The organism is Photorhabdus sp. RM96S (assembly GCF_042879335.1).
Classification (GTDB): Bacteria; Pseudomonadota; Gammaproteobacteria; order Enterobacterales; family Enterobacteriaceae; genus Photorhabdus; species Photorhabdus kayaii.
The window spans coordinates 1-57,671 of the sequence record NZ_JBHFKT010000002.1; the positions used below are offsets into that span (position 1 = coordinate 1).

The following is a 57,671-nucleotide window of genomic DNA, read 5'->3' on the forward strand; positions in this document are numbered from 1 at the left end:
GGGTCGAGTCGGATGGGAACGACTTTGGGAAGGTTGGTTTCGGCTGCAAACCCTGATAGACGGCTATTTGCTGGCTAAATCAGTTGATTTGGAGATCTGATCAAGAGACAGGTGCAGCCCCCGGGGGCTTCCCTGAACAAAACCGCGTGGTCATGCAAGGCCATATGCAAACCGAAGCCACAGTGCCTCAGAGCGTCGCAGGGGCGCCGCTTGCGGGCTCTCAGCCGCCCGCGCCCGCAGAACGGGCACCCGCCGCCCAAGCGAGTTGGGCGACGTTCGCCCGTTGCCGAAAAAGGCGCTACACTGACAATGGCACGGCGGGAAAAACCGGCCTTTGGAGGCGAAAAGCGCGTCAGGGGTTTTGAGTTCGGCGGTGAACGGACATTGGAAAAAACGGGGTGTAACTGACTGAGGGCATTAGGAAAATCGGCGTTCGGTAATCAACTTCGCAATGGAATGCGTTGTTGCGGATAATAATGCCCTTAGCATGGGGAGTCTGTTTGGTCCCGAAGGCGCTAAACATTTTGAAGGCGCAGGTTCACTGGCTCAAAAAATGGCTCAAGCTGGGGCAACATCCGAAGAAATCAACGCAGCCTTAACTCACTACCTCAAAGGACAAGTCCCTGAGGGTCAAGACCCAGCAAAAGGTCTGATTATTGCGTGGGGGAACTTCTTTGGTGTTCCGTTGGATGTCGTGTTATCAAATGAGCAGATGACGCCACAGAAAGCGGCGGAAATTGTTGCCAGAGGGATACCTACCAGTGAAGCGAAGCTGATACAGTTTGCGGCAGCAAAAGCGTTTTTGTCTTTAAGTAAGTATCAGTCGACAGAAGTCATTGAGGGGAAAGGAAGTTCTCTAGCTGATAAAAATATTGCTGGAAATAAGACGACAACTCATTCTGAAAAATTAGAGTGGAATTCATGGCAACATTATCAAAAAACTACTGTTGATGGACGACAATACGCCAAAATTGGTGATCGTCTTTACTCACAACATGCTGTGGATAGAATGCAACCTTCTGGTCTTGGTTCACCAGCAGGAACAACCGGACCTGGTAGAAATGTGACGCCCAACATTGTAGATCATGTAATTAAAACTGGTACTCCACAAAACAGTGTTGTTAATGGTGTTACCCGGACAACATATTGGAATGGTGATGTTGGTGTCGTGACTGAAAAAAATGGTAATGTAATTATTACGATCCTTCGTAGGAGTGTGAAATGAATGATTGGATCTACCCTGAAGTAATTGAGTGTCTGAAAGAAGCTTGTAGGAGCTTTCTTGAAGGAAAGATAACAATACAGGATATTCAGTCAGAGATTTATAAAGCAGAAAATCAAATAGTTGCACTTGAAGAAAAGTGGCTTCGCACAATTTTATTTGATGCAGAGAATGAGATAGAGCTATTGATCTATACAGTCGATGAAAAAAGGCTAGATGAATCAGTAACATCTATAATCAAAAATATTTTAACCAATATAGGATAATTTCAAGTAATTTCCTGCCTCTTGAACGGATATCTAGTTTAAGAGGCAAGATTTCTTCTGAGATTGTTTGAACGACTGTTTCACTTTATCACCTTCAACATCAAACCACGGGGATAGCATTCAGTCTAGTTAATAGCCATATCGGGATTTACCGGTTTAATACTCAGTCCTTTTAGCTATACCAGTACCTAATCCAGTGACAGCAAATAATGGGTTAGTTTATAAATCAAACAGTAAACACACTCTGGGAGGAAATGGAAATAGACGGGGTCTGACGCTCAGTGGAACTAAAACTCACGTTAAGGGATTGTGATTGAGAAAAGTTAAAGGATCCCGCAAGGATCCTTTGAAATGAGTTAAGGCTGCTCTCTCATTGCCATAATAAAATCAAGTATCTCAACGGCTGTTGGCATGTTAACCTTATATTGTGACTTCATCCATTTTTATTACTTTTTCTTTCTTGGCTACTCTTGTAATTCCTAAATTATCTGGAATAAGTATACCATCTTGAGTTACAAGTAATTCTGTTCCAACTCTTTTCGTTGCAGCAGAATAATTCAATGAGTATGTATAGCAATTACAATTATTATATAGCTCATTAATTTCTGGAGCATTATCATAAGTTAAAAGCCATGGATGATTTAGTCTGAAAATTACATCAGACACTTTTTTATGATCTTCAACATTATAAAAGTTAGTATAGAGCAATGAACCTTTGTCAAAGTAAGGGGGATCAATACAAAACATTGATTTTTTTGGCATGCTTGTGTCAATTTCATTCATAAAATCGATAGCATCTTTATTATATAAATGAATTCTATGCTTGTACTTTTCTATTCTTTTAATCCTATCTATTAACCCTTTTTTATTGAATCTACAATCTAAGGGGTACTTACTTTTCTGTTCTAATCCGCCGATGACTCCAGCTTTTAAAATGATTCCTGAACGATTGGTTCGGTTCAGAAAAAATGAAGAAAATCCCAACTCAAAATCATTGTAGTTATCTTTATTATTTTGTACCTCCCTCTGTTTGTGCCATTCTTCTATAGTAATCGACGTTACCATTATTTTATCAATGAACTGTTCAGTATTATTAAGTATACTATGCCAGAATGACCAAACTGATCGGTCAAGATCATTTAAGTGTATTTCATGTATATATTGTTTAAATAATAATGACAAAGCCAGACCGCCCCCTCCCGCGTAGGGTTCTGCATAGTGCCCCCCAGTAAGGTTGTTTGAGCAAATTATAGCCGAAATCATATCTTGGATTGCGGCTTTCCCTCCTGGATATCGTAGTGGTGACGGAGTTGCTGACATGGTCTTTCCCTGTGAAAATAGATTCATACCAATTTATTGTAGAACAGTTGATTACTTATGGCCAGAGCTACCGTTGAATATTTTATTCAACATAAACAATAAAATATGTGAAATGTTATCCCAGTGAACTTTCAACGCCGTTGGATCCGGGTAGAAACCAGCATGGGCATTTGCCCCTAGGGTTTTTGGAGATAATGGATTGGTAGTATCAGTCTTAACCCTTTTTAGGGCCTCCAGTGCTTTCTTTTCATTTTTAGTGAGACTACTTTTATCTTCTTCTATCTTATTTATTATTTTTTCCATAACGACATGTTCAGCCATCCCTTCAGGATAGTTTCCATAAATCTTTTCATATGTTAATGAATATATATTTTCCAGAAAAGTTCTGCATACAACCGAAGATGCCAAAGTGTATTCTGAGCATTCAAGTGCCCTAAGTTCATCAAATACCCTTTTTAATATAGGGTCAGGGATATTTACCTTAAAGTCAGAAGGTATAATGTATTTTCTGTTATTGGGGCTTTGGTTATTTTTTGCCTTTTTGTTTGTAGTGCTTTCCTTGCTAGAATTCTTGCTATTCTCCGTGCTAAAAAGGAAAGATGGTTCATAGTGTCCTTTGGGGGAAACACCTTCCGACCTTAGTTGTTTTGCATAATTTTCCCAGTCTTCTTTCTTTGATCTTGATGTGACATTACTTTCACTGTTAATTAAATCATTGATGAATCTTTCAAGAACTTTATCAAATTCATCTCTGGAGACATCAATCATCACATTGGGTTCTGAACGCCCTGTCTTAATTCCCATGGTTGACCTGAATATAGGATTACCTAAGAATCTCGATGCAGTTGTCAGAATACCATCTCGCTTTTGCTTCGAAATATACCCTTTAGCTTCAGCATAATCTAATAATTTTAACGCTAATGTATTATCAGATGAGCCGAAGTGTCTTGTTTTTTGAGTTGCATTCCAGGTAAGAAGCCCCGCACCATCTTGTTCTCCATTATGACGCAATTCAATCCATTTATTTGCATCCTCTCTATTTGGAAACAAAACGCATTCAACTGTGTCAGGAATGATATCGCTATCATCAGATAGTTTTCTGAAATAAGACCTCTCATTTTCTGGACATAAATCAGGATCATTAAGCAGGGTTAATGCACAAACCCTCCGATTTCCCTCAAGGGCAATAAAGTGTCCATTTTCGTTCTCCATCACTGCTAGTGATTCCAACGGGCTTGTTCCGTTCTCAGCTATACTTTTAGCTAATGACTTCACTTTTTCATTTTGAATCAAATAGTTAATTATTTCCATTCGATTATTAATGGGGTCATGCCGAGGATTTTTGCTGTCTAAATATAAATCTAAAACATTAACTGAAATACGCTTCATGTAACCCTCCATAGTAAAAAAATTATTATTTACTCTCTAATATTTTATACACTGTAGAACGTGCAACATTCATCTTTCGCGAAATTTCTGTAACGCCAATACCCTGACTACGTAAGATTTGCACTTGTTCCCTGTTGACCGTTCTTTTCCGCCCAAATTTGATACCTTTTACTTTGGCTTCAAGACGGCCTTCATTTGTTCTTTCAAGTATACGTTGTCGTTCAGCCTGAGCTACAGCAGACAAAATAGTAACGACCATTTTGCCCATATCGCCTTCAGTTCCAATACCATCGTCAAGAAACTTAATAGCTACCCCCATCTCATCGAATTCCTTGATCAGATGAATCATATCAGCGGTATCACGACCAAGCCTATCCAGTTTTTTAACCAAAATGGTATCGCCTTCCTCCACCTTCATACGCAAGAGTTCGAGACCCTTTCTGTAGGTATGACTGCCGGATGCCTTGTCACTAAATATTCGGTTCGATTTTACCCCGGCTTCTTTAAGCGCCTTGATCTGAATGTCGAGAGACTGCTGGCTGGTTGAGACCCGCGCATAACCAAAAAGTCGCATAAGAATGTCTCCAATATCGAAAACCAGACAATTACTGTCCAGTATGCCAAAATAACGATTTAATGGACAGCTAAAATGGACTCTTTTATGATGTCTGATAATTTATAACATTTCGGACGGTTGCGAAATTGTAAAAAATACTAGTCCGGCAGGGAGGCTGATATGCCCGTCGATTTTCTGCCCATTGAGCAGGCTGAGAGCTATGGCAGGTTCACCGGTGAACCGGATGAACTTCAACTGGCACGGTATTTTCACCTCGATGAAGCGGATAAAGAATTTATCGGAAAAAGCCGGGGCGATCACAATCGCCTGGGTATTGCCCTGCAAATCGGGTGTGTTCGTTTTCTGGGCACCTTTCTCACTGATATGAATCATATTCCTTCCGGCGTCCGGCATTTTACCGCCAGACAGCTCGGGATTCACGATATCACCGTACTGGCAGAATACGGTCAGAGGGAAAATACTCGTCGTGAGCATGCGGCGCTGATACGCCAGCACTATCAGTATCGTGAATTCACCTGGCCCTGGACTTTTCGCCTTGCCCGCCTTTTATATACCCGGAGCTGGATAAGCAACGAACGTCCCTGTCTGCTTTTCGATCTGGCGACTGGGTGGCTGATACAGCATCGCATTATTCTACCCGGAGTCACCACGCTGACCCGGCTGATTTCAGAGGTAAGGGAAAAGGCGACGCTGCGCCTGTGGGACAAACTGGCACGGATTCCGTCTGCCGGACAGCGTTCACAACTGGAGATGCTGCTGGGGCCAGTTGATGGCAGTCGCCTGTCTCTTCTCGAATCCCTGAAAAAAGGGCCGGTGACCATCAGTGGTCCTGCGTTTAATGAGGCGGTTGAACGCTGGAAAACGCTGACAGATTTTGGTCTGCATGCTGACAACTTAAGTACGCTCCCGGCTGTGCGCCTCAAAAATCTTGCACGTTATGCTGGCATGACTTCGGTGTTCAATATCGCCAGAATGCCGCCGCAGAAAAGGATGGCGGTTCTGGTTGCCTTTGTTCTGACATGGGAAACACTGGCGCTGGATGATGCACTGGACGTTCTGGATGCCATGCTGGCCATTATCATTCGTGACGCCCGTAAAATCGGGCAGAAAAAGCGGCTCCGGTCACTGAAGGATCTGGATAAATCAGCACTGGCGCTCGCCAGTGCCTGCTCATATATTCTGAAAGAAGATACACCGGATGAATCACTCCGCACTGAGGTTTTCAGCCACATCCCCAGACAGAAGCTGGCCGATACCATCGCGCTTGTGCGTGAGATAGCTAGGCCATTAGACGATAACTTTTATGATGAAATGGTGGAGCAGTACGGGCGTGTTCGTCGTTTCCTGCCCCATCTGCTGAATACCGTTAAATTTTCAGCCGCTCCTGCCGGGATTACCACTCTGGATGCCTGTGACTACCTCAGCCGTGAATTCAGCTCACGGCGGCAATTTTTTGACGACGCACCGGCAGGGATCATCAGCCGATCATGGAAAAGGCTTGTTATTAATAAGGAAAAACATATCACCCGCAGGGGGTACACACTCTGCTTTCTCAGTAAACTTCAGGACAGCCTGAGACGGCGGGATGTTTACGTCGCAGGCAGTAACCGGTGGGGGGATCCCCGTGCAAAGTTACTACAGGGAGCGGACTGGCAGGCAAACCGGATTAAGGTCTATCGTTCACTGGGTCACCCGACAAACCCGCAAGAAGCGATTAAATCGCTGGGTCATCAGTTGGATACCAGCTACAGGCAGGTTGCTGCACGACTCGATGAAAATGATGCGGTTCAGCTTGATGTTTCTGGTCCGAAGCCAAAACTGACAATTTCTCCCCTTGCCAGCCTTGATGAGCCGGATAGTCTGAAACGACTGAGTAAAATGGTCAGCGATCTGCTCCCTCCTGTGGATTTGACGGAATTACTGCTCGAAATTAACGCCCATACCGGATTCGCTGATGAGTTTTTCCATGCCAGCGAAGCCAGCGCCAGAGTTGATGACCTGCCAGTCAGCATCAGCGCCGTACTGATGGCTGAAGCCTGCAATATCGGTCTGGAACCGCTGATCAGATCGAATGTTCCTGCACTGACCCGGCATAGGCTGAACTGGACAAAGGCAAACTATCTGCGCGCTGAAACCATCACCAGCGCGAATGCCAGGCTGGTTGATTTTCAGGCAACACTGCCGCTGGCGCAGATGTGGGGCGGAGGAGAGGTTGCCTCTGCAGATGGTATGCGTTTTGTTACGCCAGTCAGAACAATCAATGCTGGACCGAACCGTAAATACTTTGGCCGTAACAGAGGGATCACCTGGTATAACTTTGTGTCCGATCAGTATTCGGGCTTTCATGGCATCGTTATACCGGGGACGCTGAGAGATTCCATCTTTGTGCTGGAAGGACTTCTGGAACAGGATACCGGGCTGAATCCCACCGAAATTATGACGGATACGGCGGGTGCCAGCGACCTTGTTTTTGGTCTTTTCTGGCTGCTTGGGTATCAGTTTTCCCCGCGTCTGGCAGATGCCGGAGCCTCGGTGTTCTGGAGAATGGACAGGAATGCCGATTACGGTGTGCTCAATGATATTGCCAGAGGGCAGTCGGAGCCCCGAAAAATAGAGCTTCAGTGGGACGAAATGATCCGGACCGCAGGCTCTCTGAAACTGGGCAAAGTACAGGCATCAGTGCTGGTCCGTTCACTATTGAAAAGTGAGCGCCCGTCCGGGCTTGCTCAGGCAATAATTGAAGTAGGGCGAATTAACAAGACGCTGTATCTGCTTAATTATATTGATGATGAGGATTACCGCCGTCGTATTCTGACTCAACTGAACCGGGGAGAAAGCCGTCATGCAGTTGCCAGGGCAATCTGTCACGGTCAGAAAGGTGAAATAAGAAAGCGCTACAGCGACGGTCAGGAAGATCAACTTGGTGCGCTGGGGCTGGTAACTAATGCAGTAGTTTTATGGAACACCATTTATATGCAGGCCGCACTGGATCATCTTCGGGCACAGGGCGAAACACTGAATGATGACGATATAGCACGCCTTTCCCCTCTCTGCTACGGTCATGTAAATATGCTCGGCCATTATTCCTTTACGCTGGCAGAACAGGTAACACAAGGCCATCTGAGACCATTAAAAGAGGCGTCAGAGGCGGAAGATATTGCTTAACGTGAGTTTTAGTTCCACTGAGCGTCAGACCCCTATTATCAGCCCCTCGGCAAAATAAAAAAATCACTATCCACTCTTTCTCTGTTAATATACCATCAGGCGGTCTAAATTCAGCTGATATATATTTATTATTTTTAATATAATTATCCACTTTAAAATGGTATATTTCTCTAACATGGGAAATTATACCGACAAATTTATTATTTTCATCCATAAATGGAAATTTACTACAATAATAATATTTTAATTGTTGATTTTTCCCTGCTGGAGAAATGCCTATTGCTGATATCCGTTTCATGCATTGTAAGATTTTACGGTCATGTTCTTCAAAAAGATGAGCAAGATGATTAACCGATGTAGGTAACTCCCCATCTGTATAACCAATGATATCAAAATTTCTAGGCAATTTATTAACTTTAAAAAAGTTACTGTTGGCGTAAATAAAACGTAATTTTCTATCTTTTACAAACCATATTTCAGGACTTATATTCCACATATTTGTTAGCTGAGGGGTAATTAAAGGTAAATTTTCACATATTGATTGATTCATATAAAACCTTAAAAAATTATTATAAATAACTTTTCAAAATAATAGATCGCTTAGAGGAAACTCAGTCCAATTTTTGCGATCTGATCAATTGCAAAACTAAACAGACTGAGTTATGCCTATCATAGCACTGATACACCGCAATGAACGACACCAGATGAAAAAAATTAGTTATTTTTGGAAATACTATAAATCCATTAACGAAAGTCTTTAAAGAAACTCTCCAAATATGGGATTTAGACTTCCACATCTGATACTATCGTTTTAGCGTACATTTTTTCAGTTCTGAAATGTACTAGTCTTAAAAATTGATTCATTAGTGGATATAAATCATCGTCTTTAGAGATTAAAGATGCTAGAATGTAGCACGCTCGCCCAATGTCCCTTGCTTCAATAATAAGATCCAGGAGATCTGTTTTAATTGTGTTATCATACATATCCATAATGAAAATCCACGTTACGGGTTGTTGTGGTAGATAGGGGCCTTTTGTATATCTACAACCTACTTAAGTTATAGATTCATTATGAATCGTTAGTTTTTTAATTGATTGGCATAAATTTTTGCTAAAACAGCGGATAATCTAAGCCCATCAATTAGCTTATTATCATTCGAATGATTTTCATATATTTTTATTTCTTCAAGTATATTTAATGCAAAATTATTAACGGCGTCAGATTGTATTTGATTATATATAAAACTTGCATCAATGTCGCTTAGAATATAATCATTTTTATTTACTTTTTTTGTTTTCTGAATGACAATTCCCCAGCATATATTTTCAACTCCACTATCCCAACAATCGTCTCTGGAGCAAGTTCTATATAAATCTATTTCTTTATTCGTTACTAAAATTGCTTCTTCACTAAATTTATATCTATTAAATCCAATCTCTGGATTGTATGAAAAATACCCAACTCCGGTGGCAAGACTTAATACAATTATTTTTTTCAAATTATGATCGTTTCTGTCAGTCATTTAAATTACCTATTTGTTTATTAAAAACATATACAAGTATGGGAATGAAAGATTATTTTCTAGATCGGACAGAGGATAAATTTGAATTGGTACATGATTGAAAACTCCATTCAAGTGGTTTTTTTACCACCTTGAGTTCTCACTCTCAAAGGTGGTAACCCAGACGGGAGTGAGAAACCGGCCTGAATGACACCGGCCAACCTATTCGGTTGCCCCGCCTGAGTCACCATAATCGATGCTCTCAGGCTGTGCGCAAAAAAAACACGCATTGGCGTGTTTGCGCCATTCAGGGTAGTTCGGATTCTCACGTCCGGTTACAGATTTTGCTGCAACGGAGGTACCTTACATTGAACGATGATTATCGTCAATAAAAAATTTAATTTCGAGAATGAGTAGTTATTTTTGCTCTTGCCTTAGATATTTTATATATACCCGCTTAACTTGAAGATGCAGGATTCAGAACCTGGAAGTTGTCATTAATACGGCACGACAGGCTCCCGGCAAGTTCCGGTAATATTTCCGTAAAAAAAGCGATGTATTGCCTGCCTGAACAAGGCCGCCGAAGCGAAATAATGGTTATTCCTGACCTGTTCATTCATCACCTTCTACAGCCTTTCTGTCGGGTTCAGATTCGGGCTGTACGGCGGTAAATAATGAAGGTCGATATTCATCACATAATCCCAGTCTTTTACCAGCCCACGCCGGTGGTAACCGGCTCCGTCAAGGATAATATGAACCTTCTGACTGACCGGACAGGTCTCACGGATGGCAATAAAGAACTCGGCGATGTGATAACTGTCGATACGGTCATACTCACGTACTACCGTTTTGCTGATATCGGCCAGATTCAGGGCACCCATAAGGTTCAGACGGGTACGACAAGACGGATAATAGCCTGTGTGGTGGGCAGAAGATTCGCGGTCAGATAGCGATAAGTTCCTGAGTCTGTATTTCGCTGAGATGGCTCTGAGAGCCGCCATTGTCGGGCTTGAGTTTGCGGTGATTAAGGTAATCACTGATATGACGATTAATGGTCGTTTCATGAAGACGCAGAGCCTGAACGATCATCGCTAAACTCCAGCCCTCAGCTGCTTTGATGCAATCACACGCTCTCTCAATCACGGCAAGCGTGATAGAGGTGTTCAAGTTCGGCTTTTTGTTCATCGGTAATGAATATTTTTATGACTGATACCATGAACCTCATTTGGGGGAAAATCAAGCAGTTTCAATGAGCACGGTATATCTAATTCTGAAAATATATTTCATAACGCATAACGGCAGTTTATAAGAAGGTGATTTATGAGTCTGATATTAAATAAAACGAATTAGAGATATTGCTGCATTTTCACATTGCTCATATCCGATTATTGAATATGAGGCAATATGCACGGTGTATTTTGAAGAAATGTATCCGCCCGATGCGCAAGCGCAAGATATTTGTCACAGTTGCATAACTGCTGACGATTAATAGTACTAATTGCCAGTGAGATTAATGTTATTGAATAACTATAATAGTTTCTTCTACCAGTAGTCAGGCTTGATTGCTGGTTTCTTATGAGTAGGCACTTTTGTCGGAAACTGATGATCTCTCAGCTCGCTAATAGTCACATAGCGCCTTATCCAGTTAGCATAGTTTTGAAGAGAACCAGGAACACCTCGTTCAATGCCCTCCCTGTGTGGCAAAACGATTCCAATCGTTAGCTCAGGAAAATCTTCTTTAATTGCGCGTAATGCGGGGGTCATATCCGTATCAGCCGAAACCAATACAATCTGCGTGATACGTTCTTCTTCGGGAAGAAAAGTTTGCTTTACAGCCAAGCGGTACATACTTATTGCTAAATGAACGTCAGTTTCTTTTTCTTCAAGATCCCATATATCGACTTTATCCTGCCTAGACGCAGGAATATCTTTACTTATGTAACGAGGAGCTAATCCGTGCTCAAGCCTGTGACGTCCAAAAAAAACATTTACGCCTTTTGCCTTAAGCGCCCTAATATAAGTATCCTGAGCTTGTTTGGAAAAGATCCCGTGTGTAGCTAGATCAGGTTTAACAGGGGCAGTGAAATAGTTTACAGCCACTGGCTTACTCTGGGGATTTTGTATATGTACAATACAAGAAAGCAGCCCAGGAAGATCGAGCCACTTGTACTCCGTTCCAGCCAACAAGCCGTAATATAAATTGTAACCATCGACAAAAAACGTTGTACGCACGAAACTTTTCCCTAGATACGAAAAAACCGGCCGTGCGCCGGTTTTTTCACCCCAACAGCCATTGAACTTAATCTATGCGTACAGGGTTGAGTTATGCTTATATAATACTACATTTAACATAATCGTCAATATGTATTTTAACGTGCCGCTATGCCGTCTAAGAAAATCCAACGTTCATCCAAATCTAGCCAAGCATCAGGGATTATTCTCCCATTACGCCTAAACTCTGGTTCAACCCACAAAATATAATCCTCACCAGACTTCCGGATATATAACGTATGGGTAAATTCCATTCCATATAACTCAGATACAATGTTAGCCTTGATTAAATTCCAAGCCATTATTCGTTGCGCTCGAAGACTGTCACAAGAACACGCTTCTTGTTATCGTCGTTGATTACCATCAGGTATTTAAACTTGGAATCGCGGTGGCCCCAGACTTCCACGTTATCGACGCGACCATACTTTCTGGCTTTATGGCGAGCCACCCTCTCATCAAAGGGCTGGACCTGTAGCTCTGGGTGCTGGAGGCGGCCAACGAGTGAAGCCCACGGCTTTTTGGGGTCTCCAGACGTTATCCTAGCCTGATACTGATCGATAGCATGTTGCGTCACCAAAACGGGGCCTATGGCCGGTGTCGAGATTTCGTCATGGGTCTGGGTATAAGCCTGCTTGTCCACATCGAGGAGCTCAACATTGCCCTCCTTTGGCTCATCCATGAACTCGATGCTCTGCGAAACCTCAATGGCAGCCCCTTTCAAACGACCGGTCAAGCAAGCCGCAAATTTGAAAGCAAATTTCTTGCTGGATTTGCCTAGCGCCAGCTTTTTGATTGCCCCCTTAGATACCACCAGCTTGTAACCAGAACCAGCACCAAGTTCGCGGCAAAACACTTGCTTATCCAGTGCCAGATAGCGAATGGCTACGAGCTCAGCCAAGAGATCGGCCTCTTCATGGTCAAAATCAATACGGACATCGAGGATGCCTTTTCGTTTTGTGCCAACGCGCCAAAACACAAGAGCTGAGTTGTTTGAGGTTTTTTTCGAGACGGTAGTCAGTGTCATCATGATAAATATCTCCATTGCCGGGATAGTGGTCGGCATCGCCGCCAGCACCCCTATTTGTTAGGGTTCATTTAGATGCTATCACGGGATTTCAAAATGCAACCCCTGGTGACAGTCTATTTGTCATCCTATGAGCGGTTATAGGCCCGAGCCAAGCGTTTCTCTATCACTTCTGAAAGGCTGCAATCATCAACCTCTGATAACCGCTTCAAGATGCTGTGAGCTTTATCGCTGATGGTAATGCTCTTCCCTGCCCCCGCACCCCGTCTACGGCTCTGCCGGATAGACGTCGCCAGCTTGGTCTTCTGGTCGCTGGTAAGGTACTTACCTACCCACAAGGAAATAGACTGCCCATCCTTGCTGAGTTCGTTTAACTTCTCAATGGCCTCCGCCTTGAGTTCACGAGGAGTATCAAACCAGAACTTTGGGCGGGAAACAGAACGAAGAAGGTAGACGCTGGCTACGGTCGCGTCCTCATCAGATATTTTCATGGTGTCACCATTATCGTTACATGTCACGTTCAGCAAGTGTGACATGTAACGCATATAAACGCTAGGCATAAAAAAAGCCAGCTATTGCTGGCCCTTTGGTTCATGTTCGCGGTTATTACTTAGGCGTTTTGATGCTTTTTTTCTTTCTGTCTCTCATGGTAGAGATACAGACTGCCGCCGGTGACGACAGTGAAAAATATGAGCAATCCCAACATACCTAATGTGAAAGCGTCCATTTGCCCCCCTTAGGAATTGCTGACCTTGGTTAAGATTATACCATAGATCCACAGGATAACCCCAATGACCAACACCAAACCGGCTTCTTTGACGGTAATGGTGTCCCCAGATACAGCCAATCCCACAATACCGACACCGATGGCTGTTACAGCGACCTTACGCAGGTCTTCACCGATAGCTCCCAGGGTCTTCTTGTCAGGAGAGAAAAGACGCACAAACCACGCCTTAATACGCAAAAACTTTTTCATGATTACCTCCATAGTTGAGAGGAGGCGAATCATGCCCGAGAGGGCATGAACACCCCCTCAGGGTTAAAGTTTTAAGCAGACAAAGCTGTTGGCTTCGCCTTGTTCATCTTCATTGAGTTAATGATCTTGTCGCTTCATCAGCAAACGGGCCAGTAACTTGGATAGGCTCCCTTCTTGCGAAGGAGGCTGTCACCATCATTCTCTGGCCGTGCATCAGATGACGATACCGAGATCGCATAAGCTCAACGTAGGCCGCAGAGTCCCCCTCCCACCCCTCAGGGGGAGAGAAGGGGCATACCGCGTCGTTACCAGGCGTTGTATCTACCTTCGAGACATCAATGACGGCCATACTCAGCTCTCCTTCTCGCAATGAAATCGCGCAGGTAGCGAGCATTCGGGAAACCGAGGCTTCCCTGACTCATCAGGACATCGTTCCAGTCAATCCCTTTCGCTCTGGGCGGGATAGGGAGTTTAGGCAGCAGGACGTACACACGAATGCCGCGCTTCTCCAGCTTGGCTTTCAGCACGTTCGCTGACTTCTCACCAGTCACAGACTTATCTTTGTCAGCCCAGATCAGTACGGTGTGAACACCTTCTGGAACCTCGAAGGACTCCATCAGGGTCGCATTGACCGTAGACCAAACCGGGATTTGAGTAACCCGATAAGCGGACAGAGCTGTTTCCAGCCCTTCTGCAACACCCAAGATACCCTCTGTCGGTTCACCGAGACGGATGGCCGCGCCATTGACATCCAAACCGTCCGGAATGGGCATCATCTTCTTGGCGTTGCCGACCTTGGCTTTCTTACCGTTTTGGGTTAGATAGGTGCGGTGGAGCGTTACCAGGTTGCCTTCCACATCTCGGATAGCGCAGACGATAGCCGGGAATTTCCCAACTTCATTGCCATCTTCGTCGTAGTAAGCCATAGCCGGATTGAACCGCAGGCAGTCTGTTTTTTCTACTTCATCCACCTTGAACAGAAGCTCGCGGTTTTTGAAGTACAGACGCATTGGCTCAGTCACATGACTGGAGAACAGCACACACTCGTTCCATACCTTCTCGATTTTCTCACGGAGACGAGCACTGTAAACGCGTTCGCGCTGCATTCTCTTCTCCATTTCCTCTTGAAGTTCAAGCAGCCAAGGCTTGGATTGTTCACGAAACATCGGAACAACTTTCGGCTTGTTTTCGCTGCTTTGCTCTTCCGGCTGTGTGACCGCAGCTTGAGCTTGCGGTACCGGTGCCTCTACCGAGCGGTTGACCACAGGGGCCGACGCGACATGGTGAATCACCGGCTCAACACCACCGTTAGAACGTGCGCGGAACTGCGTTACCGTAGCGCCACGACGTTCCACCAGCCAAGTGTTGCGATGCGTTTGAATAGGTTGCTCTCTCACAACATTCCCCAGCTCGTCTTTAACTTCAACGACGACAGTTACAGGCTCGCGCCCGAGGTTTGTCATGACGATCTCATCCCCATATTTGGCTTCGCTTTCACCAATGGCTCTTTCAAGATCCACGCCCCAAATGGTGCGTTCCAAGCCGCTCTTGTCACGGATGAAAGCAAAGTAGCTGAGCTCATTGTCTTCGTTATGCTCGTAGGGAGCTTTACCGTGGGCAATCAGAGTACCGGCAATGGTTTTTTTGCGATTCTTGGAATCGAGAACCTTGTTATTCACCTTCATAGGCTCTTGCTGAACAGGCGCTTTGGCCTGGGCAGGAGCTCGTGTAGGTGCAGCGGATTGTTGATACTGGGGTTGCTCTTTCTCAACTCCCAGATAATCACCAACCTCGCTCAGGCACTGCTTAAAATCCCAATTATTGAGCCACATCAGCAGCTCAAAACCGTCATGATTAGCACCGCATGTATTGCATACGCCGCCACCAGTCAGGTGGGCATCTTTGAACAGTCGGAAGCCATCTTTCCCGCCGTGGATAGGGCAAGAAACATGACGACCAGGTTTACGGAGAGCTGGTTCAAGATGGGGCGCTAGGGCCGCCAGGATGAATAGCCAGTTTCCGTTAGCCGCTTCACGAACGGTGTCAGCTTTGTAGTAAGACATAGGTTTTCTCCTTAGCGTGAACCCCAGCATCGAGGCTTCCTTAAACCCCCGTCGCCAGGGTTTTAAGGAAACCCCGACACCGGGAGAATGTGCCAAGGAGGCTCCCCAGCCGGGGAGAACTCCCCGGCGAGGGGTTTAAAAAGGTCGCCCCCGAATCGGAGGCGAATTTTGTGAATATCACAAGCACAAATGGGTGCCCTCTTCCGAGGCCATCATGATTGTGACATCTGCGGTTACAGGATCTGACTTAATCACAACCTCAGTGGGTTTGAAAAAGCCATCTACAGTGGGCATGGGGTAATAAAGACGAATCTTTCCCCAGTTCTTGTTGTCGGTAAAAGCGACCTTTGTTTGAGCAACACAAAGCTGCAAAAACATGAGAAGGAAGTCTTCTACTGAGTGTTTACCATCTGCACCAAATACACCATCGACAATTGCCGGGGTCACTGCCACATTCGTGAGGAAACCAGCTTGCTTACCGATGGAAGATTGGTCCACCAGCAGTCCATCATTGATGGCTTGTTGACGGATTTGGGCGATGTCCAATTTAGCTACTTGGTTCATAAGGTGTACTCCAAAGTTAATGGGTACACCAACCCCGTGCGGGGAAGTGTACCCGCATGGGTTATTGAAAGGTCACGGCCAAAGCCGAGCTTTAAGGTTCCTAGTTTTACGCTGGCAAAATTCGCCAAAGAACGGTCGGAGGAAACGAGTCAGCGACACGCTTCACATTCGCGTAAAGAGTGTCATTAAAGACACGCTCCAAGCGACGACCACCTTGACGGTAAACCAACTTAAAATTTTGGAATTTGCTATTCATGGATACCTCCAGAAATAACGGGAGGTATCTCCAGCAGGAGATAAACTCCCGCAGGGATTAGTAAATTAACGTTAATTTGCTGTTTGTTTTTGGCGACCAGCTATCGCACGTTTTCGCTCTCCGAAGAGAACAAAATCTGCTTACTGATGGCTTTACCATGAGTAAGAAGACTTGGAAAGTAAAGCAGGGGTTTCCCCCTGCCTTGGTTATGCCGCTTTGAGGTGGCGAGAGAAAAAGTCCCTGGTTTGCTGGATAGCTCCCCGGAGAAGTTCTCGTCTGTAACCAGCGTAGCTCTTGTCATCATTGGCAACGGTCAAACCGTGCAGACTATCTTCACCCAGAACAATCTCGTTTTCACGAGAGAGCACCTCAACTCGTAGGCCAAGCACTCGCTCTTTCCCTTCCAGAATGGAGCAAATTGTTTGGTCTCGTACTTCGTCATCCCAGTGGCCTATATCGAAATCCCGCTCAGGGAGTTCAGTCACACGCACCAGGTAGTTTTCAGTGGTCCGTTCCCAAACCACCTCTTCTTCGCATGGAGATGCCTCTATCAGCGAGTATCCGTCGGATTCGAGCTTCTTGGAAATGCTTTTCACATCATCCGCCAGCTCCAACACGAAACGATCCCAGATGTCTTGCCAACGCTCGATCATATTCTGGTTAATCCCTTCAATGCCGGTGCCCAGCATGGTGTCATCATCAGGGAAGATCCCTGTGAAGTCCACGTTGTCGTCGATGTTCATGCAGTTCCAGTGGCTGTAGTGATGCCCATAACTGTTCCGGGTAATGGACAAGTCACAGGAGCCATACTCTCGGAGGACAGAAAGCATATTCTCAATGTCTTTCTGTGCCATCAGGTTCTTCACGCGACTGACAGCATCTACTTGGCAGAGCTCAGTGCTGAATAGGCGCTTCATGAGTGCTTTGACGTCATCAACGCCCAAGCCTCCATAGAATGCCATTCCATCACCCTGGCAGTACCCGAGACTGTACTCAATCGTCAGATCATCCGGGTATCCGCATTTAACCAGTTCGTTTTGAAAATGCTGTTTAATCATTGGTATCTCCTTAGTTTCAGAGGGAGACACCACCCCCTCAGGGACTGATGTCCCCCGTGGGGTTTGTATTTACGAAACGTCGTCAAGAGGCTCGTCTAAGTTATTGATGCTAGATTCACAGGCAGGGCAATAAATAGCACCAATGTACTCTGGCGTATTCGGCGCCGCGCTTTCGTTTTCCAGAAGTGCTTCATGATAAAAGCAAACTGGGCACTTGATCGTCTTAGACATCTATTTCTCCTTAAACAGCTCATCTTTGATGGCAGAAAAATCGACTGGAGACTGCTCTCCGTAGGTCTCATTTACGCCACCAGCATCATCAACACTGACAAAGACAGTACGGAGTAATCCGTTAGGCTTTGTAGGGTAAACGATACTGACATGCTGACCTTTGTACTGTTCAGACAAAGCGCTTTGAAGCTCATCAACCGAACTGAATTTCTGGTCGCGGCCAAAGTCCTTGATCTTGATGTCGCCAGGTTGTGGATTAGTCATCGTTACCCCCTGCCAGCAGTTTATCTACTGAATGGCCCAGTCCGTCACCAAACCATTTGTCCAGAGCGTCGATTTATGGGAAGTCCGATTTTACCTGAGCAACAACACGTTCCATTTTGCTGAGAGCATCCTGGAACTCAATGCCATTACCTGCGGCCACCTCAAGTTTGCACTTGATGTAAGCGGAGTAGGTATCACAGGCCTTAACCAGTGATTGTTCATAGCCACCGGGAGCAAAGGCTATGGCGACTGCATCCTGGAGTTCTTCGGGAAGAGTCTGGATGAGTTTGTCCTCTGAGGCCTTTTCCAGTCGTTCAAACTCACGCTGCAAAACAGCATTTGCTTTCTTGACTGGCGTTACGACATCCGAACAGAGAACCTCGGCTGCATCATGCAAAGAAGCATGAGCAAGCATGATTGCCAGATCCACAGACTTCCCTTGCTGAATAGCGATATTGCCAGCCAGGTAGGAAAGTAAGGTAACAACAGCGCTGTGTTCCAACACAGACTCCGGTTGAACAGAGTGCATCAGTGACCAGCGTTTGATCAGGCGTTGGCGCAAGGCCAGAGCTAAAAAGCCGAAATTTGAATTAGACATAGTGCCTCCAAAATTGGTTGGAGGTACACCAAAGCCGACCGGGCCTTGGTGTACCCGGTTGAGTTACTTAGTTATCTCGGGTCAAGCTGCTTAGCTATAGCGAGTAAAAACGGATGGAATGGATGATCTTGCGGGACACCACCAACAAGCTCACGGGCTAAACCGACAGAGTTGGTAGCAAACACCTCTTTGACGGCCAAAATGATTTCATTGTTGATTTCACCTTGGGTCTTTCGTTGTTTTTCTACCAGCCGACTTAACTTTTCTAGGCTCATGCTTCTCTCCTTTGGTTATGGGAGAGAACCCAGGAGGGGTTGCCTCCCGAGGGGTTAGGTTATTGCTGTTTTGGGCCAGCTACCGTTATAGCCAGCAAGCGCTGACAATGAGGAAAGAGTATGACAGCCACCTAAAAGGGTAAAACGCTGTAATTGCCCTTTTGGGGTGCAAAAGAAAAAGCCCTCCCGAAGGAGGGCTTTTTTATGCGGCCAAGGACAAGCCTTGCTGTCCTCTTTGCAACTCTGTGTCGTCGCGGCGATGTAAGCGTTGAACAGCTTTGATCATCGTTCTGACATGTCGCTCCAAAGAGGCTGGATGACGTTTTGACAGTAGGTTGATCCAGTCGAGGTAGATAGCCAGAGCGGAACCTTCGGTTAGGGCTGCCTGTATCTCCTCATACTGCCCAACGGCATCCCGGACCACATCTGGCACCCAAGGTGCGTCAGTGTTATCTAGGAGCTCGCAGAGAGCCGTATAGGCTTTTCTTTTGGTTGCGGCCATGTAACGACGGATTTCACCAGATCTTTGTACTTGGCATCGCTAAGCACTTTGACATCCTTGCGTTGTTGGATTCCTTCCATCGTCTGTAGCCCTGTAAGGCCCATCTGGTGGTAGGTTTGACCTCTTTGCATCATGCGGTGATACAAAGCGCCTTTTCCTTTCGCAAGCTGGATGGCTCCGAACCGAAGGTAGAACTGCGCTGCACTGCCGGGCGTATAATGTCCCTTTAGCACAGACTCCCTTAGTCGCGGGTATTCGTTCCAGATGATGAACGCAGCAGAGTCGGGATCGACCTTCACCTCATCATCTTCTGCGAAACAAACCACCCTTCTCTTTCCGTCTGCGGTATTGATCACTTTCGCTGCCAACGAGTCATCCCCGCCGTCAAAGTAAGCCATTTCCGCTAACGGGTCGGCCAAGCCATCAGAAAGCGAACCATCACCCCAGCGTCCAACCTTCAACCACAATGGCTTCGGAATTGGTGACTGAGGAACGGTTTCACACTGCGGCTCGTCTTCCAGCAAATCCAGATCACCCATCGACCAAACCCTGTGGTAAATCTCCAGGGCATGGAAAGGCTTATCATTGAAATGATGGAAGGCCCACATGAAGTCGATATGGACTAAAGCCTCTTCCGATATGATCCGGAATTGTGGCTCTGCCATTCGACGGTTCCAGTCGTTATCCTCTGCTTGCCCAGTAGCCAGCTTGTAAGCCAGCTCATCAGCTCTCTTTTGCTCCATGTAGTCCATACTGCAACAGACATGAAGCAATCGCTCAAGGAAAACAGGACTGTAAACGTCCGGCTGTATTTTGATGTATCCACCCTCGTAAATCGTTCGACCTACGGGATGGCGGTCTTCCCATGCGTACCGGCGTTTAGCCAAATAGCGCTGGATGCGGTTCAGTCCGGACATGTAGCCATGCCTTTCAGGGTCAGTGGCAAGCAATGTTTCCATTGACTTATCCAACCCAACAGCCTGGCAAGCCCAGCAACCGAAGCGAGCGCCACAGGCGTCACTGGCCTTCTTCTCTGTTGCCGACCACACGCACTCTCCTGTTGCCGCCTTGTAGAGCTCTGCCGTAGTGACATTGCTCTCCAAGTAACTTGGCAGAGGATATGCTGCACCCATACCAGCGGATAGCAAGAACTCCCAGACATCACTCGCCAACCAGTTTTTCACTACATACAGCTCACCACCATCCTTCGTCTTAATGACGCGATCAGAGCTTCCTCGCTGTTTTGCAATGTTGGCTGCACGAATAGTGCTTTCAGCATCACGACTACCCAGCAAAAGGCACACTTTCTGCCGAACCTCCTTGGGAAGCTCTCGTATATAAACTGCCTTCGCTCTTTTGGCAGAAGTGATTTTGAGTTCCTGGCTACACTGACGCGCTGAACTATTGGAAAAAGTTGGAAGTCCTCGCCCCGTAAGGATTCGGCCCGTCCAACTCTGAGTGATCCCCGGCTTTGCCAGAACGATGGTCAGAGGAAGGTTTTCCTTCGCAATGAAACGCTCCAGCTCGGCCAGTTTCTGATCCGCCAGCCACCTTACTTCTGGGCTTTCGATCAGTGTGTCAGTGTGCAAGATGAAGTGGTGTTGGCTGATGGTCGCCCCACTCCTAACTGCCCGGATCAGGGCCATCAGGAACAGATGCAAGACCGTTTCAGAATCTTTACCACTGGAATAGCCGATCATCATGGTCCACCCATCAATCAAGGCCGTGTGAATGGCTTCAACCGATGACGTGATCAACGATGACAAACTGGTTCCCCTACTGGCATCAACGAAGTTCAAATCCTCGTTATCTGTCAGTTCTGACCAAACAGAATCCCACTTATCCCCGCGCAATAGCATCGGGAGTGGTTGTTCTGATGGATCAAAGTTTAATGCTTGTTGCATAGGGCCTCCTGAATTAGCAGGGTGCCCATCCCTTCCGGGAAAGCACCCCGGTAGGGTTAAAATTGAATCTGGCTATCAGACTTTACTAGCTGGTACTCGACATCTGGTTGTCTTCGTATTGCTGCATGGCCTGTTTCACCAGATCAATGTCACCGTCTTACAGCTTTTGAATATCAAGCTGTAGACGAGCCTTGTGTTTCAATAGCTCAGCGACTGCATTATCAATGTGTTCGATGAGCGATTGGTTTTTTTGGATGGTGTAACCGTTGAGCTCACCGATCAGGGGCCATGCAACACTCGAATGAGTGTTGAGCAATGGGTACTCTGCTTCGATCTCACAAACCACACCGTTTGCTCCTTCTCGGTAATGAGGGAACCCGACACGCAGACCGATACGACGATCCAGCGCTGCATTCACAGTACATTCCAAAGAAGTTCGGTTTGAAAAAACATCGTTGACGTTTTTAGACATGCTATATCTCCATTCAGTTTATGACGGAGCCCCCCTAACAGGAGGTGCTCCCGTCAGGGTTGATAATTTGCTGTTTGTTTTTGGCAGCCAGCTACCGCACTTGAGCGCCTAAGGCACTTTCCGAAGCCTCAAGGAAGATCGAGAGGCTTGGGAAAGCGCGGGGTTTCCCCCCTGCGCTGATTACCCCTTCTAAGGGGGCGGTACGCCGATTTCTCGGCGCACTCAGGTTGAACCTACACAGTCAAGAACCAACGCTTCATCGGAACGGTGATCTCTATCAACCCATTTCCACATGGATTCTGGCCCCAGAATCTGTAGGTCGTCTCATAAAAGTCAAACTCAGACAACGACTGAATCTGCGATTCTGAGATCGGCTCAAATGGGCCACCGCAACCAATGTGCATATCGAGCCCATAATCTCGAAGCTCTAATTCTCCGAGGTTCAGCGTTTTTCCACCCACACAAGCAACAAGGTTCTGGTTTCTGACTTCGCCTTCTTTGATCAACAAAGCAGACTCATCGTAGCTCCCATATTGATTGGTAAACTTCACAATATGCCCGTGCTTGGGTAAGGTTTGTTCCGACAACTCTTTCAGCAATCGCTTTACGCTTTGAAATCTTGCGTACAAAGTTGGCGTGAATTGCCCAGAGTAGCTCAAGTTCGGGCAGATCATTTCAAGCATCTCATCAGGTACTGATTCAAGCCCCATTTGCGCTGCCAACGGCTTCGCCTTTTTTAGACCCTCCTCAAGTACCCACTGATCAACAAGTTGTTTTAACGTATTCATTTAACTCTCCACTTATGAGAGAGCAATGCAAGCCGCCTCCGGACTTACATTGCCCGTTAACGGCTTATTGGTTTATCCCAAGAGGTACGGAGCTACGCCGGTCAGGAAGCCCATGACTCCCAACACAGCGCCAACTACGCCCAGTTTGATTGACAGTTGGACACTTTGATCCGGATGGTTCCAGAACCACTGCCAGACTTCCCAGCGCCTAGCTCTGCGAACCTCAAGATTTACTGTGTCTTTAAAACGAACACCTAGAGCATCTACCGCATCGTAATCCAGCGCGACCGCCAGCTTGGTGATGGATAAATTCCCAAGGTTGCCCATCGCATACCGGAGAACCTTTGATTTGGTCTCTGGGTTTACGATCACAACAGGCTCCCTCCTGAAAAAACGGGCTTTGTCTTTTCGCTTGGAATCCATGTTGCGATTATGGAACCTGACAATGCAGTGTTGAAGGCCTGAATCCTCGGGAGGTAAAGGCACAACAGTTTCGATTTTCATGATTACTCTCCTTTCGGATAGGCCGGAGCAAAGACCTTTCGGCATTGCCCCGGTGAGTTACTAATGAACCAAAGATGAAGTAACCATGATTGCGTCTCCGGACATCATTACCGGGAGATATTCGCAAGGCTCATGGCCGCAGCTCTTTTGGGTTCCGTTAGGTGAATAGACAGCCAATTGACCGTCCATAATATTGAAGGGCATCCCCTGTTTTTTTGCTGCCGGTGACAGCTTGAGTGTGCCCTTTGCGTCAACCAATGCCGTTGCCCAATGGAAGTCCTCACCACCGATCACCGGCTGTGATTCATCCACGACTTCGACCATGATCGGCATCATTCCAACCCAGCTCCAAAGACTGTTCCCTAATGCGAGGGCTAAAGCCTCGAACGCAGGAAAGACAACAGATTGCCCGAGGATCTGATGGGCAACAGTGTCTGACAGGCCTTGGATGAGCTCCTCTGGTATCCCTTTCACTCGACAATGTTCTATCGGTGTAAAGATGCGAGACAACTCAAGCTGTTCCGGATGAACAATGAAAGGCTCGGTACTTCTGCATTTTGCATAGTCCTTACCTATGGTGCCGCAAAACTCATCATCCCCAGTCAGGAGCTGACGAGAGAACCCCTTGCCAGCGGCTTTGTCTCTCAACTCCTTCTCAGCCAGATAGTCAAATGACTTCCAACGTTCGGAATCGAGAGCCACCGGCTCCAGGATGTCGTTGATACACCTTTCCTTGGCTCGAATAGGCTGGACCTTATCAAGGTCAAACCCGTCGATCCCGTGAGAAAGTGCAACAACACAAAGACGCTTACGGCGTTCAATGACCCCAAACTCATTGCCGTCGAGAATGCGTTCTTGCAGGGAATACCCCAACGAAGAGAGCACAGAACGGATCACTTCCATCGAAGCGGTATTCTGGTACTCAGGCACGTTCTCAATCAGCACAACGGCTGGGTTTAGCGCTTCTACAAATTGCAGGAAATTGAAGAACATGGCACCTGCCGCCTCATGCGATTCGGCAAACTCCAGCTTGTTCTTACTACGACCTGACTTCGATGCGCCGGTACAAGGTATGCCCCCCATCAATACATCCACCTGCGGTGGGCGCTTGCTGAGATTCACTGCCTGGATTGGCGATTCGATAACGATAGAATCTTCGTTCCAGAGCTCTGGGTTATTTGCTAAAGACGAATCGAGATATTTCCCTTCCATCTCTACGGCCACAGATATGGCACTGGCTATACCCACCTTGTGAAAACCGGCGTGAACCGCTTTATCAAGCACACCGCCACCGTGAAAGAGGCTGCATACCGACAACGATTCTCCATTTTCCAACTTACTGATAAGCCGGTTGACGCGCTCGATCACTCGCTCTTGTTGATGGTGAGCGGAGATCACGATTGCGCCGTTACGAATGAACACGCGGAGCATCTCTACACCGTCAAAAACGGTAGCGAGCTCCTGCGCGGTCAGATCGATAATTGGAGACACTCGGCCATTGCGCTCACGCTTACTGACTGTGAACTTACCGTCCTCTTTGACGCGAAGCACAACCTGGGAATCTTTCAACTCCAGATCGTACTTCATGCCAGGATAGTAACCTTCACGCAGTAGCTTTTGACCTTCCAGCCAGACGCGCTTCTTGCCTCGATGTTCTCCTAACTTGGTGTTTACGATAGTAGCCATGAGCTCTCTCCTTTCGGTTGAGAGGCCACTACCGTCCCAATCGGGAAGTAATGGCCCCGATGGGTTTAAAGTGGTTCTCAGTTCACAGCGACGCCGTGAGACTGAATGGCATTAGCAAAGCCAGCCATTTGTTCAGGAAAGGTGTAGCGGTTGATGTCCTGGCTGCGAGCCAGATTGACATGCACCTTCTTCACCTTCGTGTCGTCAGAGTCGTACTTCTCAAGCGCCAGCTTTTCAGCTTCTTCCGGATCTCGGCCCAACGAGTAGGCGTAAATCACAGAGGTGAAGCCAAGTCCTGAGCCGAATGCGTAGACTTGTTTCTCGAAATGGACGTCAGCGAAATAGATACTGAATCCGGATTTGAGGTTATGTTTTTCCATGATGCACTCCAAATAGTTGGGGGCGCACCACGTCCCGAACCGGGCGGATGCACCCGGTTTGGGGTTAGTTGATTGCTCAAGCTGTTACGCCAGCCCGAGCTTCTATTGCTTCAAGCGCGAGCTCTGCTTCCTGGATCGAACCAGTGCTGTACAACTTATGCAGCACACGACCAAGGTTCACAGAGGTCTTTTCTTTCACTTGGAGATACTTGACGTAGAAGTCATACAGTTTCTCCGCCTGTTCAAGGTGGGACATGCTCTCAACAGGAATGGTATTCCCTGGGTTGCAGTACCACTTTCCGAGCACCTTTTGTACAAATCCCTCTTTGTCTCCTACGAACTGATCAGAGCCAAATACCCCACTGGTCGGTGAGCGTTGAATGACAGAAATCGGGTTCGCAAAGCTGGCAAGAGTAGTCATAGTTGTGGCTCCATGTTTGACAGGGAACCACCAGCCCGAGGGGCAGTGATCCCCCAAGGGTTAAGTTGAATGCTGTTTGTTTTTGGCGACCAGCTATCGCACGTTTTCGCCCTCAGAGAGGACAAAATCTTGCTTTCCGAGTGGCACAAAACTTTCACATGTGAAAGTCGATGCCACTGGGAAAGCAGGGGGGTTAACCCCCCGCTTTAACCCGCGCTAAGCGGTTTAGGATAGACTTCACTCCTTCCCTTATTCCAGATGGATCGTAACCGGCTTCACCACAGCAGACCACAAATGAGAATGGATGCACATCGTCGGACATCATCCATTCCATCGTTTCTTGCTTGATTTCAGCTCCTGCTCGTCCATCTGCCAGGACCCTAAGGCTGTGCCATAGAAGTCCATCTCTTAACTGCTTCACCTCATCATCGGACCATTCAGGCCTTGGCTCAAATGGAATGACTTCTGCGGTTTTCGGCTCTTCATCCAAGAAGAAAAGCGGCAGCTCAAGCTGGTTTTCCTTCTGGATCATCCAGAACCACCGTTCCGCCAGCTCATAGGCTTCACTGGAAGGCTCACCATAACCATGAGCTACCACGTAGTCGTGGAAAACTTCATGATCAAAAGCCTTTCCATCTGCCTCCATGAACCAGCCAACAGGGCACTCCAGGATGCGATGCCTTACGACATCTCGCTCTGAATACCCCTCTCTGACGGCTTGCTCTAGCATTTCCCTCGACATGCCAGGAGGAGTTATGATCTCCAGGCTGATTCCCTCGCTCCCGGCAAGGTTGTCGTCGTATGGAAGACCAGCAAGTGTAAGGTGGTTGCGTTTGCACCAACCAATGGTCCGCAGAATCCGACCTTTATCAGATTCTCTGGCCGTATACCGGTTAAGCTGCATAGCCACCTCCAGCACTCTCGCTTTCTTCGATTTCACTTCCGAGCTCGACCATTCCAATCAGGTCAAGCTGGGTCATGTCCGAATCCAGAGAGCAGTCAATTGCTGACTGAATGATGCCTTTGTGGGCCAGGTCTAAAACCGACTTAATCGTTGAAAGCAGAGACTCAGCTTCACTTTCGATTTGTTCCAGAATGTCTTTCCACTCCCAGTGCTCAAACGGTTGCCAAACGATCAAATCATCAGGCTCATCTCCCCACTCTACGCACTCCGACAAATACTCATAGGCCTTATACCAATTCTCTTGTTGACCCAGTTCACTGAGTATTTGAGCAGTAGCATGACCGTATGCGATTTGTTCAACTTTGGTATTGATAGACATAGTGTTACTCCTCTAAATGGACAGAGGAACCCCACCCGAAGGGAAGGCCCCTCCGGTGGGTTGATATATTTAAAAACGACGGTGTAGCTACAGCGGAATATTCAACTCATCAGCAATTTCAGTTTCGGTTATACCTGCTGACTCGATGAACTCAATCTGCTCGCTCATGCCTTCATTGTTAACCCTAGACGCTATGCGGCTTGCCGCATCATGTACGAGGTTATCCAGCATTTCGCTTGTTACACCAGCCTGTTCAAGTCGATGTTTCAACATGTTCTTCTCCTGACTCTATTTGAAGAAGAGGCCTTCCGAAGAGAAGGCCCCTCCGGATGGCTTAAATTTCCAAGGTCACATCAGTTTTTGCTTTAGCGCAGCAAACCAACACTTCCCCTTCTTTGACAAATGCGATGGGGGTCTCGTCATAGGCCACTTGACCTTTGAGAAGACGAACCCGGCACATGCCACAAAAGCCACTGCGACAATGCGTTTCAACAGTGAGGCCTTTGTTCTCGATTTGTGCCAGCAGAACATTGTTGCTGGCTTGCAGTTGTACGTTCATGGTCACGCTCCTTAGTTATTGATGAGCGCGACCAATCCCTTCCGGGATGTCACGCCCCGGTTGGGCTACTCAGCAAGTGCATAGACACCTACCTCGATGCGAATAAAGAACCTGGCATCTTGAAGAACCTGCCTGACCTTTGCTTGCCAGTGGTTGTTCTCTCGATGCTTTGCATAGGGTTCAATCTCTTGGTAAATCTGCTCCAGCTTCAACGTCTTCTCTTGCAGGATTCGGCGTATTGCAGCTTTCCACGTAGTCGAAACCATGTTGTTAGGCTGCAAAAGCAGTCAATGACCGCTCCATCAACTTAAACAGTGTGCGTTGCAGAGCTGCCGCGTCATCAATGACAATGTTCTTTTGGAACAGTCCTGACACTGCGGTAGTCTCTACCCCTATGCCGATCACCTCAACATCGCTTCGTTCACAGAGGTCAATCACAGAGCGACATGCCGGGGCGCTTTGAGGCTGCCCGTCAGTCACTACGATCAACATTTTCCGCTCTTCACGGGTCTTGGTGAGTTCAAAGGCTGCATACCACATGGCTTCCGCCATAGGGGTGCCTCCTGTTGCTTTAAACCCAAACCGACCGGCCCGATTTTGAACAGTGTCTCCATGCTTAACGACGCTAAACACTGGTTGGTTCCGGTTGCCGCCAAAAAAGGTAACTGCCGGATTTACACCGGGAATCGCTTCCAGAGCCATCGAAATAGCCAAGGACGCTTCCTGCGCAATGTCTTGACGCTCCTTTCCATTAGCGGCCTTGTAGGCCATCGAGGAGCTCATATCAACCAGGATGTGAACCGCCGTGTTAGGGCGCTTCTTGGCTTCCGGCTTGAGGAATACACGGGTATCACCCGTCACTACACGATGTAGTTTCCGAGCATCCACGCGCTTCCCTGAACGTTGGTTACGGTGAGCAACTCGCTGGCTGGCCTGAACCAATCCGTAAAGCTGCGTTCTGATCTTTGAAATGGTGCTCTTCACATCCCCTACCAGGCTTTTGCCAACAGCAGGGTTGTTCTGGGTGTCCACAGCAGAGCGAACAGTCATATAGCTACTGTCCCCCTTATCTTGAGCCACCCGGTTGAGCTCGGCTTTAAGTGCATCATGCGCGTCACCACGCAAGTCACCGGCACCGGCATTCAGAACCTGCTGGAGCATTTTGGCCGCGTCTTGTTTCGCCGCGTCAGAATTGCCACCAGCCTGGCTTTGTCCAGCCTTACTGCCACCATCAGTATTCGACTTGCCTTGGTCGCCCTGTCCTTTCGGATCAGACTTCCCGCCAGCATCGTCTTGCTTCTGGTCTTTGCCTTGCTGATCACCACCATTGGCACCAAGCCTCTGGTTTTGATCTTTACCACTCCCCCCTTGATTATTCTGAGGTTGGTCGCCACCAGCATTCTGCTGATTGTTACCATCCTGACCATTCTGGGGCCTTCGCTCTTCTTTCTCCTTTTCCTCTTCGATCATTTTGATGATTTGGTCGGCTAAGGATATTACCTCTGCGGTGGATTTCGTGTTCACAGCTTTACGCAGCAAAGCGTTCAGGCGAACCACAACACCTTGAGGAAACACTCGCTCGAATACGGAGGTAGCCGAATCGAGATAGGGTTGAAGGACGGATTGGCCTACAGCCTTGGTTTGCAGCCAGTACAAACAGAACCCTGTCAGAATGGAAGCTGGAGCCTCTTTATCTGTGACGTGCTCGTAGTGGCCTGCTTGAGCCATATAGCGAGCGACTTCATTCAGGGTCTGTGAAGTACCGGGGAAGAGATCCATCATGGCCCGTTCAATGCGGCAGTCCTCCAAAATGTTGGACAACTCAGCATGAAGGCCTTTGCGGCGTTCAACACCAAAATCCGTAAAACGGACGTGGGCAGCTTCATGGGCCAAATACCCCCAGACGGCATCCATGTGCGGATAGTCATCGGGGATATTCGGAACCACGATGGTTTTACCATCGGTGTATGCGTCATCGTTACCGATTGCGACTTTGACACCGAGTTTTTCACCATAGGCTGCGGCCACGATTGGTAGGGCGCTGTAAATGGTGCGTTTTTTGGACATATCTTTTCTCCTGGTTGGGAAGGAGATAGTCCATCCCTGGAGGGAATGGCTATCCCCTCCGGGTCGGTTTAGTTGAAGGGACTCTTAGAAGAAAAAGTCACCATCATCGTCAGTTTTAGGCGGTTGCTGGTTAAGAGGCTCCGTAGTAGGCTCCTCTTGGATAGGCTCCTGCTCTACCGGAGTTTCCTCTGGCAAAACAGGCTCATCCTCAACTTCAACGCGCTCTTCTTGAACCGCTTCACCGGCATTGGATTCATCTTCCGATTCACCATCGCCTCGTTCTGCAAAATTCTTGAAGAAGTTGTCAATGTCTTCATCCAGGTCAACAGCGTCACCACTGTTGTTGGTCTGTTCAGATTGAACAGCGCCAACATCGCCTACCTGTTGCTGCACTGTATTGTCGCCCTCAGGTAAGAGGGTAGACTTACCAGCTTTATCGCTTTCCAGTCCGGCTTTGTCATTTTCAGAACGGTCCCCCATGTGGGCTTCCGAACCGCCAATGTTAAGAGCCATTCCCTCTACAGTGATCGAACCGTTGGCATATTCCTCGATGCGCTCTCTTTCGCTCATGATCAGCACTGCGGCCACGACCTGATAAAAGAAAGGTGCAACGATGTTACGACCATCAGCATGTTGCTCGTAGCCACGGAGGGTCTGATCGAGCAGCTTCACCAAAGGGTTAAAAGCGCTGTTCAAGAAGCTAAGCCCATCCACTTTGTCGCGGATATTACGGAGGGTTTGTCGTGTCGTGACCGCACATTGGTCTCGACCTGCCAGACGTTCCACATAGAACTTATTCGCTTCCTGAACTACTTCGGAGACAAGATCGTCACCCAGACGCTCAACCTTGCGGTTAAGACGCTTAGCGTTGGCCTCATCCTCGTTAACAGGCTGAATCATGAATACCTGATATTCAAAACCAATCCGCTCTTCGACCGTTTCCTTTGGAAGGGCTCCAGCGCGTATGGCTCTTTCGTATTCAGGGTTTTCCTGACACCATTCATCCACAGCTTTGTTATAACCGTTGATGAAATCCTGTTTCAATTGGTTGAACTGGTAGTTGATGTCATTCAGCTTGTTACAGATTTCATCGGTCTTGCTGACAGGGACGGCAAATCCGTTCATAAACGGCATACCGAATTTCAGCAGGAGACGACGAGTTTCTGTTTTCAGGCGATGAAAGCCTTTCAGCTTCGCCGGATCACAGATTTTTTTACTTCCTAGTTGAGCGACTTTTTCAGGTGGAATTTCACCACCCTCACCCAGCTTGAGGTCAGATGCAGACAAACGGGTTTGTCCGCTCCAAATGTCAAAGTCTACGTGGATAACACAAAGGCTTTGTAGATAGTTCACTTTAGTCATGATGCACTCCAAATAGTTGGGGCGCACTACGTCCCGAACCGGGCGGATGCGCCCGGTTGGGCTAGTAAATTAACGTTAATTTGCTGTTTGTTTTTGGCGACCAGCTATCGCACATTTTCGCCCTCAGAGAGGACAAAATCTCCTTTCCGTTGGAGACTCACAGAATCCCCAAGGGAAAGCGGGGGAAAATCCCCCACTTACCAGTAGCATGTATCTACTTCTTCCGGCAGATCATCAAGAGGAGCAAGCACGTCCTCGTCAACAATGTACCGTGGCTTCACCGAACCTGTAACCGTTACACGGCACCGTTCAGATGACTTCTCTCTGTACTGGTCAATATCCTCAGGCTTAGCACCTGATGCCTTATCAGCAAGCAGTTTTTTGTAGTCTACCCGACCAGTTGCTTTGTACCTCGTCACCATCACGCCGCAGTAGTCAGCATGGAAGTATTCACCCATGAGGGACTTCATAGTTTCGAGATGAGGTTTTTGCCTTTCTTGAAGCTCGGCCAGTCGCTGTTTCAGCTCCTGAATCTCAGCATCATAGAAGCGGTATTCCTCAGCAGCAGCAATCCAACGATTGACCTCTTCACCTTGCGGTATGTACAGGTCTCTCTCTGGATCTTTGTCGGGCTCCTTCTTGTCTACTACCTGTTGCCAGAACTTTTTAGCCTCGGCCAAGATTTCTTGAATCATGGCTTCGTCTCGGAGTATTGGAAACTCCTGAATCTGGCCTTCAAAGAAGAAGACTAACCAGCCTTGCTTGGCTCCCGTTACCAGGAGCTGGTGTTGCACCTGCGGGTAATAAAGCTGGTATGCCTTGCTGTTTGCTTTTTCAGCACAAACATCTTCCCAGACAGTCGCACTCGGGCTTTTCAGCTCGACGGGCCCCCCGTTATCTCTAAGGCCATCCAGGGAGGCCCTCATGAGCGGGTATTGAACCGATTCGACACAGGCGGGGAGCAGCATGTCATTATACTTCTCCTCGAAAGCACGTCTTGCGGCATCTTCGTTTTCTATCCCCCGGCGAACCAGCGGATTGAGACTCAGATCGACTTCACGCGCATACCCAGTCTTCTCGGCCCACAGTCTCCATCGTGTCTTGTACGGAGACCGATTGAGCAGGATAGCGGCGTCAGTGGCTGTTACACCTTGACGCCGCCAATCAAGCCAATCTTCCTCGCGTTGCGATAGGTTGACTATTTTCATGGACCTCTCTCCAGTGGTTAGGAGGGAGATCTCCCCCAGCGGGGGAGTCCCCCCCGTTGGGGTTAGTAGTAAATATCTTCCGCGCCCACCTCTTCTGCAACAGGGATCATGTCCTCGTCACTCAAAGGCGGCACGTCTTCGGCATTAGCAGAATCACCAGCGGCGGACTCTTGCGTGTGCGTAGCCTGATAGTCAGGTTTCGGTGGCTCCATTTGATCCATCTCCTTATCACGAAGGAATTGAGTCGCATATTGCAGTTCCGAACCCTCATACCGTCCCTTCACATACTCATGCGCCGCAGACCATGCGTTTTCAGCAATAGCGCGATTTGCGAGTTTGGTCAGGATCGGGTCAAGCTCTTTGTGCTCAATAGCCAAAGGCTCTTGGCTATGAACTTGAGTCGGTGAAGGGAGATTGGCAATAGCCGGGTTAATGGCCGATGCCTGCTCCATTTCACGGATGCGTTCAGCTTCATCCTGGTCGTAAATACCAGAGAAACCAAATGCGACACGAGAACACTGGATCAGCGACTTGTGCCGGAGTTGACGCTTGGTGTGCGTTTGCCAGGGGCCATCAACAGTGTAAGCACCATTGCGGCCTTGACCCTGGAACGGTTCACGGTACACCTCATCAATGAACTCCTTGATGCGGGTAGGGCGAGATCTGTCCTTACGGTAAATCACGCATTCAATCCACTCAGGGCAGTCAACTTTCGCCCCCTGCATTCTGATCATCTTGTCCGAATACACGAACTCGACGCCATCATACTGGGGATGCTCGTTGATGATGCGGCTCCAGCCGTCAACACCTACTACCGGAATGATCCCGTTTTGCTTGTCAGGAAACGCATAAATTTCCCGAGTGAAAGGGTTCAAACCGTACTGTTCGGCCACGATCAGGAGCGTCATCATCTGCTCATCGGTCGGGGCACTTCCATCTCGCTGCTTGAATGCGGTCGCCTTCAAAGTTTCATAGAACTTTCGGGTGTCCACGCCAAACCTGCTTGCGATACGGGTTACAAGAGATTTGTTATCAGACATGGTGTTTCTCCAATTCACGAATGAACGTTTAGAGGACACCATGACCCTCGGGGCATTGGTGCCCCCGTGGGGTTTAGTAAGAGTTGGCGGTGTTACCCGCCAGCCAAGTGGTGCAAACGCATGAACGGTGCTGATTGCTGCACAGGAGCAGATTGCGTACCAGCTCCTGCACGTTGCCCTTGTTTGGGCGCTGCACGTTGAGAGTTGTCCTGAGGTACATTTCCACGACCACCAAGCATTTGCATTTCAACGCAATGCACTTCGGTGGTGTAGCGCTCGATTTGTTGGTTGTCAGTCCACTTCCGGGTGCGATTGCTCCCTTCGAGATAGACTTGGGAGCCCTTTTTCAGGTACTCACCAGCGACTTCCGCCAAACGACCTTTGAGCACAACACGGTGCCACTCAGTATGCTCTTTTTGCTCGCCAGACTGCTTATCGCGCCACGTATCCGTTGTTGCAACGTTGAAGTTGGCAACGGCAGTGCCGCTTGGCATGTAGCGAATTTCCGGGTCAGAACCGAGATTACCGACCAGGATTACTTTGTTGACGCCTTTAGACATCATGACCTCCAAGTTATTTGGAGAGGGCCAACACCCCTTTCGGGGAGTAAGCCCCCGTAAGGGTTAAAAAAAGTGATCCTCTTGTTCGGCATCGATCTCTGCCAAGCGAATCAGCTCAGATACAAGACCAAGCCTTTCTGCATCCGCTCTTACTTCGTCGTAGCTGAAACCAAACCGTTCAATGAGGGGTTTTAGTGAATCAAAACGCTCGTAGTCGAAGGTATCACCCTGTTCATCACAGAATGCCACCAGCGGCTTCTCTACGTTTGAAAAGTCATCCGCGAAACGTTGTTGAAGGTAAACCAACATCAGCAGAGGTTTGTGACCGTGTTCTGGGCGGAGCTCACCAGCGCCTTCCAGCGTAGCCGGATGGATAGTGTTCTCGCCTAGTCCAGTGCTAACCTCAAGCTCATAACCGCTATCAGTACGCATTAGCACACTGGGAAGCAAATCATTAGAGCCTTCACTCCGAGCAACCTCAAAACCGATTAAACCGGCTCCTTTGGCAAAAACCCCAGCAACAAAACCTTTGAAGAGGTTTATATCACCTGGAGGTAACTCAGAGGGCGGAGATAACAGCCAGTTGAGAGATCCCAAGCTGGCTGTTTGTCCGGCTGAAACATTTCCCCCTTCCAGCACAGTCTGTGTCTCTGCGTTTACCAGCACCTCATCCAGAAAGGTGTACCCCTGGCTGAGAAACTGTGACACAAACTGGCTTTCTTTGTCCTTGTAGGACATTGGGATCGTGTCTGGGCCGTTAGCTTCAAAAGGTCCTTCGAGCTTTGTCTCAGACCAGTTTTCAGCTTTCCCATCAGTGACGGTTCGGCGTAGCTCGACCACCGTGAATTGGCCTGGCCCCGAGGAGCTGGGCTCCCGGAGCAGCTTGTAGCCAATAAAGATTTCTATTGTGGTTTCGTCGTTGCCCCACTCTTTGGCAGTGTAACGACGGCACAAACAGTCATTTTTCTTCATGCGTCACCCCTTAGCGCCATTGGTCCCCAAACACATCCTTCGCAACACGCAGGATGGCTTCACGCTCTTCTTTGGCCGCACGGATAAGCAGAGCTTGATCCAGGGCGTATTCAAGAGCATTTGGGGCACCACGGAACGCAAGAGACAGTTTCGCCCAACGCACCAATGTCCGGGTGGACATGGTGACGCTGATCTGACCATCTTCTCCGTTATCACCGAGAAACAGTTTGCGGACCTGATTAGCAATCCGAACCATTCCCTTCCGTACATTTTCCGGAAGTTTCGGAGTAACACGGCCAAGAATGCTGAGTTCAGCTTCCTCATCCGCATACCCTACTTTGGTGAAACGATAGCGATCCATAGCTGCGAGGTTCTGCATCATCACCCCCTGGTACAAACCAGAAGCATCACCGGAACCCGTAGAGTTACCTGTAACGACCACACGAAACATTGGGTGTGGCTTGATGATTTCGCCACCATTCTGAGCGATCACAAGAGGACGCCCTTCAAGGACATCGTTGAGACCAGCCAGCTCGGCAGGGTCGGCCAAATCCACCTCGTTGATGAGGAGTAGATGACCTTCACGCATAGCGACTGCCAGAGGTCCATACATGAACTTCATGACAGGTGGTTGACCAGGTTTTTCCGCGACCAGAGCGTGATGTCCAATCAGATCTGTCAGTTCCATCCGCCCGTGGGCAGTGATTTGCTGAACAGGCCAGTTGAGACGACCAGCTATCTCGGTGATACCTGAGGTTTTACCAGACCCGGTAGGGCCGGTTACGAACAATGCGTCACCGCCAGGCTCTTTGAGATAGGCCAAGACCTCTCGCAGAAACTCTTTGCGGAAAACGTAGTTGGTATCAGTGGCAGGGATGAAAGGGTTTGAGCCGTCAGCGTAGCCGATGGCAGTTACCTTCTCCGGAATGCTGGGCATACCGAAAACCTTGCTTACTGAGAATTGAGTGTATTGAGACATAGGTGCTCTCCTATTGTGACAGGCGCACCACGTCCCGAACCGGGCGGATGCGCCCGGTTGGGCTAGTAAATTAACGTTAATTTGCTGTTTGTTTTTGGCGACCAGCTATCGCACGTTTTCGCTCTCCGAAGAGAACAAAATCTGCTTACTGATGGTTTCACCATGAGTAAGAAGACTTTTGAGCGAAGGGAGTAGCCTCTCCTGGAGGCTACTCCCTCAATGGACGAACATCACCACATTCACCTCGCGTCCATCAGCCAGATAGATGATGCCTGCGTAATCGTCGTAAACATGAAAACTCTGTTGCATTCGACATTCCCCCTGTAGCTTGTCGTCAAAGCCAACTGACATCAGAAGACTTTGAGGACAAGCCACAGAGGCTTGACCAGAAAGAGAGGGGTTGCCCCCTCCCTTTGTGTTGACTATCAGCAGTAGCCGAATGATTCAGCGATTCTCACGAAAGGACGAGAGATTGCCCAACCAGTAGGGATACACATAGCGATGATAGCGATTTCCATGATGTTGCTCCTAAGCAAAAAAGGGGCAACATCCCCGTCGGGGTATGGTTGCCCCGATGGGTGTGAAAGTGTCGAAGATTGCTCAGCGACAGTTATTACCAAACAAGATCCTTGCCCTTACGAAGGTAAGTCGGGATTTCGAGATAATCCCAATCAGGTTCTTGTTTAGCAGCTTTTTGAACTTGAGTTACCTCAGGTTCAACGACTGCTTTGGCTTGTTCAGCCTTAGCAGCACGTTCCTTGATGACGGCCTGTACAGACCGCATTGCAGGAACTGCGAATTTGTTCCAAAGGAACAAACCGATACGCTGAAACACTTTAGCGAGAGCGATGAAGGAAAAAGCAAATACCTTCGCGCCAACGTACAGTGCGCCCAGAGATGCAAGCAGAACTACAATGAAAGTGATGATGTGCATGGTGTTGCTCCTATAGGAAAGATCAGGGGCAACACCCGAAAACCGGGAGAAGCCCCCGGTTTGGGGTTAAGTAATGCCATACGGCATAAAGCTAGATGCTGTTTGTTTTTGGAGACCAGCTATCTCACCTATAGCCGCAGAGCGACTAAGATGGTTCAAATATAGCTCACCTTTGCTCAACAGAAAACGCTGTAACTGTCCATTTTGGGCACTTCGAGAGGTCAGATTACAGATTGACCGCATTTATCCTTTCCAGTGCGTTTATCTGTACCTCAAATTTAGGAGTATCTCTAATGGCAGAAGCACAAGCAGCAGTGGACACAAGCAACGACCGCAGCAACCACTACTCTCGCCCTATATTCAAACAAGTATTGAAAGTGAACAGCCTACAGGCTCAGCGCGTCATGGAGCGCAGCTTTGAGCGTGTTTCTAACTCCCTGTTCTCCATCGACGTTATCCTTCGTATCATCGGTGAACAGGAAGAAATCGACCAGGTTGAAACTGTCATCCTGGAACACATCTCCAAGGTCTCCGAAGATCTGGATAAAGCCTCCGCTCAGCTCAACAAGCTGATGGAAGACAACGGCATCGACATGATGCCTGGCTACACCAACCCTAACGAATACACCATCGAGATCAACTCTCCCCAAGTGGCCCAGTTTGCACACCTTATCCGCAAGCTGGATACCCTGATGGGGATCGTTGACACCCTCTGGTTGAACACCGTCCTGACCAGCAAGCAACGTACCGACGCAACCTACCAGTGGCAGCAGCGTCTCATTAAACTGGCAGGTCGCATCATCGGCATCGAGAAACGAGCTCGCATTTCCGCCCACACCAAAGGCAAAGAAGGTGAAGTGGCCCAGGCCGCTCCTGAGTCTGAAACCGGCGACAAGGAAATCGCAGACGAAGCTGAGAAAACGAAAGCAGCATAACCCAGCCCAAACCTTTGCCCCTCGCTTGAGGGGCTTTTTTTTGCCTTTTATGGTTGCATTTTATGATGCCGTGATATTATCGAAGTAAATCAGATTCAACTCAGGCAAGAACGGAGAACAACATGAAGAAAACATTAATCACCACCGTAGCTTTGGCTGTAGCTACTCTATCTGGCTGTGCATCTACCAGCAGCAACTACGAACCATCAGCTTATAAAACCAATCACAGTCGCGCCTACAACATCGCAGAAGCTGGTGGCCTGGTAACGGGTATCCAAGACGCATCGGTCCCCCGTGACAAGCTTGAGCGTCTGACCGACACCAAAACGTTTGGTGCGGCATACGTGCTGTCTGGTTACATGTCACCCCAACTAGGAATGACCGATTGGCAAGGCGGCTTGGTCAATCTTGCAAACTGGGCTATAGGCCCCAAACAGCATGGTGCCCGTAACAGCTTGGTTGCATGGATGCCAGAAAACGAAGCAGATTCACCGGCAAGTGCTCAAGCCAAATTTCTTTCACATGTGAAAGTTTCCATCGAGTCAGCGCTGACTGATTTGGGTGCCAATTTCACGCTGCTGTATGACAAAGACGGTCGCCTCACCTATCAGTTCTACAAGAATGAATGGGGTTGCCCGACGTGGGTGAATGGACAAAGCAAGGTGGCTGACATGTGTTCAGTCAAGGTGAAGATCGTGGAGCCTCGCATAGGGGCAGCGCCTGATTTTGTCTCTGGTGTTCAAGGTACATCGTATGCCTTCACATCAGGCCATGAGACCGCATACAACTTTGTGAATGTCGGCAATGGAACAGCCAGCCACGCTCCTCAGCAAGCGATCTACGCAGCCATTAGCAAACAGCTACCAGCTTGGGCCTACCTCTACCTTGCTCCGAAATCAGTTGAACTGGAGAGTGGCGACAAAGTTGCTTTCCCTTACCTTCTTGATCAGGGAAAGGCAGAGTTATTTGTTTACCCAGAAGCGTAATCAATCGACATGAGAAAGGGGCCGAAAGGCCCCTTTTGTTATCCACCACCACCGCCCGTTGGTGCGCCAGTTTGAGGATCTATACTATTTGTCGCCTCTTTTCGCTTCGCGTCAATATCGATCCCCTCCAACCGCTCTAACGCCCTTTCCTGAGCATTCTTCCGCGTCCCGTCAATATTGAAGTCATTCCCTACGCCTGTCAGCGAATCGAGATTTATTGAGTTCGGATCAGGAAATTTACCATTCTGCTGCAATATCCCAAGCCACTCATCCAAATTAATTTTGCTCCAATCAATCTCGGCAATTTTATCTAGTGGAATCCCTTCACACTGAGGATTTTTTGGGTCTCCAAAGTTTTGCCCCAATTGAGGACGAACTTGTTCTTGTATAATACGAGAGAGCGGAGAGTTGAAGCAGCAGTACGCTTCTCTTTTTTCAATACAAGCGCCCAACACCTTGGATTTACAGTAAGAACCTACATAGGTGCAATTCTTGAGAGCTCTTTTGGCGTTCATAGTGAACTCTTCTTCCTCGCACTTATAAATCATCTGGATCATCACCATAGCAACGACATAGACGGTATATATCGTCATGGCGGTGCTAAGCCATGTCGTCGCCGTCTCCATCATCGCTTCGGCTGCCTGTTCGGATGCGGCGGCAGCAGCTTGCTCTGTTGCTGCATCCTGACCTGCTGATTTCATGACATCCATCATCACTTCTTTGACTTGCTCTTTGAGCTGGTCAATGAGCTGGTCAACAAACTGCTCTACAGGCTGAAAGAAAGAATCAACAGCGCCAGAGACGTTCTCAATGTAACTTGTGAACGGTTTTGTGACTTCTGTCCACCCTTGAAGGACTGGTTCCCTAAGAACCTGATAAGCCCCTTTAAGCGCATTACCATCAGTCAACCCCATCACTGCGCCATCGAGCTTGGGAACGGCCATTATTAGGTTCAGATAATCGGCAAGAGATATATTGGTTGGCTTTTCACAGCAATCGGAAACACCCCCAACAGCTATCTTGCATTCGCCAGCTTCCCCTGCAAAAGCAGAGCAAATAACGTTTTCATCCCCAGTAGGATTATCATCCCCGTCTTGGCCTGTGCAGCTCATATCCTGCGTCATGAACTGGGCCGCATTGAGCAACGCAGTAGCGCGAGCAAAATCAGTGCTTTGTGTTTTGGTCAAATCAAGGCAGTCATTTCCCATGCAGCGTATAGGCCCACCGCACTGGTATTCTGTTTCCTTTTCTAAGGTCGGAACAGAAACATCTGTTCCACAGTCATAAGTATCCTCGTGGACGTAGCACGTACCAGAATTCCCCTGAGCGCCATCAACACATTTGGAACTGATAAAGCCGCACTGTGGGTTTTCTTCATACTTCTGACAACTATCAAGGTTCCCGCCCGTGTTTACCGGACAGTGTGTTTCACCTTGAGGGTCTGTCCAGCAGTCCATTTGCCCCTTATAGAAGTCATAGTCGGCTTTAACTCGAACCTTTTTGCATAGCTTTGGAATACCAGGCAAAGGTGACGGTTTGAGTTGGAATTCGCAAACTTTGATCCCGTTGATGACTGTGCAGCCCGTGACATCAGTCGGGTCATCTATACATGTGATCTCGCCTTCCGCAAAACCATCTACAACCCCTTTGGCTGAATCCATGCAGCTCTGTGGAGCCCACTCATCCTTGGTAATGGCTTTCGATGGGTCATAGCGGAGTTTTATGCGGCCAAAACCCTCACCTTCGCCACTTACTGAAACGCGGATCTTAAACGTAACAACATCACCATCTTTCACATTCTTGAAATAGGGGGTGACATCGACATTAGGGTTACGCTCCCAACTTGTTGACAATTCACATCGACCAGCAGTTTCTGGAGGGAAGTTGCCGTCAGGGCCTGACCACACTTTAGTTTCCTGACCGGATTTACCAACCCAAACTTGCATGTAGTCATCCCACTTGGCGTATTCAAGCGTTGCAGACACTATGGCGTCTGGATTACTGACTTGTACCCGCGTGTACTCCTCATAGATCGTACAGTTGCCACTCCAGTAGTTGTCACCCACTCGGCCAATCCACAACTCAGTACAGCCTTCTCCACAAGATTTGAGGTTATATGGGCCATCATAGTGCTTCACAACAGAGGCGTCGTAGTCATGGACAACCTCACAATCCGCACTTTGGTCTACAACACGCTGGCATCGCTCATACTCTGGAATATGCGCGTTGATAGTATTCTGATTGATAGTTGTTTCGGCAGAACAATCTCCAAAGCCATCTGCTATGAGGTCCATGTCCTCATAGGTCTTTTTGCTTAGGTTCAGTACCGGGTCATTACTAAAATCAGGGCGTGATCGATTCGAGGCATCGAGAAGGACCTTGTATGCCGCGCCAGAGATTGATGGATCAGCACTATTGGCATCACTCCACAACGACCCTTTTGCATTATTCCCCACGCTGTCCATGTCATCGCCAGAGTCGTAAATGCCTTGCAGGCCGCCCACATCAGGTTTATTGGCATCAGGGAAGTAATAACTGTCAGGTTTATTGTTGGTCCCGCTAGTTCCTGGGAATAGATCATTGACATTAATCTGGTTCCCCCCATTCATTTGGAACTGACCATCTTTCAACGTCGGCATAGAGATAGTGCCATTTTGCACAGTCCCCGAGCTCGACTTGAAAGAGTTTGAGAGGTTTTGTCCGAAAGCCTGGGCCTCTTTACCCACCGCTGTGATGTCCTGGTCTTGGCTACCGTTAGCATAGGAATGTATCGGCAGCGCAGACATGGTTACTGTCAACAGCGAGGCCACAGCTCTCATAAAGTAATTATGACTTCGCATTGTGTTCTCCATTTCAACCTTCCCATGCTATCTGAGAAGACAAGGGCCACCTGTACGTGTAGTGGCCCTTTTGGGGCATAATCGAAAACGCCCGTGCAAATTCGTTAGGTTCTGCTCAATTGTTACAGCAATCATTCCATCGCCAGATGGTGTAAATTGGATCTTGCCCAATTGCCGGTATAGTTCGCGCCAGCCCCCACGTAAGGGTGGATTCACCAATAACGTGAGATGAGTTGGTCTCTGGAACCGGATGCAATAGCGTGAATTTGTACTGCGTTTTGGGTAGTGTTGGGCTAATAACGCCTCTACACATAGCCTCAGACCCCATTGTCTTCCATGCCAAACCACGGCGATGCAAAGCAGCCAGAACCCTTGTGCTAAGAAGGCTGCTATCACGGATAACACCTTTCCCACCATTCTGGTTGCCACTAAATGGATACAGGGTGCCCCACGAACCAGCACACCAGAAAAGCTGTTTTAAAGGTTTTCCAGCGGTTGATGAGACAGCATCAGCAGTACACGCAGCCGCCGCAATTGGGTTTGCTACTGCCGCTGCCTCTGGGTTGGTGAAAAAAGCGAGCTCATCATTGTTCCAGGTTGGGTCAAGCTCCGACATGTACATGATGTCGAGATCCATATACCCATCGGCGTTACAGGTCTGCTTAATAAATAAATCGAGCATCACCAACAAAGGAAACGCATAGTAGTGATAGTGCATGAAAGAACCATCACCACCATCCATGTCACCCATGCCGTGATGCCCTTGGTTAGTCCTATCAAACGGGAACCTGACACCATTCAAGACAGATGAGCAGCCAGGCACTCGCTGAAATTCAACGAGCCGTGCTGGTTCCCACATAGAAGTGGTAACTCCAGGACGAGGAACTCCTAGATTATCCTCGCACATGCACAGAGGGTTGCTGACGGCTTCACTCGGGAATGATCCACCCCCACCACTTATAGGAACCCCAGCTACTTTGATAGGGAAAATACAGCTCCAGCAGATGTCAGTAATCAGCTTTCCGCCGATCACTTCCGCATTCTGGCACCCAGGGTCAGCCGATACCGAACCAACCCAAAAGACCGCGCTAACGGCCATGATCCGTAGAATTTTTTGCATCATGGTAAGGCCTTTACGTAATTCAAATGTTTCTCCATGACCGCAGGCTTCCCGTGATAGAAGCCTTGCTGCCATGACAGTCCAAGTAATTTGGCGCTCTCTCCCAGTGGAAAGGTTTCCACTTGCTCAGCAATAAGCTGAATGCCTTTTCGGCGGCAGTGGAGGATGGCCGGGTAGTCTTCAAGCGAACGAAGTCTTCTCGCGTCAAATTTGCAATAACGCCAGTCATAACAGCTCAGACGCTCCAGAGAAGAGTTCTTGTCCCCATAGTCATCCAGCGCCAGCTCAACACCAGTTTCGACCAGAGCTTTCCATCTCAATGCAAGAGAGGCGTCCTGTATGCCCTCTGTGATCTCTATGACTACCCGTGATGAGTGATTCTTAGCAATGTCGTGGATAACCCGCGCCCACGCTTTGAAGATGACGTCTGAGTACAAAGTTTGTTCGGAGACGTTCAGAAAGAGAGTCGGGTACAGATCCAAGCAATTATGAAGGTTGTCCTGAATGAACCGCGCCAACTCCATGTCCACCAGCCCCCAATGAGGCTGGGATGACAAACTTGATGGCGTAAGAACCCGGCCTTCGTCATACCAACGAGCCAGTACCTCAGCAGCAACAAACGAACCAGTGCCGACGTCTTTAATTGGTTGGAAAGCCGGGGCAAAAATCATTCCTCACTTTCCTCCGCAAGCTCACGAACAAGGAACTTCGAGCCTCTGGCAGTAATTACGCTCGGGGTGTTCTCCAGCTCGAACCGGGCGATTAGATCTGGTGTCAGCAGATATACCGGCGCGTCAAAGTTGTCGGTCACGCTCTTGTAAGAGTCCCAACCTTTGTCTAACTTTGTAGCAATGTAGGTGATCCGCTGTACTCCAGGCTCCCGCTTGATTTCAGGCAGCTTCTTAGCGAGCAACTCCATTTGCTTTTTATCCAGCGGATCGAAAACAACGACCGCTTGGGTAAATGGCCGCGTTCCCGGCTTGCAGACTTCCGTGGGGTCGCACAACGGATTAATTACATCCCCTGCATGAGCGAACACAGTGCCATCCGCAGTGCTGATGTCACTGGTGATCATGACACTGGGGTCAATTTCCCTGGTGCGAGACTTCGAGGCCCTAGGGAGTTCGTTGAAGTTTTGCTTAGTCCAGAAGCGCTCGACAGCCTGCTTCTTCTTATCTTCCCAGTCGATATTGGCAAGGCGTTTCTTGGCAACATCAATAAGATCAGGCTCACCGATCTTCTCTATTGGCCCCCTGACACCGAGATCACCCTTCTCCCCGTTATTAACTTCCCGAGTGAGCCATACTGGGTCTGACAAACCTGAAACTTGGGCGACAACATTTGGTTGCTCTCCCGGCAATGGTTCATCCTCGATCATCACAATCGTCGGAACGGCTGTAATTTTGTACGTTTTGAACAATGTGGGGTTGATGATGATATTCGGCACAGGATCTTTCTTGGCCGCCAGCGCCTGAATGGCTTTTACCCCCTGCCCCAAGTTCATCCCTTCCGGAATGCCACGGAAAACAACCACTGCATCAGGCTGACCTGATACTGCCGTTAGGACATCATCTAACCCCTGATCGCCAAGAGAAAGCGAGGCAAACACCAGTATCCGATGGTCAGTGTAGATACCTTTCTCGGCCTGCTTGAGCTGCATTTCCTTTAGTGTCTGGTTGGTAGACTGGAGCTGCTTAAAAAATGCCTTTGCTTCGACCTGAGCTTCATCCATGTGCTGGTTCTGCAATAGAGACGACATTTCCAGCTTCTGGGCTTTTTCGGCTATCTGCTTTCTTTGCTCAATAAGCGCACTGTCCTGTTCTGTGAGTGGGGATTCTTGAGCAAAAACGCCACCAGCTACAGATAGCATCAACGCAGCCAGAACGACCTTAGAACAGGGGGTATGCACGGCCAATGATTTGATCATTTTTCACAGTCCCCCAATAGCGTGAGTCGAAACTGAATGGGCTTTTGCCCATAAACCAGTAGTTGTCTTCTTTCAACGTGGCTTTGCCGTAAAAATGGCTCTCTGGCAAATGCAGTTTCCCTGCAAGCTGGAGCCCTTCTCCGACGACATCACCGTTGACAGTGATCTTCCACTTATCGTTGATCTCTACCTTATCCCCCGGCATCCCCGTTAGGATTTTGACCATGCGAGTCCCGTCTTTGTAAAAAGGCTCCATATTCTTCGCACTAAAGGCGTACACAGCTCCTTTCTCCAGTGACTGGTCTTTGAGGTCAATAAGGAAGAAGGTATAACCCGGCAGGCATTTCTCCTGCTGGGGGTCAATTCCAATGCGGTAGCGGCTGGCAAAAGCAGCACCGGCTGTCCAGAGAATCAGAAGCGTGACACCGGCCTTAACCCCGAAGCGCTTCCAGGATTCTTTTTTGACCAAATACTTCTTGAACGCAAATCTCATTTAAGTACCTCCTCAGGGAGATACACGTCACTTGGCGCCCCGACGACAGCACTAGCGTCAAGTACCAAATAACCCGCCTCTTTCAACTTCAAAATCGCGTCATTGGTCTTGACCATCAGCTTTTCGACTTCCTCTTGAGAAGCGCCTGCCGGATACGCTGATGCCACTTTAGCGAAATCCACAACCACCACCGGCGGGGTTTGATTTAAGCGCTCATGAATGCTCGCAGTTTGTTCGTTAATCACGTAGTAGCTACCACCAAAACCTCCGGCAGCACCAAGAACAGCAGCGATTGCGATTGATTTAATGTCCATTAAAGTCTCCCTGGTTATGCAGCCTGTTTACGGCTTCGCATCACGGCTTTGATAGCCTCAGGGATGCTCATGCCCTGTTTCACAAACTGGTCGATGGCGTTAACGTCCACCGGATCGGTTGAATACAGCAGCTTCTGGAAGTCGCCCACTATCAAGCGCCCGACACCCATACCGCTCTTTGATTTGATAAAGATTTCTGAGTACACGCCTTGGATGGTGTGTACCGTCTTGAGGGTGTGGAACCCGCCTTCGGAAAGTGTCAGGCGACCGCTACGTTTAACAGATTCCACGGTTTCTTCGGTTTGGCCGAGCAGGTACATGCTGGCCGAGTTCTCTGCGATGGCACGGCCCACTGCATTCTCATAAAGGTCGTTAATCGACTGGGTTGCAATAACAACGGAACCACCGTATTTACGAAACTTCCGGTAGGCGTGTTCCATAAATGTGGAAACTTCACCTTCTTTGAGTAGATCCCATGCTTCATCAACGATGACGACCTTCTTGCGATTTCGTTCACCCAGGAAGACTTCTTGCTGGATCTGGTAGATGAGCTGGAGGAGAACAACCTGACGGAGGTGTTTACGGCCTTGCAGCTCATCGAGCTCCAATACAGTGAACTGATTCTGGAAGCTGACGTTGTTCTTACGAGAAAAGTATTTCCCGTAGCTACCTTGGGACGTAAAGGCATAAAGCTGCTGACCAATGTCTCTCAGTCGCACATCTTCACCTTCGAGACAGCGCTCAGCGATGTCATCGACCTTCATCTCTTTACCTTTCTCTTCCCACAGTCGAGAAAGGACCTGTTTCAACGCAGATATTTGCCACTCATCCAGCAGACCTTTTGCTGAGGCCATTGCACAGACGAGGCTAACAATCGCGTCCTCTTCATCCTCATAGTTCTGTATAAGCTCGAAGGGGTTGAGACAGACGTGCGTTCCTTCCTCAAAGTGAACGAAGTCACCATTGAGCATTTCCGCCAGCTTTTGGTAAGACTTACCGGCGTCAATAACCCATACTTGGGCACCTTCGGATAAATAGGAAAAAATCAGTTCGTTGGTTAGGAACGATTTACCCGAGCCAGATTCGGCTGCGATCACCAGGTTCTTGTTTGTATTACTGTCGTGAAGAGACAGACTCATGAGCTGGCCGTTACGGGAAATCAGCGCAGCATGATAAGTCCCTGTCCCCTTCCACTCCCCGAACACCGGCAGGACTACAGCAGCCTGCTCGGTTGTCATGGTCTTGTATCGGAATAAGTCTCGTACTGCATCCCGGTCGGTACAAAATGGCAGGCAGTTGAGGAACATCGGTAGAGCAACAAATTTATCCTCCATCAGCTCGAACCGAGATTCACGCCATATGTTTCGTGCGGCCATTGCTGCTGCTTCAACACGCTCTTTGGTTGGAGCGAACAAAACCACCGAGTAGGTTATCTTGACGGGCTTGGCTCCCTCTTTCATGGACTCATAGAGAGTGTCGAAACTCTCCTTTTTGTCCGCCAGCACCGGCACGAACTTGAGCATTGGCCCGTAGGCTTGGTTTACTGTGAACTGGCGCTTGCGCTCCAAGGTGTTCTTCGTACTTTCGGCCTCAGGGAAAAACACATTGGTAACGACCATGTAGTTTTCTTTGATACTGGAATTACCACCACTGAGATCCCCTGCATAGGTCAACGCATCGCCAAAGTAGAAAACATCAGGCAGCTTTTTAGCTGACATGACTTTTGCATGGTAGTCACCAAGCCGGATGCCGTTCTTACTGACCTCCACATCGGTGCCGTAGTCGAAGATTTGCTCGCAAATTGGCTTATCCATTTCCCAATTCACGGCATCATGTCGCCATGACGCATCAGGCCCCCAGTTCAGAATGGTGCTCATGATCCGGATGTAGTTCACCGCCGTCATAGTGCGTGGACGTAGGCCAACAGTTTGAAGCGACGACTCTACCTTCGTGCGGAGCTGGGCAAGCTGCTGGAGCTCACTTTCAGTCGGGTTATTGTTCTTGATGGGCACTTTGCACGTAACGAACAGCTTGAGGTCCTGAATTAGGCCGTTGTCGTAGATACCTTTGTCGGTTTTGGCAAATATGCGGTCTGTGGTGTGGTGCTGGAGAAAGTTAATTCGTTCCTTGATGACAGATGTCAACAGCTCGTGACGGAAGCCATCACGCAACCCCATCATCCGGTACATTTCCTGGTTGATGTCCGGGGAACGGAACAGAACAAACTGGAGCGTAGTCTTCGACGGAAACTCCTGGTTCAAAAATCCATTCATTCGCTCTTGGACTTTCTCATCAGCACCACACAGAGGCTCACACATAAAACCAAAGCCTGCACTGTGGTCATCCATAAGGAAGACGTGATCATCTTCATCATAGGCCAATACAGGAATAATCCCGGCAGCTCGCAAGTGCTCCGGGATCAACGTTTCTTCAAGTTTCTTTTTGATGGTTACGATCATTCAGCACTCTCCAACCATGATTTCAGGTTCTTCGGACGCCCCTTGCTCACGCGGCCATCTGGTGCAACAACGAACGGTACGCCTTCAATCCCAATGAAATGAGCTGTCAGAAGCGTTTGATCGTATTGGCCGGGGTCACAGGTTTCTTTTGAAGGAAGCGAAGCCAGGGTGTTGTTCATGAACGCATCGAGCGCGTTGGTTTTGTCTTTCGCGCAGTACAAGCCTTTTGCAAGGCGGTTGGACTCAGCACCAAGAGCAGGGATCACGACAAATTTGAAGGTGTACTCATCGACCAGCGACTTTGATTCGTCCATGAGCTTGTGGCAAACAGCACAGCGGGGATCAACAAAAACCACGACCTCTTTGTCCCCGCGTCCCATTGAAAGGGTGTTCAGCGTGCCCACGTCCATGTCCATGCTCTTGAAGTGAATACGTTCTGCCACATCGCGCATCTGGGACATCGTGTTGAGTGGTTTCTTGCTCCACAGGTCGTAGATTTGTCCTGAAATGACAAAGCGCCCGTTTTCGGAGAGGAACATGATCTGTCCGTCACTCTGGACGGCCCGGACCCCCTTGATGGGCAGCTTCACGATGTCCTCTATCTTTGCCGCTCTGGGATCGGTGATCTCCAATTTCGATGACGCTTGAGCAGTGCCGGTGATAATCCCGAACACCATCAGCGCCCCAAGTAATTTTGTCCGCATGTCTAGCCTCTAAGATTGGATTACTGGATGCTGGGCAGTGTATCTGTGGGATGGGAATAGACTCGCCTCTGTAATAGCCCAATTTGGACAACTCCAGCGCGATACAAAAAAAAGCCCGGTCTGAACCTGTCTTTTAGTCACATCTCAAATTATGAGTAAATAGCCGTAATTTGATAAATATACTCAACTGATTTTAAAGGAAATATTTTTCAATACTGTCTTGATAAGTTTAAAATAATTCTCATAAAAAACAGTAGGATACAAAGTTGTGTATAAGAGACAGGTCTGAACCGGGCTTTGGAAAGAATAAACCTTAGTTCATCGTGACAGCTTCGGATTTGCCACCAGAGTCATCGACCCCGACCAGAGAGATCGTCGGCATCGTTTGATAGGTGCCTTTGCTGATAGTGACTCGATCTGAACTGATGCTCTGCAACTCACCAGCAATCGTCCACTCATAGGACTTCATGCGGCCATCGGTATCTTCGCAGTTCGCATATACAATCCACGACCCAACAGTCCCTCGTGAGCTCAAGCTACAAGCAGGCAACTTGTTCTCTGCGACATTGATGCTCACCTCACCCTCAGCTTCATGCCCCATCTCAGATGTTATTTTCAGCTTGATGCTGTGCTCACCAGCGCCCAGTGTTGCTCTGCCGTAGTAACCGCTGCTTTCCAACGGCGTACCGTCTACAGAGTAGACGCGAGTTGAAATACGGTCGCGTGGGTGGCCGCCGGAAATGTGCGGTCTCAACAGTACATCCAGAGGCTCACGCTCGTATTTGTTCGAGCCGGAGTATTGCAGGTCGATAGAGTAGGGCTCAGCCTGGCCGATCTTGAGCGGTTGCTCGATCACGGTCTCATGGCCGCGAGCATCACGGACAGTCACCTTGATGTTGTATTCACCCGGCTCATTGATAACAAAGGACCTGACTATATCCTGACGCTTGTCCTGAATAACTGCGCCTTCCGGCAACTCCCAGTCATAGGTCGGTTCTTCAAGTTTGCCGTTGAAGGCAATTGGCCGCACTGACGCAGTGATGGTCGCAGGAGCAACGTCCGCATTCTTCCTGACCTGCATACCGAAGCTAGGCCACACATACTGCCAAACGCGGGAGCGCAGGCTGTGTGAGGCTTCTGCCCCCAGATCTCGGTATCCTTCGATCCAAGTGGTGTACTTCGTTTCTACAGTTGCCTGATTGAGATCTGCATCCGAAGGTTCGTACTCGGCGGTATCACCCTGAACAATCGAGCCATCAGGCAGCGTGAAGAACCCGTTCAGCTTCACGTCCATCCCACGGTAAGGAAGGCTGGTTTCAGCTTTGAACACGTACTTCTTGCCGGTCTCAATAACTCTCGGCCCAGTCACATAAGGACGAGGGGCTTTAACAGCCCGGAAGTCAACAGCCGTCTTCGCTACTTCATAGGCATAGCCGTCATCAGCCGGTGCCGTGGTGGAGCGCACACGAGCCCACAATCGGTATCGAGTTTCTTCATCACTTGAAAGTGTGATGCTATCACCCGTCTGCGAGTAAGTTTTGCCACCGTCAGTAGACCACTCAACAACAGCATTGCCCCCAGAAACCGGCTCATCGTTCAACGTCAGGCTCGCGGTGTACTTGCCTTCACTCCCAACAAACAACGTGGTCGGGCCGACGACAGCAATATCAGGTTTGTCATAAGCAACGACACTGACCGCTTCGGTGTACTTCTCAGCTCCTGAGTTAACGTTCACCACCTTAGCTCGAACCTGATACTCACCCTTATCAAAGGTCTTCACAAGCTGATACTTGTATCGATCTTCCGGGATGAACTGCTCCCAAGTTTTACCATCGTCCTTACTGGTTTCCCACACAACCTGCCCGGTAGCACGAAGGTCCTGACGGTCGTCAAGAGACAGCTTGAACACTGCGGTGAAAGGAGCTTCACCAGACAGCTTACGAGCATCAACTCCAGCACCAATGGCACCGCCACGCAGCACGGCCAGGAAAGCTGGTCTAATGGACAACTCAGTTCGGCTGTACCCCTCGACAGGGCTTTCCAGAACAGCCTCAGCCGAAATTCGGACAGAAGACGTACCCACACTAGATAGATCGACCGAGAATTGAGCTTCGCCATTCGATGCTTCCGCATAATCAGTAAGAGCTACTGTCTCGTTGTAGGCTTTTTGCTGGATCAGACGTACTTTCCACACCCCCATCGTGTTGGCGTCGTAGTCACCATCAGGTTTGTACTGATCACGGATAAGAACCCGAACCAGTAATGCCTGGGTATCAATCGCCGTGTCACCTTGAACCTCAACGATAGGACGGATGCTGTCAGAAGGTGCTGCGATAGCCCGGTAGACAACCTCCGTTTTCACATCAGGGACCTTGTTGTACGCAGCATTCACCTTGTAAGTAGTTTCCTCCCACAAAGCTCGCTCATCGGTATTGATGCGACGATACACCTTATTGGTGGCTCCCCACCCTGGAGTGAAAGTTTCAGCCTCCAGGACATCAGAGTTGCGCGAGATGGCAATATCCAGATCAGCTCGTTCAGAGTTGATAATGGCATCACCCAAGTAGTTACCTGTCATCGGCACCATGTAGATGTTGTCTTTGAAGTTGTATTTAGATGACAGTTCAACGGTCGGAGCTGGTGGATTAACAGCTTCGATGTTGAACGTCTGATCGTTCAACGTCACCCGAGTGCCATTACGGGTGAAAATACTTACCCGCCAGCCCAGTGGATGATCGCCGTTCGCGGCCAGTGAGCCAGAGAGCGAAGGAAATTCCGATAGCTGGTCCTGGAGCAATCCATCAGGGATCTGCTGCCACTCAAACAGACAGGTTCTACTCGCACTCCCTACCCCCTTGTTCGCGGCCTCTTTTTTCGCACGGTCTGCGCTGAGGGTTATAGAACAGTCAGGACCCTTGCTCTGCTTGAAGTTCACATCAAAGTCTTCAATGACGCGATTCACTTGAGCAATGTCATCAATCGGGGTGTAGCTAACCGAACCATAGGCTGTAGTTACAGTCAGGTTCTGTGAGCCGGAGCCAACTTTCACCTTGGAACCGTCACCACTGAACAGGTATAAGCTGTATTCGACAGGTTGTTCACCAATACTTACTGCTTGACCCACCAGCCCTGCTACCTTCATGCCGTTGGTGTCTTGGGTGGTTTGTTCAGCCTCATCCGGTGTTCTGTCCCACTGGAGCAAACACACAGGGTCACGAATCGGATCTGCGGCCATAGCTACGTCCGCTTTCGTGGTGAACCGGCAAGGAACCCCTGTTTCCGGCAAGGCATAGATTTTCACCGGATCGATAACCTGGCGAATTGTCCATGACTCAGCCGACAGTTTTGCCGTCCCTTTCCAGGTATTAATGTCTACAACCAGAATGGGCGAGTTAGGCGCAGAGGTCATGACAAGAAGGCTGGATGAACCGACCACATCCGGTACAGCCGGTTTGACAGGGATGCTCAAACGGCCACCTGACGCACCAAAATCATGTTGGCTCATGATTCCCATTGTCTGGCCCGGCTCGATACGCACCCCATTCACCACCAACGGCACTTCCGCATCAGAACGGAGGGTCGCAAACACGTCGTATGAACCTGTCACGACAGCACCATCACTGAGCGTCAGCGGCTTCGTCTCGATGATCCGTTTGCCATCTGCATGAACAAATTCATGAGTAACAGCAGGAACCATGACCTTCCCGTCCATACCATCCGCCAGCATTACCTGACGAGGCTTGTATTCGAAGCCAACTGCCTTTTGTACCGAGTTGCCTTGGGCGTCCTCTCCGGCCACAGTCAGCGAGTAAGATTCCCCTTCCTTCAAAGACGGGAACATTACCGGGTACTCAAGACGGAATCGCCCTTTCGATTCTTCACGCCAGGACAACTGAACCTTGTCATTGGCCGGGCCTCCGACGAGGGCAATAGAGGTCAACTTAGGAGAAGGATCAACAGCATCAGCCAAGGTAATTACCACATCGTCCAGAGTCTGAATAGCTGCTCCATCTGCCACACTGATCGTCAGTGTAGGTGCAGTTCTATCGGACGTGATCTGGAACATGGGTTGCCGAGTTAAAGGCCCGTGCATTTCCTCTGCTGCGGCAACAAGACTGTATTGCCCCTCGGGGAGAGTTTTGAGATCCCACTGGTAGGTGTAGTTCTCCCAGTTGTTGGCTATTAACCCACCGGTCGGAGACAGCTTGTTGCCTTTGCTATCTTCGATCCAAGCACTTCGCAGACGCAGCCTATCAAAGTAAGCGCCTCGTCCAGGCTGGTTAACGAATAAGGTAAATACCTTGCTGCTTTGATCGTACTGCTGACTTAGCTGAGGGTAGTGCTGGTCATTCCAGTTAACCTCTGCCCAAAGAGGATTCGAGCGAAGAGATTTATCAGGATTGAAGACTGTCGCATTGTCGTGGACGTACCCTGTTGTGCCTTTAGCCATTGTGAAGCTATTAGCAATCACGCAGCTATCTTGACCAACAGGGATTTCACAGCTTCCCCTGTGAACGGCAGTTTGAACGTAAGGCCTTGGTTCAACTTTGACACGGATACTGCTAACAGTGACAGGAAGAACAGAATTGTTCACCCAGTAGCGGTAAAAACTAGACCAGCCTATATCACTGTAATTGTAATCCACCCCCAAAAGTCTGGGACTTTTAGGCGCTGATGGAGATAGAGTGAGGTTATAAGCAATACCTCCTCCCCCCCACTGGCCGAAGTTCACCCAACGCCAATAGTTACCGTCGGTATTACCATAAGGCGCGGTTGTGACGAGATAAACATAGCTGGCATCTTCTCCTACCTTGGACATTTCTCCCAAGGCGTTGGTCATATTTATCCCGCCTTCTCTGTACTCATGCCAGTTATCACGCGGAACACGCCAAGCTAACTTGATTGGGTTAGTTTTAACTGTCATGCCCTCAGTGTAAGCAACAAATCCGGATAATCCAGGACCTAAGTTGTTTGTGCTGGAAGGGTCATAAACACCAAAAGGTGATGACGGAGCATTGGCTATGCTATCAAACATCACTTTTTGACGAGGCAAAAGATAGCTATTCCCAGCGCTATCACTTATCTCAAACTGAAGTGTAAACACTTCATCCAAGTCAGAAGCGGGGAAAAATCCAGACTGGTAAGACTGCCTAGCTTGTCCATTAGCGTCATCGTAGTTCACTGATACATCTTTGTAGAGTGAACCGTCTTGACGATACAGCTTTGCTTTGACGCCTTTGATAGGTGACTCATCAGAAATCCCTGACAGCAAAAAGGCATTGTCCTGAGAACCACCTAGACCCAATTTCCAAACGTCGCCGCTAATGACCTGTCCGTAGCCACCATAAACAGGCGCAAGCGAAGAGTAAGTCGGTGGCGTAACATCGACAGTAAAGGGATATTCATCCGTCTGTACTGTCGAACCATCAGAGGCAAGAATTTCAGCCCTGACAGTGTATGCACCACCAACCGGAGCTGGTAGTTGAAGTTCCGCACCATAGTAGGATTTTCCACCTACTGTAATGCGATCTGTAGCCCCAAGAAGGTGACTGGTCGCTGTCGAAACCACTGTTCCATCCGACCGACGTACCGAAATCTTGACCTTTCGGTCGATACCGGCACTCAAGGCAAACGAAACGTTGCCCATCGGGTTGGCATAGTTGGCATTCGGAGGCAGAGACCGTTGAGTACCATCTGGAGCCTTAAAGGTATATTCCAGCAACTCTGCATGAGCAGCACCAGCGGTAAGAACCGCCAGAGCGCCAAGCAACGCCGGAAGTTTAGGCTTGAAATTGATCATCGCATTCTCCATTCGTTTTGAGTTACAAGAACCCAATGCTGGAGGTTACGGGAAGGAGTGCATAAACATGGGCTGTGAAAGTGCCCTTTTTGAGCAAATGAGGAAAGAGTTGAAATTTGTTATGACTAGATTTTTTCCCAAAAAATATGGGCAGCTTTTAGGCTGCCCATATCACTCGATCATTAACGGCGAAGTAGCTTTTACAGACCCAAGCCATTGCTGAGTTGCACAACCGTCAGGATAACCTTCTCTGCATTTTCCAGAGTGGCAGACATGATGGATTCCACTACGGTCGGAGAGTTGTACAGGCCCATACCACCACCGATACCCATAGCAAAAGCCATGAGACTCTGGCGAGCGATACCGCCGACAACGCCGACCAGGATCATCGCACCCGCAACGATTCGACCCAAAGTACCTTGGGTCCAATCCTTGAGAGTTACCCACACGTCGTCAAACGCTGTACCACCAGTACCAGCGTGTGCCTGATCAGGCACAAGCAGGAAGGCTACGACCATCAACCCCATGAAGAGGAAGAGTGTGTTGTTTTTACTTGAGGCATTCGCCAACTGATTTACGTTCATTAAGAACATCTCCTATTTAGTTGTTTCAGACTTCGGTTCGTGTGTTACCGTTTGCAGCGGTCTCAAAACTGGCTCACTTTGCGGTGTGCCATCCCCAATTACCCACCTGCGTGGCTCGATTTCGGTGTAGACATACCCTGTCACGATGAGATCACCATTGGTGTCCTCCCAGGGTGCTACCCAAATCCGCATAACCTGCGCCGGTGTGCGAATTGGAATTGGGCGATCAGGAAGACGTGGTGCGACATAATTGTCGATAACCGAATCCCCGGAGTTAGATGAGTTCACTGAAACGTCAGAGGAACCTCCGCCATCCGCTTCCGCTTTGGCCTCGACTTCCTCAGGCTTCATTGGGCGAGGGACATTTCCGTCATTAGTTGCGGCGTAAACGTCTCTCGCTGACATACACTGAACACCACTCGGCATTCCCGGACAGCTATACTCATCGCTACCGATGTTGAGCGAGGAACAGCCCGACAGAACGAGAAGAACTGCTCCCACCCCCAACATCTTTGCGGATCTTACTGCCTGTTCCTTTTGAGCCTTGCCTCTGGAACTGCCCTTTCTGGTCAAAATGTTCAAATTTTTCATTTCTTAGTGCCCCCAGTGGAACGAATTTGTAGCTTGGTGCCCTTTGTCACAATGATGTCTACTTGGCGGCCAGCATCGACCTCGATCACCGGGAAGATGCCTTCGGCCATGTCGATGTAGAATTGAGCGATACGATCCAGCGCTTTACTCGCTCCCTTCACAGCAGCCCCCTGCAACATCTGGTCTGAGAACACAGATTGATACTGTGTATTTGAGCCAGGGTTGGTGTTAACAACAGGCACAGGATTGACATCAAAGGCCTCAGACACGCCGCCAAGGAATCCTGCCATCAGGCTCTTGGCAATAATCTGCCCTTGCTTCGATACAACGCGGCCTCGAACACCTGCCTTTCCGTCCTCACCCACCGCATAAGAGTCAAGCCTCGCTTCAATCACCCCACCGTCTTCCCTGACACAAGAGAATGTCTCACCGCGTAGGTAAGCTCGTTCAGAACTAAGGTCGCCATAGCCTGAAACAATCAGGAAGCACTCTCTGACATCCGCACGGAAACGATTAGGCAATATGGCTTCTTTCTGAATCCGAAGCGTTGAAGGGAATGGATCTCGTCGAGCACCCTGGGAAGTAGGTGCATCCATACCGTTGATAAGCACACCCGTCAGAATGGAGCCTGATGGCAGGTAGAGGGACTCATCATCTTTGTCGTCTTTCACATCAACTTCTGGAGCCTTCTGTGAGTAGCTCACAATCTGGATGCCAGGCTTGGTGGCATCGCGGCCATCACCTTTTCCAGTTGCAGGAGCTCCACCTTTCGAGTCCGGGAGCGGTGCTTCTCGGAAAAAAGATGCCGGATCTTTGTAGTCCAGCTTTTTCTCTACGAACTGACCATCGCCGCTAGGTGTACCATTAACATCGGCTCTAGCATCCCCTGATGATGAGGCTGTTTTTCCACCAGCCGCGCCAGTTTCAACCTTCTTAGCAAGCTCCATATTTTTCTGAGTCAGGCGGTCAAGGTCTTGGCGTAAGCGAGAAATCTCTCTGCCAACATCGCTGGATTTACCGGCAGTATCCTTCGTTTCCTCCAGCTCTCTTTTAACTCTCTCCAGCTCCTTTTTCAGATCCGAATTCTCACGAGACACCATCTTCACATCGGCAGAAAGCGAATCTATTCCGATCTCACGGGTGTTTTTGTCAGTGAGGACATGCTTGATGGTTTCTTGCCGACCGCGCTTGTCTTCCTTCTTGGGTTCTCCAGAGAACATTGTTACGACAGCAAAAAGAACGAAGACGCCACCAGCAATAGACACCCAGCGCTTCTTGTTGGGGTCTAACTGTGTCCAAAATTGCTTAATCATTGGGCACCTCCCAGCAGCGATGGACGCTTAGAGGTAGGCGCGATGCCACGCTTCTGCTTCTTCGCTACATAGAGTTCAGTCTTCTGACCAGGCTCAAGCACGTTAAGCGGCCACGTAGTCACCGCAGCCACATCCCAGCTCCCGCACAAGGCCTCTTTGAACTCGATGGGCTGATCAGAAACGTTCTGGGACACACCAATGAACACATTCAGGTGGTGGCCCATCATGTATTGCCCCTCGCTGAAATCCACCTTAATCCCCGGATGCGAACAGCTAGGCACGGCAGCTCCAGTAGGGATACGGTTCATCGTGTAACCCTGGGGGATTTCGCCAAGGGCAATCTTACGAAACACCGAGCGGATGGTTTCAACATAAGGCTGACTCTGTTCCCAAGTCTCAGCCTTGGAATTAGCAAATGCCCCGCTGATTCCTACACCCCCATCGAGTTTGAGAAATACTTCTCTCGGTGGAATCCGACGAGGAACCATCGTTAGGCTTAGCGCTTGAGCTTCTGAGCCTTTTTCCGTAATGAACATCGTCACTGGATATTGCTTATCCGTAGCGACATAGACCACGTTTTCTTTGATACAAACTTCCCCACATTGACCGTTATCGGTTGCTCCAGTCAGTGACGTGGAGACAATCTCCGGATTACTGAACGGTGTTACAACACGATTCGGATGACCAATTGCAATAGGGATTATTTGGTTCACACCTGGCTTCATAGTAAGTACGGGGTTTTCATTCACACTTCCCATTACTTCACTGGTGCTTTGTCCCGACGTCACAGGGGCTGGAACGTCTTTTTTCATAACGCTTGCCGGGACAACAGGAATGTCATCCGAGGCATAAACCATTGATGTTCCAAGCGCCAAGGACAGCGCCAGGAGCGAAAGTTTAGCGTTGTTCTTCATGCTTTCTCCGGTTCTCTTCTTTGCGCTGGAGTTGCTCCAAAACAGTTTT

At 48.7% G+C, this 57,671-nt stretch carries 57 protein-coding genes and 2 pseudogenes (1 of these 59 running past the window's edge); 6 read left to right on the forward strand and 53 right to left on the reverse strand.

Going from position 1 to position 57,671, the window contains the following annotated elements; translation table 11 throughout:
- The first annotated feature begins 451 nt into the window (after positions 1–451).
- Positions 452–1,225 carry a hypothetical protein gene (locus ACGF49_RS01215; RefSeq protein ID WP_387488981.1) on the forward strand — a complete coding sequence of 258 codons (774 nt, stop codon included), beginning with the start codon at positions 452–454 and terminating at the stop codon, positions 1,223–1,225.
- The gene (locus tag ACGF49_RS01220; RefSeq protein ID WP_065824050.1) at positions 1,222–1,488 is read left to right on the forward strand and encodes a hypothetical protein; all 267 of its coding nucleotides are present in this window, start codon (positions 1,222–1,224) and stop codon (positions 1,486–1,488) included. Before ACGF49_RS01215 ends, ACGF49_RS01220 begins: the two co-directional genes overlap by 4 nt.
- A gap of 420 nt (positions 1,489–1,908) precedes the next feature.
- Here the strand turns inward: ACGF49_RS01220 and ACGF49_RS01225 are convergent, their stop codons facing one another.
- The 3 genes from ACGF49_RS01225 to ACGF49_RS01235 are packed head-to-tail and all read right to left on the reverse strand — an operon-like array spanning position 1,909 to position 4,771.
- Positions 1,909–2,808, reverse strand: a complete 900-nt coding sequence (locus tag ACGF49_RS01225) for a DNA adenine methylase (protein WP_387488984.1) — start codon at positions 2,806–2,808, stop codon at positions 1,909–1,911.
- Between the two features lie 51 nt (positions 2,809–2,859).
- Positions 2,860–4,197 carry a hypothetical protein gene (locus ACGF49_RS01230; protein ID WP_387488987.1) on the reverse strand — a complete coding sequence of 446 codons (1,338 nt, stop codon included), beginning with the start codon at positions 4,195–4,197 and terminating at the stop codon, positions 2,860–2,862.
- A 25-nt stretch (positions 4,198–4,222) separates the two neighbouring features.
- Complete coding sequence (locus ACGF49_RS01235; protein WP_387488990.1) at positions 4,223–4,771, reverse strand: recombinase family protein; 549 nt, start codon at positions 4,769–4,771, stop codon at positions 4,223–4,225.
- Positions 4,772–4,933: 162 nt separating this feature from the next.
- On the opposite strand from ACGF49_RS01235, the gene ACGF49_RS01240 reads away from it, so the two are divergent.
- A complete protein-coding gene (locus tag ACGF49_RS01240; RefSeq protein ID WP_387488993.1) occupies positions 4,934–7,939 on the forward strand; it encodes a Tn3 family transposase in 3,006 nt (1,001 codons plus the stop codon).
- On the opposite strand, the gene ACGF49_RS01245 is transcribed toward ACGF49_RS01240, so the two are convergent.
- The 29 genes and pseudogenes from ACGF49_RS01245 to ACGF49_RS01385 form a co-directional block, all read right to left on the reverse strand.
- Positions 7,863–8,489 carry a PAS domain-containing protein gene (locus ACGF49_RS01245; RefSeq protein WP_387488995.1) on the reverse strand — a complete coding sequence of 209 codons (627 nt, stop codon included), beginning with the start codon at positions 8,487–8,489 and terminating at the stop codon, positions 7,863–7,865. The two genes, ACGF49_RS01240 and ACGF49_RS01245, sit on opposite strands and share 77 nt — an antisense overlap.
- 529 nt (positions 8,490–9,018) lie before the next feature.
- Positions 9,019–9,462: a hypothetical protein gene (locus ACGF49_RS01250; RefSeq protein WP_036813207.1), complete on the reverse strand. Its 444-nt coding sequence runs from the start codon at positions 9,460–9,462 to the stop codon at positions 9,019–9,021.
- A 436-nt stretch (positions 9,463–9,898) separates the two neighbouring features.
- Positions 9,899–10,645 (reverse strand): annotated as a pseudogene (locus tag ACGF49_RS01255) (IS630 family transposase).
- A gap of 338 nt (positions 10,646–10,983) precedes the next feature.
- The gene (locus ACGF49_RS01260; RefSeq protein WP_036813205.1) at positions 10,984–11,673 is read right to left on the reverse strand and encodes an NYN domain-containing protein; all 690 of its coding nucleotides are present in this window, start codon (positions 11,671–11,673) and stop codon (positions 10,984–10,986) included.
- Positions 11,674–12,013: 340 nt separating this feature from the next.
- A complete protein-coding gene (locus ACGF49_RS01265) occupies positions 12,014–12,739 on the reverse strand; it encodes a hypothetical protein (protein WP_036813257.1) in 726 nt (241 codons plus the stop codon).
- Between the two features lie 125 nt (positions 12,740–12,864).
- Positions 12,865–13,296 carry a hypothetical protein gene (locus tag ACGF49_RS01270; RefSeq protein ID WP_082302241.1) on the reverse strand — a complete coding sequence of 144 codons (432 nt, stop codon included), beginning with the start codon at positions 13,294–13,296 and terminating at the stop codon, positions 12,865–12,867.
- 176 nt (positions 13,297–13,472) lie between these two features.
- The gene (locus tag ACGF49_RS01275) at positions 13,473–13,712 is read right to left on the reverse strand and encodes a permease (RefSeq protein ID WP_036813197.1); all 240 of its coding nucleotides are present in this window, start codon (positions 13,710–13,712) and stop codon (positions 13,473–13,475) included.
- A 109-nt stretch (positions 13,713–13,821) separates the two neighbouring features.
- Complete coding sequence (locus ACGF49_RS01280; RefSeq protein ID WP_387489001.1) at positions 13,822–14,106, reverse strand: hypothetical protein; 285 nt, start codon at positions 14,104–14,106, stop codon at positions 13,822–13,824.
- Positions 14,048–15,775: a toprim domain-containing protein gene (locus tag ACGF49_RS01285; protein ID WP_387489004.1), complete on the reverse strand. Its 1,728-nt coding sequence runs from the start codon at positions 15,773–15,775 to the stop codon at positions 14,048–14,050. The genes ACGF49_RS01280 and ACGF49_RS01285 overlap by 59 nt, the downstream gene beginning before the upstream one ends.
- A gap of 177 nt (positions 15,776–15,952) precedes the next feature.
- Entirely contained in the window at positions 15,953–16,339 is a 387-nt protein-coding gene (locus tag ACGF49_RS01290) for a hypothetical protein (RefSeq protein ID WP_036813193.1), read from the reverse strand.
- A 462-nt stretch (positions 16,340–16,801) separates the two neighbouring features.
- Positions 16,802–17,653, reverse strand: coding sequence for a hypothetical protein (locus tag ACGF49_RS01295; protein ID WP_036813191.1), 852 nt, complete (start codon positions 17,651–17,653; stop codon positions 16,802–16,804).
- 69 nt (positions 17,654–17,722) lie between these two features.
- Positions 17,723–17,884 (reverse strand): hypothetical protein, encoded by a 162-nt coding sequence (locus ACGF49_RS01300; protein ID WP_387489007.1) that lies wholly within the window; start codon positions 17,882–17,884, stop codon positions 17,723–17,725.
- Entirely contained in the window at positions 17,885–18,148 is a 264-nt protein-coding gene (locus ACGF49_RS01305) for a hypothetical protein (RefSeq protein ID WP_036813189.1), read from the reverse strand.
- 73 nt (positions 18,149–18,221) lie between these two features.
- The gene (locus tag ACGF49_RS01310) at positions 18,222–18,746 is read right to left on the reverse strand and encodes a YfbR-like 5'-deoxynucleotidase (protein WP_387489010.1); all 525 of its coding nucleotides are present in this window, start codon (positions 18,744–18,746) and stop codon (positions 18,222–18,224) included.
- Positions 18,747–18,817: 71 nt separating this feature from the next.
- A complete protein-coding gene (locus ACGF49_RS01315) occupies positions 18,818–19,021 on the reverse strand; it encodes a hypothetical protein (RefSeq protein ID WP_036813186.1) in 204 nt (67 codons plus the stop codon).
- A gap of 202 nt (positions 19,022–19,223) precedes the next feature.
- Positions 19,224–19,454, reverse strand: a complete 231-nt coding sequence (locus tag ACGF49_RS01320; protein ID WP_387489013.1) for a hypothetical protein — start codon at positions 19,452–19,454, stop codon at positions 19,224–19,226.
- A gap of 20 nt (positions 19,455–19,474) precedes the next feature.
- Positions 19,475–21,427, reverse strand: coding sequence for a phosphoadenosine phosphosulfate reductase (locus ACGF49_RS01325; RefSeq protein WP_387489016.1), 1,953 nt, complete (start codon positions 21,425–21,427; stop codon positions 19,475–19,477).
- Positions 21,428–21,584: 157 nt separating this feature from the next.
- On the reverse strand, positions 21,585–21,899 hold the full coding sequence (locus tag ACGF49_RS01330; RefSeq protein ID WP_387489019.1) for a hypothetical protein: 315 nt from the start codon (positions 21,897–21,899) through the stop codon (positions 21,585–21,587).
- A gap of 233 nt (positions 21,900–22,132) precedes the next feature.
- A complete protein-coding gene (locus ACGF49_RS01335) occupies positions 22,133–22,687 on the reverse strand; it encodes a hypothetical protein (protein ID WP_387489022.1) in 555 nt (184 codons plus the stop codon).
- 72 nt (positions 22,688–22,759) lie between these two features.
- Positions 22,760–23,191 (reverse strand): hypothetical protein, encoded by a 432-nt coding sequence (locus ACGF49_RS01340; RefSeq protein WP_387489025.1) that lies wholly within the window; start codon positions 23,189–23,191, stop codon positions 22,760–22,762.
- A gap of 60 nt (positions 23,192–23,251) precedes the next feature.
- Entirely contained in the window at positions 23,252–24,877 is a 1,626-nt protein-coding gene (locus ACGF49_RS01345) for a DNA cytosine methyltransferase (protein ID WP_387489028.1), read from the reverse strand.
- Positions 24,878–24,954: 77 nt separating this feature from the next.
- Positions 24,955–25,257, reverse strand: a complete 303-nt coding sequence (locus ACGF49_RS01350; RefSeq protein ID WP_387489031.1) for a hypothetical protein — start codon at positions 25,255–25,257, stop codon at positions 24,955–24,957.
- A gap of 76 nt (positions 25,258–25,333) precedes the next feature.
- Positions 25,334–25,678: a hypothetical protein gene (locus ACGF49_RS01355; protein ID WP_036813173.1), complete on the reverse strand. Its 345-nt coding sequence runs from the start codon at positions 25,676–25,678 to the stop codon at positions 25,334–25,336.
- A 193-nt stretch (positions 25,679–25,871) separates the two neighbouring features.
- On the reverse strand, positions 25,872–26,582 hold the full coding sequence (locus ACGF49_RS01360; protein WP_387489033.1) for a hypothetical protein: 711 nt from the start codon (positions 26,580–26,582) through the stop codon (positions 25,872–25,874).
- A complete protein-coding gene (locus ACGF49_RS01365) occupies positions 26,572–26,961 on the reverse strand; it encodes a hypothetical protein (RefSeq protein WP_036813170.1) in 390 nt (129 codons plus the stop codon). Before ACGF49_RS01365 ends, ACGF49_RS01360 begins: the two co-directional genes overlap by 11 nt.
- Before the next feature lie 87 nt (positions 26,962–27,048).
- A complete protein-coding gene (locus ACGF49_RS01370; protein WP_036813167.1) occupies positions 27,049–27,234 on the reverse strand; it encodes a hypothetical protein in 186 nt (61 codons plus the stop codon).
- 61 nt (positions 27,235–27,295) lie between these two features.
- Complete coding sequence (yfaE, locus tag ACGF49_RS01375; protein ID WP_036813165.1) at positions 27,296–27,520, reverse strand: class I ribonucleotide reductase maintenance protein YfaE; 225 nt, start codon at positions 27,518–27,520, stop codon at positions 27,296–27,298.
- A gap of 65 nt (positions 27,521–27,585) precedes the next feature.
- Entirely contained in the window at positions 27,586–27,786 is a 201-nt protein-coding gene (locus ACGF49_RS01380) for a hypothetical protein (RefSeq protein WP_036813162.1), read from the reverse strand.
- A gap of 4 nt (positions 27,787–27,790) precedes the next feature.
- On the reverse strand, positions 27,791–29,044 hold the full coding sequence (locus tag ACGF49_RS01385; RefSeq protein WP_387489038.1) for a VWA domain-containing protein: 1,254 nt from the start codon (positions 29,042–29,044) through the stop codon (positions 27,791–27,793).
- Positions 29,045–29,347: 303 nt separating this feature from the next.
- Here ACGF49_RS01385 and ACGF49_RS01390 point away from each other — a divergent pair, with 303 nt between their 5' ends.
- Positions 29,348–29,557: a hypothetical protein gene (locus ACGF49_RS01390; protein ID WP_387489041.1), complete on the forward strand. Its 210-nt coding sequence runs from the start codon at positions 29,348–29,350 to the stop codon at positions 29,555–29,557.
- A gap of 114 nt (positions 29,558–29,671) precedes the next feature.
- Here ACGF49_RS01390 and ACGF49_RS01395 read toward each other — a convergent pair whose 3' ends face one another.
- The 7 genes and pseudogenes from ACGF49_RS01395 to ACGF49_RS01425 all read right to left on the reverse strand — a co-directional run bounded on the left by ACGF49_RS01395 (position 29,672) and on the right by ACGF49_RS01425 (position 36,642).
- Positions 29,672–30,949 (reverse strand): DUF3150 domain-containing protein, encoded by a 1,278-nt coding sequence (locus ACGF49_RS01395; RefSeq protein WP_387489043.1) that lies wholly within the window; start codon positions 30,947–30,949, stop codon positions 29,672–29,674.
- A gap of 197 nt (positions 30,950–31,146) precedes the next feature.
- Positions 31,147–32,157 carry a YqaJ viral recombinase family protein gene (locus ACGF49_RS01400; protein WP_387489046.1) on the reverse strand — a complete coding sequence of 337 codons (1,011 nt, stop codon included), beginning with the start codon at positions 32,155–32,157 and terminating at the stop codon, positions 31,147–31,149.
- Between the two features lie 451 nt (positions 32,158–32,608).
- Positions 32,609–33,197, reverse strand: a pseudogene (gene bet / locus ACGF49_RS01405) (phage recombination protein Bet); the annotation flags it as partial.
- Positions 33,198–33,289: 92 nt separating this feature from the next.
- Positions 33,290–33,760, reverse strand: a complete 471-nt coding sequence (gene ssb / locus ACGF49_RS01410; RefSeq protein WP_387489049.1) for a single-stranded DNA-binding protein — start codon at positions 33,758–33,760, stop codon at positions 33,290–33,292.
- Positions 33,761–33,820: 60 nt separating this feature from the next.
- The gene (locus ACGF49_RS01415) at positions 33,821–34,465 is read right to left on the reverse strand and encodes a hypothetical protein (RefSeq protein ID WP_387489052.1); all 645 of its coding nucleotides are present in this window, start codon (positions 34,463–34,465) and stop codon (positions 33,821–33,823) included.
- A 274-nt stretch (positions 34,466–34,739) separates the two neighbouring features.
- Positions 34,740–35,708 (reverse strand): AAA family ATPase, encoded by a 969-nt coding sequence (locus tag ACGF49_RS01420; protein WP_036813148.1) that lies wholly within the window; start codon positions 35,706–35,708, stop codon positions 34,740–34,742.
- Positions 35,709–36,321: 613 nt separating this feature from the next.
- Positions 36,322–36,642: a hypothetical protein gene (locus tag ACGF49_RS01425; RefSeq protein ID WP_036813145.1), complete on the reverse strand. Its 321-nt coding sequence runs from the start codon at positions 36,640–36,642 to the stop codon at positions 36,322–36,324.
- A 293-nt stretch (positions 36,643–36,935) separates the two neighbouring features.
- Here ACGF49_RS01425 and ACGF49_RS01430 point away from each other — a divergent pair, with 293 nt between their 5' ends.
- Both ACGF49_RS01430 and ACGF49_RS01435 read left to right on the forward strand, forming a co-directional pair.
- Complete coding sequence (locus ACGF49_RS01430; protein ID WP_387489055.1) at positions 36,936–37,577, forward strand: hypothetical protein; 642 nt, start codon at positions 36,936–36,938, stop codon at positions 37,575–37,577.
- Positions 37,578–37,699: 122 nt separating this feature from the next.
- Positions 37,700–38,563 carry a hypothetical protein gene (locus ACGF49_RS01435; RefSeq protein WP_387489057.1) on the forward strand — a complete coding sequence of 288 codons (864 nt, stop codon included), beginning with the start codon at positions 37,700–37,702 and terminating at the stop codon, positions 38,561–38,563.
- Positions 38,564–38,601: 38 nt separating this feature from the next.
- Here ACGF49_RS01435 and traN read toward each other — a convergent pair whose 3' ends face one another.
- The 14 genes from traN to ACGF49_RS01505 form a co-directional block, all read right to left on the reverse strand.
- The gene (gene traN, locus ACGF49_RS01440; RefSeq protein ID WP_387489060.1) at positions 38,602–41,403 is read right to left on the reverse strand and encodes a conjugal transfer mating pair stabilization protein TraN; all 2,802 of its coding nucleotides are present in this window, start codon (positions 41,401–41,403) and stop codon (positions 38,602–38,604) included.
- A gap of 115 nt (positions 41,404–41,518) precedes the next feature.
- Complete coding sequence (locus ACGF49_RS01445) at positions 41,519–42,526, reverse strand: TraU family protein (RefSeq protein ID WP_000983282.1); 1,008 nt, start codon at positions 42,524–42,526, stop codon at positions 41,519–41,521.
- A complete protein-coding gene (locus ACGF49_RS01450; protein ID WP_036813133.1) occupies positions 42,523–43,194 on the reverse strand; it encodes an EAL domain-containing protein in 672 nt (223 codons plus the stop codon). The genes ACGF49_RS01445 and ACGF49_RS01450 overlap by 4 nt, the downstream gene beginning before the upstream one ends.
- Positions 43,191–44,450 (reverse strand): TrbC family F-type conjugative pilus assembly protein, encoded by a 1,260-nt coding sequence (locus ACGF49_RS01455; RefSeq protein WP_387489064.1) that lies wholly within the window; start codon positions 44,448–44,450, stop codon positions 43,191–43,193. The genes ACGF49_RS01450 and ACGF49_RS01455 overlap by 4 nt, the downstream gene beginning before the upstream one ends.
- A complete protein-coding gene (locus tag ACGF49_RS01460) occupies positions 44,413–44,943 on the reverse strand; it encodes a S26 family signal peptidase (protein ID WP_036813128.1) in 531 nt (176 codons plus the stop codon). The genes ACGF49_RS01455 and ACGF49_RS01460 overlap by 38 nt, the downstream gene beginning before the upstream one ends.
- Positions 44,940–45,257: a hypothetical protein gene (locus tag ACGF49_RS01465; protein WP_036813126.1), complete on the reverse strand. Its 318-nt coding sequence runs from the start codon at positions 45,255–45,257 to the stop codon at positions 44,940–44,942. Before ACGF49_RS01465 ends, ACGF49_RS01460 begins: the two co-directional genes overlap by 4 nt.
- Before the next feature lie 14 nt (positions 45,258–45,271).
- Positions 45,272–47,716, reverse strand: a complete 2,445-nt coding sequence (gene traC, locus ACGF49_RS01470) for a type IV secretion system protein TraC (RefSeq protein ID WP_387489067.1) — start codon at positions 47,714–47,716, stop codon at positions 45,272–45,274.
- The gene (locus ACGF49_RS01475) at positions 47,713–48,420 is read right to left on the reverse strand and encodes a DsbC family protein (RefSeq protein ID WP_387489070.1); all 708 of its coding nucleotides are present in this window, start codon (positions 48,418–48,420) and stop codon (positions 47,713–47,715) included. Before ACGF49_RS01475 ends, traC begins: the two co-directional genes overlap by 4 nt.
- Positions 48,421–48,733: 313 nt before the next feature.
- Positions 48,734–54,220, reverse strand: coding sequence for an Ig-like domain-containing protein (locus tag ACGF49_RS01480; RefSeq protein ID WP_387489074.1), 5,487 nt, complete (start codon positions 54,218–54,220; stop codon positions 48,734–48,736).
- 200 nt (positions 54,221–54,420) lie between these two features.
- Positions 54,421–54,789 carry a TraA family conjugative transfer protein gene (gene traA, locus ACGF49_RS01485; protein WP_387489378.1) on the reverse strand — a complete coding sequence of 123 codons (369 nt, stop codon included), beginning with the start codon at positions 54,787–54,789 and terminating at the stop codon, positions 54,421–54,423.
- A gap of 27 nt (positions 54,790–54,816) precedes the next feature.
- On the reverse strand, positions 54,817–55,395 hold the full coding sequence (gene traV / locus ACGF49_RS01490) for a type IV conjugative transfer system lipoprotein TraV (RefSeq protein WP_010845916.1): 579 nt from the start codon (positions 55,393–55,395) through the stop codon (positions 54,817–54,819).
- Positions 55,392–56,705 carry a TrbI/VirB10 family protein gene (locus tag ACGF49_RS01495; RefSeq protein ID WP_387489381.1) on the reverse strand — a complete coding sequence of 438 codons (1,314 nt, stop codon included), beginning with the start codon at positions 56,703–56,705 and terminating at the stop codon, positions 55,392–55,394. The genes traV and ACGF49_RS01495 overlap by 4 nt, the downstream gene beginning before the upstream one ends.
- Positions 56,705–57,622 carry a type-F conjugative transfer system secretin TraK gene (locus ACGF49_RS01500; RefSeq protein ID WP_387489077.1) on the reverse strand — a complete coding sequence of 306 codons (918 nt, stop codon included), beginning with the start codon at positions 57,620–57,622 and terminating at the stop codon, positions 56,705–56,707. The genes ACGF49_RS01495 and ACGF49_RS01500 overlap by 1 nt, the downstream gene beginning before the upstream one ends.
- Positions 57,606–57,671, reverse strand: partial view of a TraE/TraK family type IV conjugative transfer system protein gene (locus ACGF49_RS01505; protein ID WP_387489080.1) — the end only. Its footprint extends 561 nt past the window's final position; the window shows 66 of its 627 coding nt (coding positions 562–627); its start codon lies off the right edge, out of view; it ends in the stop codon at positions 57,606–57,608. Before ACGF49_RS01505 ends, ACGF49_RS01500 begins: the two co-directional genes overlap by 17 nt.

Excerpts from the sequence above, each read along its gene's own strand:
- ACGF49_RS01215 (WP_387488981.1), top strand. The coding sequence starts at position 452 with ATGGAATGCGTTGTTGCGGATAATAATGCCCTTAGCATGGGGAGTCTG.
- ACGF49_RS01220 (WP_065824050.1), top strand. The coding sequence starts at position 1,222 with ATGAATGATTGGATCTACCCTGAAGTAATTGAGTGTCTGAAAGAAGCT.
- ACGF49_RS01225 (WP_387488984.1), bottom strand. The coding sequence starts at position 2,808 with ATGTCAGCAACTCCGTCACCACTACGATATCCAGGAGGGAAAGCCGCA.
- ACGF49_RS01230 (WP_387488987.1), bottom strand. The coding sequence starts at position 4,197 with ATGAAGCGTATTTCAGTTAATGTTTTAGATTTATATTTAGACAGCAAA.
- ACGF49_RS01235 (WP_387488990.1), bottom strand. The coding sequence starts at position 4,771 with ATGCGACTTTTTGGTTATGCGCGGGTCTCAACCAGCCAGCAGTCTCTC.
- ACGF49_RS01240 (WP_387488993.1), top strand. The coding sequence starts at position 4,934 with ATGCCCGTCGATTTTCTGCCCATTGAGCAGGCTGAGAGCTATGGCAGG.
- ACGF49_RS01245 (WP_387488995.1), bottom strand. The coding sequence starts at position 8,489 with ATGAATCAATCAATATGTGAAAATTTACCTTTAATTACCCCTCAGCTA.
- ACGF49_RS01250 (WP_036813207.1), bottom strand. The coding sequence starts at position 9,462 with ATGACTGACAGAAACGATCATAATTTGAAAAAAATAATTGTATTAAGT.
- ACGF49_RS01265 (WP_036813257.1), bottom strand. The coding sequence starts at position 12,739 with ATGATGACACTGACTACCGTCTCGAAAAAAACCTCAAACAACTCAGCT.
- ACGF49_RS01270 (WP_082302241.1), bottom strand. The coding sequence starts at position 13,296 with ATGCCTAGCGTTTATATGCGTTACATGTCACACTTGCTGAACGTGACA.
- ACGF49_RS01275 (WP_036813197.1), bottom strand. The coding sequence starts at position 13,712 with ATGAAAAAGTTTTTGCGTATTAAGGCGTGGTTTGTGCGTCTTTTCTCT.
- ACGF49_RS01280 (WP_387489001.1), bottom strand. The coding sequence starts at position 14,106 with ATGCTCGCTACCTGCGCGATTTCATTGCGAGAAGGAGAGCTGAGTATG.
- ACGF49_RS01285 (WP_387489004.1), bottom strand. The coding sequence starts at position 15,775 with ATGTCTTACTACAAAGCTGACACCGTTCGTGAAGCGGCTAACGGAAAC.
- ACGF49_RS01290 (WP_036813193.1), bottom strand. The coding sequence starts at position 16,339 with ATGAACCAAGTAGCTAAATTGGACATCGCCCAAATCCGTCAACAAGCC.
- ACGF49_RS01295 (WP_036813191.1), bottom strand. The coding sequence starts at position 17,653 with ATGATTAAACAGCATTTTCAAAACGAACTGGTTAAATGCGGATACCCG.
- ACGF49_RS01300 (WP_387489007.1), bottom strand. The coding sequence starts at position 17,884 with ATGTCTAAGACGATCAAGTGCCCAGTTTGCTTTTATCATGAAGCACTT.
- ACGF49_RS01305 (WP_036813189.1), bottom strand. The coding sequence starts at position 18,148 with ATGACTAATCCACAACCTGGCGACATCAAGATCAAGGACTTTGGCCGC.
- ACGF49_RS01310 (WP_387489010.1), bottom strand. The coding sequence starts at position 18,746 with ATGTCTAATTCAAATTTCGGCTTTTTAGCTCTGGCCTTGCGCCAACGC.
- ACGF49_RS01315 (WP_036813186.1), bottom strand. The coding sequence starts at position 19,021 with ATGAGCCTAGAAAAGTTAAGTCGGCTGGTAGAAAAACAACGAAAGACC.
- ACGF49_RS01325 (WP_387489016.1), bottom strand. The coding sequence starts at position 21,427 with ATGCAACAAGCATTAAACTTTGATCCATCAGAACAACCACTCCCGATG.
- ACGF49_RS01330 (WP_387489019.1), bottom strand. The coding sequence starts at position 21,899 with ATGTCTAAAAACGTCAACGATGTTTTTTCAAACCGAACTTCTTTGGAA.
- ACGF49_RS01335 (WP_387489022.1), bottom strand. The coding sequence starts at position 22,687 with ATGAATACGTTAAAACAACTTGTTGATCAGTGGGTACTTGAGGAGGGT.
- ACGF49_RS01340 (WP_387489025.1), bottom strand. The coding sequence starts at position 23,191 with ATGAAAATCGAAACTGTTGTGCCTTTACCTCCCGAGGATTCAGGCCTT.
- ACGF49_RS01345 (WP_387489028.1), bottom strand. The coding sequence starts at position 24,877 with ATGGCTACTATCGTAAACACCAAGTTAGGAGAACATCGAGGCAAGAAG.
- ACGF49_RS01350 (WP_387489031.1), bottom strand. The coding sequence starts at position 25,257 with ATGGAAAAACATAACCTCAAATCCGGATTCAGTATCTATTTCGCTGAC.
- ACGF49_RS01355 (WP_036813173.1), bottom strand. The coding sequence starts at position 25,678 with ATGACTACTCTTGCCAGCTTTGCGAACCCGATTTCTGTCATTCAACGC.
- ACGF49_RS01360 (WP_387489033.1), bottom strand. The coding sequence starts at position 26,582 with ATGCAGCTTAACCGGTATACGGCCAGAGAATCTGATAAAGGTCGGATT.
- ACGF49_RS01365 (WP_036813170.1), bottom strand. The coding sequence starts at position 26,961 with ATGTCTATCAATACCAAAGTTGAACAAATCGCATACGGTCATGCTACT.
- ACGF49_RS01370 (WP_036813167.1), bottom strand. The coding sequence starts at position 27,234 with ATGTTGAAACATCGACTTGAACAGGCTGGTGTAACAAGCGAAATGCTG.
- yfaE (WP_036813165.1), bottom strand. The coding sequence starts at position 27,520 with ATGAACGTACAACTGCAAGCCAGCAACAATGTTCTGCTGGCACAAATC.
- ACGF49_RS01380 (WP_036813162.1), bottom strand. The coding sequence starts at position 27,786 with ATGGTTTCGACTACGTGGAAAGCTGCAATACGCCGAATCCTGCAAGAG.
- ACGF49_RS01390 (WP_387489041.1), top strand. The coding sequence starts at position 29,348 with ATGAAGGCCTTTGCGGCGTTCAACACCAAAATCCGTAAAACGGACGTG.
- ACGF49_RS01395 (WP_387489043.1), bottom strand. The coding sequence starts at position 30,949 with ATGACTAAAGTGAACTATCTACAAAGCCTTTGTGTTATCCACGTAGAC.
- ACGF49_RS01400 (WP_387489046.1), bottom strand. The coding sequence starts at position 32,157 with ATGAAAATAGTCAACCTATCGCAACGCGAGGAAGATTGGCTTGATTGG.
- ssb (WP_387489049.1), bottom strand. The coding sequence starts at position 33,760 with ATGATGTCTAAAGGCGTCAACAAAGTAATCCTGGTCGGTAATCTCGGT.
- ACGF49_RS01420 (WP_036813148.1), bottom strand. The coding sequence starts at position 35,708 with ATGTCTCAATACACTCAATTCTCAGTAAGCAAGGTTTTCGGTATGCCC.
- ACGF49_RS01425 (WP_036813145.1), bottom strand. The coding sequence starts at position 36,642 with ATGCACATCATCACTTTCATTGTAGTTCTGCTTGCATCTCTGGGCGCA.
- ACGF49_RS01430 (WP_387489055.1), top strand. The coding sequence starts at position 36,936 with ATGGCAGAAGCACAAGCAGCAGTGGACACAAGCAACGACCGCAGCAAC.
- ACGF49_RS01435 (WP_387489057.1), top strand. The coding sequence starts at position 37,700 with ATGAAGAAAACATTAATCACCACCGTAGCTTTGGCTGTAGCTACTCTA.
- traN (WP_387489060.1), bottom strand. The coding sequence starts at position 41,403 with ATGCGAAGTCATAATTACTTTATGAGAGCTGTGGCCTCGCTGTTGACA.
- ACGF49_RS01445 (WP_000983282.1), bottom strand. The coding sequence starts at position 42,526 with ATGATGCAAAAAATTCTACGGATCATGGCCGTTAGCGCGGTCTTTTGG.
- ACGF49_RS01450 (WP_036813133.1), bottom strand. The coding sequence starts at position 43,194 with ATGATTTTTGCCCCGGCTTTCCAACCAATTAAAGACGTCGGCACTGGT.
- ACGF49_RS01455 (WP_387489064.1), bottom strand. The coding sequence starts at position 44,450 with ATGATCAAATCATTGGCCGTGCATACCCCCTGTTCTAAGGTCGTTCTG.
- ACGF49_RS01460 (WP_036813128.1), bottom strand. The coding sequence starts at position 44,943 with ATGAGATTTGCGTTCAAGAAGTATTTGGTCAAAAAAGAATCCTGGAAG.
- ACGF49_RS01465 (WP_036813126.1), bottom strand. The coding sequence starts at position 45,257 with ATGGACATTAAATCAATCGCAATCGCTGCTGTTCTTGGTGCTGCCGGA.
- traC (WP_387489067.1), bottom strand. The coding sequence starts at position 47,716 with ATGATCGTAACCATCAAAAAGAAACTTGAAGAAACGTTGATCCCGGAG.
- ACGF49_RS01475 (WP_387489070.1), bottom strand. The coding sequence starts at position 48,420 with ATGCGGACAAAATTACTTGGGGCGCTGATGGTGTTCGGGATTATCACC.
- ACGF49_RS01480 (WP_387489074.1), bottom strand. The coding sequence starts at position 54,220 with ATGATCAATTTCAAGCCTAAACTTCCGGCGTTGCTTGGCGCTCTGGCG.
- traV (WP_010845916.1), bottom strand. The coding sequence starts at position 55,395 with ATGAAAAATTTGAACATTTTGACCAGAAAGGGCAGTTCCAGAGGCAAG.
- ACGF49_RS01500 (WP_387489077.1), bottom strand. The coding sequence starts at position 57,622 with ATGAAGAACAACGCTAAACTTTCGCTCCTGGCGCTGTCCTTGGCGCTT.